Consider the following 56,329-nt stretch of genomic DNA (forward strand, 5'->3'; position numbering starts at 1 on the left):
TGGAGCGCTTTGGCATCGCGGCGTCGAGTATCCGCGACATTATCGTGACGCATCTGCATTACGACCACGCCGGCAATCTCGATCGCTTCCCCAATGCGCGCTTTCATCTCCAGGAGCGTGAGATGGCCTATGCGACGGGGCGCTGCATGTGCAACGGACTGCTGCGACATCCCTTCTCGGTCGAGCACGTCACCCAGATGGTGCGCCATGTCTATGGCGAGCGCGTCACCTTCTACTCCGGCGACGGCGAGGTCGCGCCCGGGGTGACCGTGCACCGTGTCGGCGGCCATTCCGACGGTTTGCAGGTGGTCAGGGTCGAGACGGCGCGCGGGCCGGTGGTGCTGGCGTCCGACGCTGCGCATTACTATGCCAATCTGCAACGCCGCAGCCCGTTTCCGATCGTCTACAATGTGGGTGACATGGCGGTCGGCTGGGAGACGATCGAACGCCTCGCCGGGCATGCCGATCGCTACATTCCCGGCCACGATCCCGTCGTGACCGAGATCTATCCGCGCGCCAGCGACAAGGTCGATGCCTGGGCGCTGCACCTGCCGCCGTCGCGGTCGTTTGCAAAGTGATCAATACGCCTGCTTGGCGTCCGCCTCTTCGCTGGTCTGGACCAGATCGAGGCTTCCCTCGATCTTGCCGAGCAGGGTCGAGAGCTGCTTCCGCTCCTGCGCGGTGAGGCATGCGAGGATCTCGTCTTCCCGCCGCAGCAATTGCGGGAACAGCTCCTCGTACAGTGTGCGGCCCTTCCTGGTCAGCTGCAGGCGGAATTCGCGGCGGTCGGCTTCGTTCTCGACCCGCTCGATCAGGCCGTCATGCAACAGCGTGGTCACCGCTCGGCTAATGGTGGATTTGTGCGTGCGGGTGCATTGCGAGATGTACTGCGCGCTGCAGGCATCGTTGCGGAAGCCGAGCGTGGCAAGCACGCGCCAGGCTGGAATATCCAGGCCGTGACGCTCCTGATACTCGACCGCGAGCGCGGAACTGACCTCCGCTGCAAGCCGGTTGAGGCGGAACGGCACGAACTTGAACAGGTCGAGCCGCGATCTGGGCCGCGGCGAAGCCTCGTCGGATTCTCTTGTCTTCAGCGCGATGTCGCTGGATGTCCTGGCCAAGGCGAGCGCTCCGAATTCCTGTTGACGGCCGGCCGGCGCCGGTCCAAAATAGTTGCACGTGAGACTATCTAGCAGGTCAGTCCGCTCCTGACCAGAGCCGAGGTTAGTATATGGCGCCGGCCAATACGCATCAGGCCAACACCTTTCAAGCGAAGACCCAGTTCGGCTATCGCCGCCACTCCGACCAGGATCGCCCGGGCCAAAGTCCGGCCGAGCACCCGGTCGTGGTCGTTGGCGCAGGCCCGGTGGGCTTGTCGCTGGCGATCGATCTCGCCCAGCGCGGCCAGCGCGTCGTCCTTCTGGATGATGCCGACCGCATCGGCGAGGGCTCGCGCGCGATCTGCTTCTCGAAACGGTCGCTGGAATATTGGGACCGGCTCGGCGTCGCCGATCGCATGGTCGACAAGGGCGTCGTGTGGAGCGTCGGCCGTATTTTCCACGGCGAGTCCCAGCTCTATCAGTTCAACCTGCTGCCGGAGGATGGCCACAAGCGGCCGGCCTTCATCAATATCCAGCAATATTATGCCGAGGCCTATCTGGTCGATCGCATCAGCGATCTGCCTGGGATCGACCTGCGCTGGCGCAACAAGGTGACCGCGCTCGAACAGCGCAACGACTCTGTCGCGCTGACGATCGAAACGCCCGAAGGCGCCTATCGCCTGCACGCGCAGTATGTCGTCGCCTGCGACGGCGCGCGTTCTTCGCTGCGGCAGATGGTCGGCGCCGAGTTTGCCGGACAGGTGTTCGAGGATCAATTCCTGATCGCCGACGTCAAGATGACGGCGGAATTCCCGACCGAACGCTGGTTCTGGTTTGATCCGCCGTTTCATGCAGGGCGTTCCGCGCTGCTGCATCGGCAGCCCGACGATGTCTGGCGCATCGATCTCCAGCTCAATCGCTATGCCGATCCTGTCGTCGAGAAGAAACCGGAAAACGTGCGGCCGCGGATCGCGCGCATGCTCGGCCACGACGAATTCGAGTTCGAGTGGATCTCGCTCTACAAATTCCAGTGCCGACGGATGGACCGCTTCATCCATGGCCGCGTGATTTTTGCCGGCGATTCCGCACATCAGGTTTCACCGTTTGGCGCGCGCGGCGCCAATTCCGGGCTTGAGGACGCCGAGAATCTGTCCTGGAAGCTCGATCGCGTGCTGCGCGGCGCGTCGCCGGCGAGCTTGCTCGAGAGCTACCATGTCGAGCGTAGCCTGGCGGCCGATGAGAACATCCGCGAATCCACCCGTTCGACCGATTTCATGGCACCCAACTCGCATCAGGAAGCGCGGCTGCGCCAGGCGGTGCTGTCGCTCGCCAAAGAGACCGAGTTCGGCAAGCGCATGGTCAATGGCGGCCGGCTCTCGGTGCCGTGCAGCTATGACTCGCCGCTGTCATCACGTGATGCGGATGCCTGGCGCGGCGGACCGTCGCCGGGCTGCTCGATGCTTGATGCCCCCGTCGGCGAGCAGGCCTATCTGACCGATGCGTTCCGTGACGGTGGAACGGACTTCACCCTGCTGTCGTTCAGCAATGGTGCGGGGGTCGACGTGCCCGATGACGTCAAAGACATCCGCGTCGGCGGCGAGGGCGGACTTGCCGATTCCCAAGGCCTCGTCGCCAGACGCTACGACGCCGAGCCTGGTTCTGCCTACCTACTGAGGCCCGACGGCTATGTCGCGGCGCGCTTCCGCCACCCGACGCGTGAGGCGATCGCGGCGGCGCTGTCTCGGGCTGCAGGTCTGAATTGAGGTTTATATGCCGCTCTCTACCAGCTCCAACTTTGCGCGGCCCGACGACGCTTTCCGCGCCATCGTCGAGGCGCATCGCGGCCTCAGCGACGAGCAGAGCGCCGATTTCGACGCAGCTCTGGTGCTGATCCTCGCCAACCATATCGGCGACATCGACGTGCTCAGGGAAGCGCTCGCGCTGGCGAAGCGCCGCATGGTCGACGGGCAGCAGCAACAACAGCAACAACAATAACCACGGGACTTGAGGACGAACTGATGGCGAAGAACTTCGCATCCACCGGAGATCTCTCCGAGAAGAAGATCACCTTCTCCGAGATCGGCACCGATCTCTATGCCTTCACCGCCGAGGGCGATCCGAATACCGCCATCATCGTCGGCGACGACAGCTGCCTCGTGTTTGACGCGCAGTCGACGCCGGCGATGGCCAACAAGGTGATCGAGCGCGTCAAGACGGTCACCGACAAGCCGATCAAATATGTCGTGCTGTCGCATTATCATGCGGTGCGGGTGCTGGGCGCCTCCGCCTACAAGGCGCAAGGTATCGTCGCCTCCCAGGAAACTTATCGGCTGATCGAGGAGCGCGGCCAACAGGACTGGGATTCCGAATATGGCCGCTTTCCCCGCCTGTTCCAGGATGCGCAAAGCATTCCCGGCCTGACCTGGCCGACGCTGACCTTTGAAGGCGAGATGTCGATCTATCTGGGGAAGCGCGAAGTGCGCCTGATGCAGTTGGGAGCCGGCCATACCTCCGGCGACATCGTCGCCTGGGTGCCGGACGCCGAGGTGATGTTCTCCGGCGACCTCATCGAATATCACTCGGCCTGCTATTGCGGTGACGCTCACCTGCGCGAATGGCCGCTGACGCTGAACGAGATCCGCAACTTCAATCCCAAGGCGATCGCGCCGGGCCGCGGCGATGCACTGAAAGGCATCTCCACCGTGCGCGAAGCCATCGCGATGACGCGCGACTTCGTCACCTCGCTTTACGGCGCGGCCGAAGTCTCCGTCGCCAAGGGGCGTACACTGAAGGAATCGATGGCGGCGACGCGCGAGGTGATGGATCCGAAATTCCACAGCTTCGCCATCTACGAGCACTGCCTGCCGTTCAACGTGTCGCGCGCCTATGACGAGGCGTCGGGCATCGACGATCCCGTGATCTGGACCGACAAGCGTGACCAGGAGATGTGGGCCGCCTTGCAAGGAGGAGGATAGTCATGAACATCAATACCTCGCCGGATCAGATCGTTCGCAGTTCGGCCCAGGTGACGCCGGGCTACATGTCCGGTTTCGGCAACAGTTTCGAGACCGAGGCGCTGCCGGGTGCGCTGCCGATCGGCCGAAACTCGCCGCAGCGCTGTGCTTACGGCCTCTACGCCGAGCAGCTGTCGGGCTCGCCGTTCACGGCGCCGCGTGGCACCAATGAGCGCTCCTGGCTCTATCGCATCCGCCCCTCGGTGAAGCATTCGGGACGCTTCGAGAAGGTCGATGCCGGTCTGTGGCGCTCGGCGCCGTGCCATGAATACGATCTGCCGATCGCGCAGCTGCGCTGGGACCCCGCGCCGTTGCCGAAGGAGGAGGTGACGTTCCTGCAGGGCGTGCAGACCATGACGACAGCCGGTGACGTGAATACGCAGGCCGGCATGGCCGCGCATGTCTATCTCATCACCAAATCGATGGTGGACCAGCATTTCTACAATGCCGACGGCGAGCTGATGTTCGTGCTCCAGCAGGGTGATCTTCGCCTCGTCACCGAATTCGGCCGCATCGACGCCGAGCCCGGCGAGATCGTCGTGATCCCGCGCGGCGTGAAATTCCGCGTCGAGATTCCTGATGGTCCTGCGCGTGGCTATCTCTGCGAAAACTACGGCGGCGCCTTCACGCTGCCGGAGCGCGGACCGATCGGCGCCAACTGCCTGGCCAACGCGCGCGACTTCCTCACGCCGGTTGCGGATTACGAGGACAAGGATACGCCGAGCGAGCTGTTCGTGAGATGGGGCGGCTCACTGTTCAAGACGACGCTGCCGCATTCGCCGGTCGACGTCGTCGCCTGGCATGGCAATTACGCGCCTTACAAATACGACCTGCGCACATTCTCGCCGGTCGGCGCGATCGGCTTCGACCATCCCGATCCCTCGATCTTCACGGTGCTGACCTCGCCCTCGGAGACGGCGGGCACCGCGAACATCGACTTCGTCATCTTCCCCGAGCGCTGGATGGTCGCCGACAACACCTTCCGCCCGCCCTGGTATCACATGAACATCATGAGCGAGTTCATGGGCCTGATCTACGGTGTCTACGACGCAAAGCCGCAAGGCTTTGTCCCAGGCGGTATCTCGCTCCACAATTGCATGCTGCCCCACGGGCCCGACCGTGACGCCTTCGAGCACGCCAGCAACGGCGAGCTGAAGCCGGTGAAGCTGACGGGCACCATGGCCTTCATGTTCGAGACCCGCTACCCGCAGCGCGTCACCGCGCACGCCGCGAACGCGGCGACGCTGCAGGACGATTATGCAGATTGCTGGAAGGGACTGGAGAAGCGGTTCGATCCGAACAAGCCGTGAGGCTTCTTACCCTCCCTGGACGGGGAGGGTCGCTCGCGATAGCGAGCGGGGCGGGGTGACGGTCTCTCCACATCCAACGCGGTCCATGTTGAGGGATCACCCCACCCCGTCTCCTATTTCGCGGCGCTCAATATGAGCCGACCTTCCCCCTCCACGGGAGGGTGATACCGTCACCGTTGCCACGGGAAACTCATGCCTCACCCCAACGACCCCAGCCTCCGCTCCTTCATCGAAATCGATCCCGCCTCCGATTTCCCGATCCAGAACCTGCCCTATGGCGTGTTCTCGACCGCGGCCAACCCCACGCCGCGCGTCGGCGTCGCAATCGGCAATTACGTGCTCGATCTCTGGGAGCTCGAGCAGGATTCTCGCCTCGATGTCGGAGCGCTCGGCGTGTTCTCCGGACCTTCGTTGAATGCCTTCATGGCGCTCGGGCCAAAGGTCTGGACCAGGACGCGGGCGCGCATCAGCGAGCTGCTGCGTCACGATCACCCGGAGCTGCGCGACAACGAGGAACTGCGCCGGCAGGCGCTGGTGCCGCTGCGCGATGCAAGGCTGCATCTTCCGTTCGCGGTCTCCGGCTACACCGATTTCTATTCCTCGAAGGAGCACGCCACCAATGTTGGTGTCATGTTCCGCGGCAAGGACAATGCGCTCCAGCCGAACTGGCTGCACATGCCGATCGCGTATAACGGTCGCGCCTCGACCGTCGTCGTCTCCGGCACCAGGGTGAAGCGGCCGCGCGGCCAGCTGAAGCCGCCGAATGCCGATGCGCCGAGTTTCGGCCCATGCAAGCGGCTCGATTTCGAGCTGGAGATGGGCGTTGTGATTGGCCAGCCCTCGGCCATGGGTGGCATGCTGACGGAGAGCCAGGCCGAAGAGATGATCTTCGGCTTCGTGCTGCTCAACGACTGGAGCGCGCGCGACATCCAGCAATGGGAATATGTCCCGCTGGGCCCGTTCCTCGCCAAGGCCTTTGCAACCTCGATCAGCCCGTGGGTAGTGACGCGCGAGGCGCTGGAGCCGTTCCGCCTGAAGGGGCCCGCGCAGGAGCCGGTGCCGCTCGACTATCTCAAGCAGGCCAAGCCACAGAACTACGATCTGGAGCTCGACGTCTCCTTGCGCGCTGCCGGAGCGAATGCGCCCGCCGGCATCAGCCGCACCAACTTCAAATACGTGTATTGGTCTTCCGTGCAGCAGCTGATGCACCACGCCTCCTCCGGCTGCGCGATGAATGTCGGCGATCTCCTTGGGAGCGGCACCATCTCAGGTCCGGAGAAGAATCAGCGCGGAAGCTTGCTCGAAATCAGCTGGAACGGCACCGAGCCGGTCGAGCTGCCCGGCGGCGCAAAGCGTTCGTTCCTGGAGGACGGCGACAGCCTCGTCATGCGCGGCTGGTGCCAGGGCAATGGCTACCGTGTCGGGTTCGGTGAAGTCGAGGGGACGATTTTGCCGGCGGAGTAGCCTCCACCATTGCTCCGATCTCCGTCATTGCGAGGAGCGAAGCGACGAAGCAATCCAGACTGTCTCCGCGACGACAGATTGGATTGCCGCAATGACGGCGCGGAGAGAGCCTATCGCTTCTCCGGCGGCACGCTTTTGACCCGCGCGCAATGCGCCGCGACATCGTCGACGCTGTACTTCAAATGCACACGCTTGTCCGACGGCGCCTGCTTGCTCGTGCACACGCCCGGCCGCCATTCCTGCGTCGGCCGGATCGGCCGTGGTGCGAAGCCGCCGCCGCAGTTCGGGCAGACGTTGGAGAGCTTGGTCTCGACGCAATCCGCACAGAACGTGCATTCATAGGAGCAGATCCGCGCGTCAATGGCGTCAGGCGGCAGGTCGCGATCGCAATATTCGCAGTTCGGTCGAAGCTGGAGGGCCATGATTGTATCTCCGGGCGTTGACGGATCATCGCAGATCGCGCGCGCCGCGCGAATGCCGCATTTCCCTCGATTTCAGCCGGGCTTGATTTCCTTCAGCGGCAGCCGTGAGCTTTCCTTCAGCCTGTCCAGCACGATCGAGGAGCGCACATGCGCAACGCTCTGGTGCGGCATCAGGACGTCGTTGACGAGGTTGGAGAGGCCCTTGAGATCGCGCAGCACGGCTTTGAGCACGTAATCGGCGTCCCCCGTCAGCGAATAAGCCTCCTGGATCTCGTCGATGCGGTTCACCAGGGCGCGGAAGCGTTTGGAATTGTCCGGCGAGTGGGTGGCAAGGCCGACCTGGATGAAGGCGATCACGCCGAAGCCGAGCGCCTCGCTGGAGAGGTCGGCGTGATAGCCCGAGATCACATTCTCGTCTTCCAGCCGCATCCGCCGCCGCGAGCATTGGGAGGCCGAGAGGCCTGCCAGATCAGCGAGTTCCTGGTTGGTCAGGCGGCCATCGTCCTGGAGCGCGCCCAGGATCTTGAGGTCGAAGGCATCCACGGAAATCATGCGCTGCTTGTCCATTATATGCACGGATCGTGCATAAGATAACGAAATTGCGCCCCGTTTGCACGCTCATTGCGCGTCATGTGAAGGATAGTTCTTCGCAGCAGCAATTTGGGAGAGCGCCATGGGTCCGTTTCCGCACGATGCACCGCCGGCCACTGTTACCGCCGACAATCCGATGGGCACCGACGGATTCGAGTTCGTCGAATATGCGCACCCCAATCCGCAGGAGCTGCACGATCTGTTCAAGCTGATGGGCTACACGCCCGTCGCGCGTCACAAGACCAAGACAATCACTGTTTATCGCCAGGGCGACATCAACTATCTCGTCAACGAGCAGCCCGGAACCCATGGTACCGACTTCGTTGCCGCGCACGGCCCCTGCGCTCCATCGATGGCGTTTCGCGTCGTCGATGCGAAGGCAGCGTATGACCGCGCGATTGCGCTCGGCGCAGAGCCTGCAGAAGCGTCATCCGGGCAGAAGACGCTCGATGTGCCCGCCATCAAGGGCATCGGCGGCAGCCTGCTCTATTTGGTCGATCGCTACGGCGGCAAGGGCTCGGCCTATGATTGCGAGTTTGAGTGGCTGGGTGCGCGCGATCCGCGCCCGGCTGGAGCCGGCCTGTTCTATCTCGACCATCTCACGCACAACGTCCATCGCGGCCGGATGGATGTCTGGACCGGCTTCTACGAGAAGCTGTTCAACTTCCGTCAAATCCGATTCTTCGACATCGAGGGCCGTGCGTCGGGCCTGTTCTCCCGCGCGCTGACCAGCCCGGACGGCAAGATACGGATTCCGATCAACGAGGACGCCGGTGATTCCGGCCAGATCGAGGAATATCTGACGACCTATCGCGGCGAAGGCATTCAGCACATCGCCTGCGGCTGCCGGGACATCCATCGCACCATCGAAAGTCTGCGCGAAGCCGGCCTGCCGTTCATGCCCTCACCGCCTGATACCTATTTCGAGAAGGTCGATACGCGTCTGCCCAATCACGGTGAGGACGTTGCGCGTCTCCGGAAGAACGGCATTCTGATCGATGGCGAGGGCGTGGTCGACGGTGGCCAGACCAAGGTGCTGCTGCAGATCTTCTCCGCGAACGCGATAGGGCCGATCTTCTTCGAGTTCATCCAGCGCAAGGGTGACGACGGCTTTGGCGAGGGTAATTTCAAGGCCCTGTTCGAGTCGATCGAGGAAGATCAGATCCGGCGCGGGGTGCTGAAGGTGGACACGGCGGCGTAGCGTCGTCGCCCGTCAGGCACACTGTCGGGTCAAAACAGGTGTCGTTCCGGCCTTCGCCGGGACGGCCGCTTATTTCAGCTCGACGAACTCGCCACGGCTGCGCCGGCTACGGCATCCCGTCTCCGTTCGTCTCCGTCAGGCACCCGTATCGCGATCGTGGCGAGGATGCTGATGGCGCCCATGGCGACGACGTACCAGACCCATGACAGCTTGTCGCCCGTCGCTCCGATGATCCAGGTGAACATGAGCTGTGCCGTGCCGCCAAAGATGGTGACGCCGAGCGCGTAGGCGATCGACAGTCCGCTGGTGCGGACGATCGCGGGGAAGATCAAGGGAATGAGGATGATGCCGGCGCCGCCCGACATGGCATGGAACGCCATCAGCACGGCGGCGGTGACGACGTAGACGATTGGCGAGCCCGAGGAGACCACCAGCAGCAACGCGGGATAGAACAGCAACGTCACGATGATGCGTGGGACCACGGCGATCGTCTTCAGGCCGTATTTGTCCGCCAGCGCCCCGCCGAGCAGCGCGAAGATCGTGCCGCTGACGAAGGTGGCGAAGTTGGCCGTCATCGCCCAGCCCTGGCTGTAATGCAGCGTGTTGATCGCGTAGGTCGCGGTGTAGAGGAAAAAGTACTGGCCGATGGTCGCGCCCGAGATCAGCGAGATGCAGAGCACGATCTTGCCCCAGTGGTTGGCCAGGATATCGGAGAGCACGCCGCCGACGCTGCCATGGGCCTCTTCGGCATCCAGCGTTTCGTCGAGATTCCTGCGGATGAAGTAGCCGACGGGCGCGATCAGGATCCCGAGCAGGAAGGGAACACGCCAGCCCCAGCTGTCATTGGCGCCGGGCGTGATCAGAAAGGCAAGGCCGAGGCCGACGAGTGCGGAGAACAGGCCGCCCAGGTTCTGGCTGGCAAGCTGCCAGCTACCGAAGAAGCCCTTGCGATGCGCAGGCGCGCTTTCCAGCAGATAGGTCGTGGCCGGTCCCATCTCGCCGCCGGTCGAAAAACCTTGCAGCAGCCGCGCGAGCACCAACAGTACGGGTGCGAGCAAGCCGATCTGGTCGTATGTCGGCAGCAGGCCGATCATGCCGGTGCCCAGCGCCATCAGCCAGATGGTCAGCGTCATCGCCGGCTTGCGGCCGTAGCGATCGGCATAGGCGCCGATCAGGATGCCGCCGAGCGGCCGCGCCACGAAGCCGACGCCAAAGGTCGCGACCGTGAGCAGCAGACTCGTATTCGGATTGTCAGCCGGAAAGAAGGCCTTGGCGAGAAAAACGGCGAAGGCGGCGTAGACAGTGAAATCGTAGAACTCGAGCGCGTTGCCGAGAATGGCCGCGCCGACGCGCATGGTTTGAGAGGGACGCGGGCTGTCAGTCTTGTTCACGGGGAAGCACCTTGTGTCACTTGTAGGAATGCGACGTGGCGCGAAAAGGGTGCCTGCTCGCAACCCTCAGGCGCGCCCTAGCGGCCCGCGTTCCAAGCAGCCGTCACCGCGGAGATCTCGGCGCCCTCCGGCTCGCGGACCGTGGACTGTGTGCGCGAGAAGCGCGGCGCGGGCGCAGGCTGCTTCACGCCATGGCGCTCGATGAAGACATTGCGGGCGACCATGTGCGGGTGCTTGGTCGCTTCGGACATGGTCAGAACAGGCGCGAAGCAGATGTCGGTGCCTTCCATGATCCTGCACCAAGCCTCGCGCGTCTTGCTCTTGAACACGGCCCTCAGCTTTTCCTTCAGCGCAGGCCAGGCCTTGGGATCCATCTGTGCGTCGAAATCGGCATCGGTCAGTCCCGCGTGCTCTCGCAGCAGCGCGTAGAACTGCGGCTCGATCGAGCCGATCGAAACGAAATGGCCGCAGGCGCATTCATAGACGCCGTAGAAGTGTGCACCGCCGTCCAGAAAATTCCGGTTGCGGCCTTCGGTCCAGCGGCCGAGCGTCTTCATGTCGAAGAAGAACGACATCAACGATGCCGCGCCGTCGCACATTGCGGCATCGACGACCTGGCCCTTACCGGACCTGGATGCCTCCAGCAGCGCGGCGAGCACGCCGACGACGAGGTAGAGTGCGCCGCCTCCGAAGTCGCCGACCAGGTTGAGCGGCGGCACCGGCGCTTCCTCGGTGCCGATCGCGGCGAGCGCGCCGGTGATGGAGATGTAGTTGATGTCGTGGCCGGCGGCATTCGCGAGAGGCCCTTCCTGGCCCCAGCCGGTCATGCGGCCGTAAACGAGTCTTGGATTGCGTGCGAGCACGACGTCAGGGCCGAGGCCGAGCCGCTCCATCACGCCGGGGCGAAAGCCTTCGACCAGCGCGTCGGCGCCGGCGAGCAGGTCGAGCACCTGTGCGATCGCCGCCTTGTCCTTGAGATCGAGTTCGATCAACTTGCGACCGCGCCCCGCGACCGACTTCATGCTCTTCTTTGCGCCGACGCGGTCCAGCGTGACCACATCGGCACCCATGTCGGCCAGCATCATGCAGGCGAACGGGCCGGGTCCGATGCCTGCGAATTCGACGATTCGAAAGCCGGCGAGCGGACCGGACGTGCCAACGGATGCGTTTTGGGCGGGTTTATCGAGCACGTGTTGCTTCCTCGGGTAGGGGCGATGCCGGTGGTTCAGCAGGGCGCGTTCCGACATGCCTCTCTGGGCGAGTTAATCGGCTGATTAACTCTTCTCGCCTTCATGCCGGCGAGGCAAGCGCTTTTCATGCATGGGCCCATCAAAAAAGCGGCGCGCATTGCTGCACGCCGCGGAAGATTTGTGTTGAGGCGCTAGGACGAGATTTCAGCCTGCAGCGGTCACCGCGCGCTGCGCCATCACCTTGACGAGGTTGGCGCGGTACTCCGCCGTGCCGTGGATGTCCGCCAGCAACCCGCTTGCGGGAATGCTGACGTTGTCCAGCGCCGCCGGCGACCAGTTCGTCTTCAGCGCGGCTTCGATCGGGGGTACCCGCATGACACCGCTCTGCGAGGCGCCGGTCGCCGCGACGCGGACCTCACCCGATTTCGTCTGCGCAACGAACACGCCGGTCAGCGCGAAACGCGAGGCGGGATGCCGCATCTTCTCGTAACCTGCTTTTGCAGGCACCGGAAACGAGACGGCAGTGATGATCTCGCCATCTTCGAGCGCCGTGGTGAACAGGCCCTTGAAGAAATCTTCCGCCGAGATCGACCGCTTGTTGGTCTGCACGGTCGCGGCAAGCGCGAGCAGCGCTGCCGGGAAGTCGGCGGCCGGATCGTTGTTGGCGATCGAGCCGCCGATCGTGCCGCGGTAACGCACGGCGGGGTCGCCCAGCACCGAGGTGAGATAGGCGATTGCCGGAATCGCTTTTTTCACATCGGCATTCGTCATGATGTCGTAATAGGTCGTGGCGGCCTTGATGGTCAGCAAGTCGCCCGACAACTCGACACCCTGCAGCTCCTTGATCTTGCCGAGATCGATGACGTCGGAGGGACTGGCGAGCCGCTGCTTCATCACCGGCAGCAGCGTCTGGCCGCCGGCAAGGAATTTCGCCTCGCTGCTCTTGCCGAACAGGCTGGCGGCTTCGTCGACCGAGGATGCGCGATGATAGGTGGTCTGATACATCTTCGTTCCTCCTCTTAAGCCGCGTGGATCGTGCGCCACACCCGGTCAGGGGTTGCGGGCATTTCCAGGTTGTTCTTGCCGATCGCATCCGTGATCGCGTTGATCACGGCGGCGGAGGCGCCGATCGCGCCGGCCTCACCGCAGCCTTTGATGCCCAGGGGATTGCCCGGGCAGAGCGTCGTGGTGTGGGAGAGATTGAACGAGGGCAGATCGTCGGCGCGCGGCATGGAATAATCCATGAACGAGGCCGTGACAGGCTGGCCGTTGGCATCGTAGATCGCGTGCTCGAGCAATGCCTGCCCGATGCCCTGGGCAAGGCCGCCATGGACCTGACCTTCGACGATCATCGGGTTGATCAGCCGGCCGAAATCGTCGGCCGCCACGAAGTTGACGAAGGAGGTCTTGCCGGTTCCGGGATCGACCTCGAGCTCGCAGATGTAAGCACCGGCCGGGAAGGTGAAGTTGGAAGGGTCGTAGAAGGCGCTCTCCTTCAGGCCCGGCTCCATCCCGTCAGGCAAATTGTGCGCGGTGTAGGCCGCGAGCGCGACCATCGGCAGCGCGATCGCCTTGTCGGTCCCTGTCACCTTGAACTCGCCGTTCTCGATGACAATGTCGGCCTCGGAGGCTTCGAGCGCATGGGCTGCGATCTTCTTGGCCTTGGATTCCATCTTCTCCATGGCTTTCAGGATCGCGGTGAGACCAACGGCCGCGGAGCGCGAGCCGTAGGTGCCCATGCCGAACTGCACCTTGTCGGTGTCGCCGTGGACGATCGAGACCTGGCTGATGGGAACGCCGAGGCGATCCGCGACGAGCTGGCAGAACGTCGTCTCGTGTCCCTGGCCGTGGCTGTGCGAGCCCGTGAGGATCTCGATGGTGCCGACCGGATTGACGCGCACCTCCGCGGATTCCCACAGACCGACGCCGGCACCGAGGCTGCCGACCGCCTTCGACGGCGCGATGCCGCAGGCTTCGATGTAGCAGGACACGCCGATGCCGCGCAGCTTGCCGTCGGCTTTCGCCTTGGCCTTGCGTGCGGGGAAGCCGGCATAGTCGATAGCCTTCATCGCGGCATCGAGCGAGGCGTTGAAGTCGCCGGCGTCATAGGCCATGATCACGGGCGTCTGATGCGGGAACTGGGTGATGAAGTTGGTCCGGCGCAGCGCGGCCGGATCGACGTTCAACTGCCGAGCCGCCGTCTCCATCAGACGTTCGATCAGATAGCTCGCCTCGGGACGGCCCGCGCCGCGATAGGCATCGACCGGCGTGGTGTTGGTGTAGACGCCGATCACCTCGGCATGGATCGCCGGGATGTTGTACTGGCCCGACAGCAGCGTCGCATAGAGATAGGTCGGCACCGACGACGAGAACAGCGACATGTAGGCGCCGAAATTCGCGTAGGTCTTCACCTTGAGGCCGGTGATCTTGTTGTTGGCGTCGAACGCCATCTCGGCGTGGGTGACGTGGTCGCGGCCATGCGCGTCGGTGAGGAAGGCCTCGGTGCGGTCGCCGGTCCATTTCACGGGACGGCCGACCTTCTTGGAGGCCCACAGCGCTACCATCTCTTCCGGGTAGATGAAGATTTTCGAACCGAAGCCGCCGCCGACATCGGGGGCGATCACGCGCAGCTTGTGCTCGGGGGCGATGTTGTAGAACGCCGACAGCACGAGGCGGGCGACGTGTGGGTTTTGCGAGGTCGTATAGAGCGTGAAGTGCTCCTCCGCCGCATCGTAATCGGCGATCGCCGCGCGCGGCTCCATCGCGTTGGGCGCGAGGCGGTTGTTGGTGACGTCGAGCTTGACGACATTGGCGGCCTTGGCGAAGGCGGCATCGGTCGCGCCCTCGTCACCGATCACCCAGTCATAGACCTGGTTGCCGGGGGCCTCGGGGTGAAGCTGCGGTGCGCCCGACTTGATCGCAGCGCGAACGTCGGCGACGGCCGGGAGCTCTTCGTAATCGACGGTGACGGCTTCAGCCGCGTCGCGTGCGAGATTCTTGCTGTCGGCAATCACGACGGCAACGGCCTGACCGACGAAGCGCACCGTCTCCGGCGCCATCGCCGGCCATGCGCCCATCTTCATGGGGCTGCCGTCCTTGGAGGTGATGGCCCAGCCGCAGATGAGATTGCCGACCTTGTCGTCGACGAGTTCTTTTCCGGTGAGCACTGCGACCACGCCCGGCATCTTCAGCGCCGCGGACGAATCGATCTTCTTGACCTTGGCGTGCGCGTGCGGGCTGCGGATGAAATGGGCATGGGTCATGCCCAGCAATTTGATGTCGTCAACGTACCGGCCCTTGCCGGTAATGAAACGCTTGTCTTCCTTGCGCACGACTCGCGCGCCGATGCCTTCAACACCCATGTCTGGTCCTCCCGACCGGAATTGTTTCGACCGCGCTTTCCCTCGAAAGCGGCAGCGGTAGTTCCTTTTTCGAGGCGAGCCGCTTTACTCGGCCGCCTGCGAGACCTTCATGCGTCCGGCTGCGTCGAGCACGGCTTTGACGATGTTGTGATAGCCGGTGCAGCGGCAGATGTTTCCTTCGAGCTCGTGACGGACCGTGGTCTCGTCGAGCTGGCCGCCATGGCGGTGCACGATGTCGATCGCCGACATGATCATGCCCGGGGTGCAATAGCCGCACTGAAGGCCGTGATTGTCGCGGAAGGCCGCCTGCATCGGATGCAGCTCGTCCCCCTTGGCGATGCCTTCGATCGTGGTGACGCTGGCACCATCAGCCTGGCCGGCCAGCATGGTGCAGGATTTCACGGCCCTGCCGTCGATGTGGACGACGCAGGCCCCGCACTGGCTGGTGTCGCAGCCGACATGGGTCCCGGTGAGGTTGAGGTGGTCGCGCAAGAGATGGACCAGCAGCGTGCGGTCCTCGACGTCGACAGCGACGGCCTTGCCGTTCACCGTCAGTTTGACTGTAGACACGGTTGTGATCCTCCCGGGATGATTTTGATTGTTTCTAATTAGAGACAGCGACCCGGAACTTTGCAACTAAGATTTTGGTCGCGCCGGTCATGGAAAAGTCATTGGTCCGGACGAAGGCGCAATAACTTGCCTGGAAAAGGCGGAGCTGGCGACAAGATGGCTGGGATGCCAGCCGTCATTTCCATCCGTCGCTCGTTCTCCGACGTCACCTGGAATTGCACGGGCGTGACGAATTTACCGCCTTTTATCGATTGTGCCCTAGTTTTGCGCATCCAGGTCCGGGGGCGGGGCGCCTCCGGATCGCGGTTGAAGGCAATAATGGGGGTAGGAATGTCCGGGCGTACCGCGTCGCCGTCTAAGCGCAGCATATTTCCGACCCTCCGGTTCCGCGCCAAGATCATGCTCGGCTTTGCCGCGGTGCTGGTGATCTCCGCCGGGAGCATGGCGTTTGCCTATTTCGGCTTCGAGCGGGTCTCCTCCGGTGTCGGCTCCTACCGCAGCAGCGTCTCGGAGGCCGACCTCGCCCGCAACATCGACCGCGAGCTGCTCGCCTACCGCTCAGCCGCCAAATTTTTCGTCGTCACCGGCAAGGAAGACGACGCCAAGGCGGCGCTGGAGGCGCAGGCGGGCCTGAAAAACGCGATCGATCAGGCCGTCAAGAGCGCCAAGGCCCCGGCGCGGCAGGACAGCCTCGACAAGCTCGCCAAGGAGTTCTCGAATTTCTCCGCCACCTTCGCCAAGGTCCTCCAGGCCAAGCGTGACAGCACGCTGCTGGTGCAGAACCAGCTCACGCGGCAGGCCAATCTGCTGAAATACAAGCTCGACGACATCGGCAACAACGCCTCCGATTCCGAGGCGCAGGCCATCGAGTTCGGCACCAAGCAGGTCAACGCCCAGTTCCAGACCGCGAGCGCGGCGGCGACCAATTTCGTGCTGACGTCCGACCAGTCGATCGCGAGCAGTGCCCTGGCGCGGCTGAAATTCGTCGATAACTCGCTTGGGGCGGTCTATTCCATGGACGACAAGATCGTCTCCGGCCTGAAAGACGCCAAGACCATCCTCGCCGCCTACCGTGAAGCGCTGGAGAAGCTCATCGCCAACGCCAAGCTGGTCGACGATCTCGTCACCGAGATGAGCGGCTCGGCGGGCGCCATCCTTCAAGGCGCCACTGCCATGAAGGCGGATCTGGTGGCCGAACAGCAGCGGCTGGATTCGGAATCGGCAGCGACCATCGGCAAGACCGAGGAACTGGTCCTGATGCTCGCCGTTGGCGGCACGCTGCTCGGCGCGGTGTTGGCCTTCCTGCTCGGCACCGGCATCTCGCGGCCGATGATCGCAATGTGCAAGGCGATGCGCGAGCTTGCCTCGGGCAATTTCGACGTCGTGCTGCCTGGGCTCGGCCGCAAGGACGAGATCGGCGAGATGGCCGGTGCAGTCGAGGAGTTCAAGGTTCAGGCGGTGGCCAAGGCCGAGCGCGATGCCGCTGCCAGCGAAGCCCAGAACAAGGAGGCGAGCGCTGCTCGCCGCTCCGAGCTGATCCGCTTCGCCGACGACTTCGAGACCGCGGTCGGCGCTATCGTGTCGAACGTCTCGGCATCCGCCGTACAGCTTGAAGCGTCAGCGTCGACGCTGACCCGCACCGCCGAGACCACGCAGACCCTGTCGAGCCAGGTCGCCGGCGTATCCGAGCAGGCCTCGAACAACATGCAGTCGGTCGCGACGGCGACCGAGGAATTGTCGGCGTCAGTCGAGGAGATCGGCCGTCAGGTCCGCGATTCCAGCCGTATTGCCGAGGCCGCCGTGGTACAAGCCAGGGAAACCGACGGCCGCATCGGCAAACTGTCGCATGCCGCCCAGCAGATCGGCGAAGTCGTCAAGCTGATCACGGCGATCGCCGAGCAGACCAATCTTCTCGCCCTGAATGCCACCATTGAAGCGGCCCGCGCCGGTGAAGCCGGCCGCGGCTTCGCGGTGGTTGCCAGTGAAGTGAAGTCCTTGGCGAGCCAAACGGCAAAAGCCACGGACGAGATTTCCTCGCACATCACGGGCATGCAAGGCGCGACTGCCGAATCGGTCGCTGCAATCAAGGAGATCGGCACGACCATCGGCAAGATTTCGTCGATCTCGACCTCGATTGCGAGCGCGGTCGAGCAACAGGGCGCGGCGACGCAGGAGATCGCCCGCAGCGTCCAGAACGTCGCCCAGGGCACCCAGACCGCCGCGACCGACATCGGCCAGGTCAATCGTGGCGCCGCCGAAACCGGTTCGGCCTCGGAAGAGGTGCTGCACTCGGCCAGGACGCTGTCATCCGAAAGCACCCGCCTCCGCGCCGAGCTCGATCGCTTCATGGCGAACATCCGCGCGGCGTAAAGCTCGGGTTCGGCAACCCCGCGTCACCTAAGTTGCGGCGCGGTCAATTTACCGTGGCTTATGGTTTGCCATTTACCATGCATTTGAGCCGGGGGCGGGCTGCCCCCGGCCGCGCCTGGTTTTCCGCGAATGGAATGGGGTGGGGGAAATGTCGGTCAAGTCGAAGCAGAACTCGTCGAAGCCCTTCACCTTGCGTTTTCGTGCGAAGATCATCCTCGGCTTCGTGGCCGTGCTGGCCATTCTCGCCGTCAGCATGGCATTTGCCTATTTCAGCTTCGAGCGGATCGCGGGCGCCGTCGCCTCCTACCGGGCCAGTGTGGCCGAAGCAGATCTGGCGCGGACCGTCGATCGCGAGTTGATCAACTATCAGGGGCTCACCCGGGCCTATACGCTGACCGGCGCAGCGGACGACGAAAAGGCCGCCATGGCAGCCGAAGAGAATCTGAAGGCCGCGATCGCCAAGTCGATGTCGGCCACATCAGGCGCGGCGCGCCGCGAGCAGGTTGAGATGCTCGACACCGACTTCCGGCGCTTCACAAAGGTGTTCGGCGACATCATCACGCTGACTCGCGAGAACAACAAGATCGCGTCCGATGAGCTGAACGGCGTCGGCAACAAGATCCGCTTCAAGTTCGACGATCTCGCCGATACCGCGGCGCTGGCGGGCCTGAACTCGGTCCAGACCACGGCCAAGGACATCACGTCGCAATATCTCGCGGTCTCCACCTCGGTCAGCGCCTTCGTTGCCAAGCCGGAACCGAAGACCGCCGACGGCGTGGTCGCTCGCATCAAGTTTCTGGAGACGCTTCTGGTCTCCATCTACGCCAACGACCAGAAGATCACCGACCGCGTCACCGAGATCAGCAATCTGCTGAAGCAATACCGCGCGTCCTTTGCGAAGCTGTCGGAGAACGTGAAGCTCATCGTCAAGTCGAACGGCGAGATGACGAAGACGGCGGCGTCGATCCTCAAGCTCTCGGGCGAGTTGCGGTCGGACCTGTCGGCCGATCAGCTGCGCATCGAGACGAGTGCCAATGCGACCATCGGGGAGATCGAGCGGCTGATTCTGATGCTGGCGCTCGGTGGTCTTGTTATCGGCGCGGCGCTGGCCCTGATGCTCGGCAACGGCATCTCGCGGCCGATGATCGCGATGTGCAAGGCGATGCGCGAGCTTGCCTCGGGCAATTTCGACGTCGTGCTGCCTGGGCTCGGCCGCAAGGACGAGATCGGCGAGATGGCCGGTGCAGTCGAGGAGTTCAAGGTTCAGGCGGTGGCCAAGGCCGAGCGCGATGCCGCTGCCAGCGAAGCCCAGAACAAGGAGGCGAGCGCTGCTCGCCGCTCCGAGCTGATCCGCTTCGCCGACGACTTCGAGACCGCGGTCGGCGCTATCGTGTCGAACGTCTCGGCATCCGCCGTACAGCTTGAAGCGTCAGCGTCGACGCTGACCCGCACCGCCGAGACCACGCAGACCCTGTCGAGCCAGGTCGCCGGCGTATCCGAGCAGGCCTCGAACAACATGCAGTCGGTCGCGACGGCGACCGAGGAATTGTCGGCGTCGGTCGAGGAGATCGGCCGTCAGGTCCGCGATTCCAGCCGTATTGCCGAGGCCGCCGTGGTACAAGCCAGGGAAACCGACGGCCGCATCGGCAAACTGTCGCATGCCGCCCAGCAGATCGGCGAAGTCGTCAAGCTGATCACGGCGATCGCCGAGCAGACCAATCTTCTCGCCCTGAATGCCACCATTGAAGCGGCCCGCGCCGGTGAAGCCGGCCGCGGCTTCGCGGTGGTTGCCAGTGAAGTCAAGTCCTTGGCGAGCCAAACGGCAAAAGCTACGGACGAGATCTCCTCGCACATCACGGGCATGCAAGGCGCGACTGCCGAATCGGTCGCTGCAATCAAGGAGATCGGCACGACCATCGGCAAGATTTCGTCGATCTCGACCTCGATTGCGAGCGCGGTCGAGCAACAGGGCGCGGCGACGCAGGAGATCGCCCGCAGCGTCCAGAACGTCGCCCAGGGCACCCAGACCGCCGCGACCGACATCGGCCAGGTCAATCGTGGCGCCGCCGAAACCGGTTCGGCCTCGGAAGAGGTGCTGCACTCGGCCAGGACGCTGTCGTCCGAAAGCACCCGCCTCCGCGCCGAGCTCGATCGCTTCATGGCGAACATCCGCGCGGCGTAGGCTCACGCCCGCCCAAACGCCCGCTTTAACTCCAGCTTCGCCTTCTCCAACCGCTCGCGCTGCGTCTTCGGCAACGTCTTGCCCGCGCGGTTGATATAGAACGTCAGCATCGATAGCGCGGAGCGATAGGCGCCCGTCTTGCGGCGCGAACTATGCTCGGCCGAGCGCTTCAATGAGATCGCGATCTTCCGTGGGCTCGTAAGTGTGAACACGCCGCGCTCGAGGTCGAGCGCATCGCTTTCCTTTGTCACACGCTGTGACCAGCGTTTTGGCGCCGCGCGCTTTGCGACTTTGCGTGCGGTGCTGTGCCTCGCGCTGGTCTTCTTGCGCGTCGCGGATTTGCGCGAATGTGTCGTCTTTCTGACGCGAGCCATGCGCCCATTCCTTGCGGCTCAAGCGGAAACGACCGGTATTGGGCACGGTTCCCGCGGGAACCGGCAGATGCCGCAGACGTTGTCGCAGGTGGCAGGCGGAATGCCGGATACCACGACCCCAGCAACGCGATGGAATTGCAGCAGAGCCCAGCGCTGAAGAATGGACCTGCGATCCCGGCGGTGGTCGCGGCCGATCGCATCGTCGAGACCAGCATTCCCGCCCGGCTCGATGCGCTGCCCTGGAGCGGCTTTCATACCCGCGTGGTGCTGGCGCTCGGCATCACCTGGATCCTCGACGGGCTCGAGGTGACGCTGGCCGGTGCGCTCTCGGGCGCTCTGAAGCAGAGCCCGACGCTGCACTTCTCCAACCTCGATCTCGGCATCGCCAATTCGGCCTATCTTGCCGGTGCCGTGCTCGGCGCGCTCGGCTTCGGCTGGCTGACCGATCGCATCGGCCGAAAAAAATTGTTCTTCATCACGCTCGCACTTTATCTCTCCGCGACGGCCGCAACCGCGCTGTCGTGGGATATCGCAAGCTACGCGCTGTTCCGTTTCCTCACTGGCGCCGGCATTGGCGGTGAGTACACGGCGATCAACTCGACGATCCAGGAGCTGGTGCCTGCGCGCTATCGCGGCTGGACAGATCTGGTCATCAACGGCAGCTTCTGGATCGGCGCGGCGATGGGCGCCGTCGCAGCCATCGTGCTCCTCGACCCGGCTGTGATCAGCCCGGATCTCGGCTGGCGCCTCGCTTATCTCATCGGCGCGACCATCGGCCTCGTCGTGCTGTTGATGCGGATGTGGATTCCGGAAAGCCCGCGCTGGCTGATGATCCATGGCCGCCCGGACCAGGCCCATGAGATCGTCGACGACATCGAGCGTTCGGTGATCGGACGCGATCAGGAGACGAGCGACCGGTGCTTCCCCAAGATGCGGTTAAAGATGCGCGATCACACTCCGATCAGCGAAGTCGTGCACACGCTGTTTGGCACTTATCGGCAGCGCGCGCTCGTCGGCCTCGCGCTGATGGTCGCCCAGGCTTTTTTTTACAATGCGATCTTCTTCACCTTTGCGCTGGTGTTGACGGATTTTTATGACATCAGCGCCGATCACGTCGGCTGGTACCTGCTGCCGTTTGCCGCGGGAAATTTCCTCGGTCCGCTGCTGCTCGGCCGTTTGTTCGACACGCTCGGCCGGCGCGCCATGATCATGTTCACCTATGGCGTCTCGGGCCTGCTGCTGGCACTGTCCGGCTATCTGTTCTCGATCGGCGCATTGAGTGCGCAGGGGCAGACCATCGCCTGGATGGTGATCTTCTTCTTTGCCTCGCCCGCCGCGAGTGCGGCCTATCTCACCGTCAGTGAGACGTTCCCGCTCGAAGTGCGCGCGCTGGCGATCGCGGTGTTCTATGCGGTCGGCACCGGCATCGGGGGCGTCGTTGGTCCCGCGCTGTTCGGCGCGCTGATCGATACGGGGTCACGCAACAGCGTGTTCGCCGGTTATCTGCTGGGGGCATTCCTGATGATCGCGGCTGCGATCGTGGCGTGGCGCTACGCCATCTCCGCGGAACGGAAATCGCTCGAACAAATCGCGCGGCCGCTCGCTTCTATGGAGTAGACTATGAAATCGGAACTCGCTGAACTGGAACAGAACCGCGCCATGCCGGATGAAGAAGCGCCCGACGCCGTGCCGGTGCCTCATGCACTCGTCCCGCATCTCAACGAAACCGCGATCCTCCTCGATATCGACGGGACGCTGCTCGATCTGATGCCGACGCCGCGCGAGGTGTGGGTGCCGCCGGGCCTGTCGGAGACGCTGAACCGGCTAGCGGAGCGCACCTCGGGCGCGCTGGCGATGGTCAGCGGGCGTTCGCTCAACGACATCGACCTGATCTTCGCGCCCGACGTCTTTCGCGCCGTTGCCGGTCACGGTGCGGAGATGCGCCTGTCGGTCGGCAACGAAGCCGACGACGTGCACGCGCCGCCGATGGACAAGGAGCTGAAGCGCCGGCTGGCGGCGATCGCAAAGCTCAGCCCCGGCATTCTGCTCGAGGACAAGGGCTATTCGCTCGCGCTGCATTACCGCCTCGCGCCCCACGCCGAAAAGGCGATCTACGAAGCCGTCTCGCTGATCCGGGCGGATCTGCCCAATGCGCCGATCGAAATATTGCCCGGCAAGTTCGTTTGCGAGATCAAGCATTCCGGTTTCACCAAGGCGACTGGCGTGCGCGAGCTGATGAAGCATGAGCCATTCAGGGGGCGCCGTCCGATCTTCATTGGCGACGACGTCACGGATGAAACCGTATTCGCCATCATGCCGGACATGAACGGTCTTTCTTTCTCCGTGGGTCGGCGCGCCGTCGGAGTCAACGGTCACTTCGATGCGCCGAACGATGTGCGCGCGTTCCTTGCGCGCCTGCTCGACGATACAAGGCTGCAATAAGGCAGCATCACCGCGCAGCCACATTGTCTCGCGGGGCAGTTCCTTGCGTGCACCATTCATGCTGCGCGAAATCTGTCTTTCTCGAATGAAATCGCCGGGTTCCCTCAAGAAAACTGGTTCCAACGCACGCGCCTGACTTTGGTTTCATTTCGTAGAAATGATGACCGGAACCATATTGATGAACGGCAGTTAAACGGGTGGAATGAACAGGAGGGGACGACCTGTGAACTTGGTTGTCGTTTCAAATCGAGTTGCCCGCGGTAAGCCTAACGAGCCGATGACGGGTGGCCTCGCTGCCGCATTGCTTCCCGTCGTGGAGCATTCGGGGGCCATCTGGGTGGGTTCCTCCGGTCGCGTGCGCGACGGCCATCAGAAGGAACCGTTCGCCGAGATCGAAGCGCTGGGTTCCGGCGCGATTGCCACGCTGGATCTGCCGTCGGCACATTACGGCGGCTATTACGAAGGGTTCGCAAACTCGGCGCTGTGGCCGGCATTGCATTCGCGCAGCGATTTGATCCGCGTCTCGCGCGACGACTATGTCAGCTATCGCGAGGTCAACGCGTTCATGGCGCGTGCCCTGATGCGCTTCCGAAAAGCCCGGACTGCGTTTTGGGTGCAGGATTATCATTTCCTCGCGCTCGGCGCGGAGCTGCGCGATCTCGGCGTCGATGACCCGATCGGCTTCTTCCTGCACACGCCCTGGCCGGTTACTGCGGTGATGCAGGGCGTGCCCAATCATCGCGAGCTGATTACGGCGATGCTGGCTTACGATCTGCTCGGTTTCCAGACCGAAGCAGACTGCGAGAATTTCCTTGCCTACGCCGGCGCTGAACTTGGTCTCGTCGTCGAGGACGGCGTCGTGCTCTCGCAGTACGGCCGCACGCGCTGCGAAGTGTTCCCGATCGGCATCGACGCGGAGAAGTTCGCCGCCTATGCCGCGAAGTCGGCCTCGCATCCCGACGTCTCGCGGCTGCGTCGCAGCCTCAATGGTGAGCGGCTCGCGATCGGCGTCGACCGGCTCGATTATTCCAAGGGTCTAGTCAACCGCATCAGCGCGTTCGATCGGCTCTGGACCGACCAGCCGCAGTTCGCGCGAAGCATCTCGCTGCTGCAGATCGCCAACCCGTCGCGCGGCGGCATCGAGGCTTATGGCAATCTTCAGAACGACGTCGCGCGCCTCGTCACCGACGTGAACGGCCGCCATGGCGAGGTTGACTGGACGCCGATCCGCTACCTCAACAAGGGCTTCAGCCAGGCTGTTCTCGCGGGCCTGTATCGCACGGCGCAGATCGGGGTGGTGACGCCGTTGCATGACGGCATGAATCTCGTTGCCAAGGAATATGTCGCCGCGCAGAACCCGGCCGATCCCGGGGTTCTGGTGCTGTCGAAATTCGCCGGAGCGGCCAATGAGCTCGATACCGCGCTGCTGGTCAATCCGCATGACATCGACGGCATGGCCCGTGCGATCGCGATCGCTGCCGCGATGCCGCTCACCGAGCGCAAGATGCGCTGGGACGCGATGATGAAGACGTTACGCGGACACACCATCCAGCAATGGTCGTCGGATTTCGTCGCCGAGCTGGAGAAGTGCCGCACCGGGAAGATCGCTGCTGCGCCGCTCGCCGCACAGCCGCCGCAGGCGCTGCGCTGGCTGAAGTCGGCGATCTCGGGTGTGCGATTGATCTAAGCGCGCCTGCGACCTCTCCTCGTTCTTGCGGGGAGCGGTAAGCCTCAATAGCAATACGAGACGCCATCCAGAATCGCGCATTGCCGTTTGTTCGGCGCGTTCGGATCATCCATCGGCACCATGCCTTTGCCCTGTCCGACGAACACGCCTGGCCCGATATGCACGGAGCTCTTGTTGCCGATGATTACGCTCTGGTGCGGCGTGGAGCTGGAGCGGGTCCCGTCTGGCCAGAGGATGGCATCGCCTGAAAGCACCCCGCGCCGCCCGTCATCGCACGTCACGTCGACGCCCTGTCGGATGCAGGCCTGTGCGTTGGCGGACGCTGGAACGGTCGCATCAAGGGTCAAAATCAGGCTCAACCCGGCGATGGTCTTGCGGATGGTCATGGCGTCCCCGGTCCTGTTTGGCGATTTCAAGTGAATCGTCGCACCAAACCCTCCCTCGGTTCAGCCAAAAGATGCTTCCGGGCGGTCGCGTGGCAGCCGAGAATCGTTTGTGAATACAATGAGTTGCAGAAAATTCACCCGATTTCCCCGCGATCCCTTGCAAAATCACCGGCGCCCCTTCAAGAGAGGGGCGCTCCGGAGAGATGGCCGAGTGGCTTAAGGCGCACGCTTGGAAAGCGTGTGTGCGGGAAACCGTACCGTGGGTTCGAATCCCACTCTCTCCGCCATTGGCGCGGTGTCCAGCCCGGAGACATCGGTAACAGGTCGTACCTAAGACATGGCTGACAACCTCGTGCCGAACGGGGGGCAGGGGTTTTGCGCTCCAGGCCGAAGTCATTTCTGGCAGGCCGGCATGGCAGCGCGTTGAGCCCCGGTAGCGCTCGGTACGGCAGTTGTCACCTATCTCCCGGGTCGCTCAGAGTCGGTACGCCACACCGCAATTCACGCGCTTGGGCAGCCGTGGACGCGCTCATCTAAACGTTGTGGCAGGCCAGTGCTCTCTCGTCATTGCCGCTGGAGCGAAGCTCCGGAACGTCGATCAGGCAGCGGTCGCTGGCCAGGGGACACCGGGCAGCGTAAGCACAGCCGCTTGGCCGCGTGAAGAGGCTTGGTGGTTCGCTGGTTTCGATCGCGCCGAGGATCCGCTTCGATGGATCCGGCAGCGGAATGGCTGCGATGAGCGAGCGTGTGTAAGGATGCAAGGGATGATCCAGGACGGTCCGCGTCCTGCCTCGCTCCACGACGCGACCCATATACATCACGACGACGCGCTCGCTGATCTGTCCGATCACGCCGAGGTCGTGGGAAATGAAGAGCATCGACAGCCGCAGCTGCTCACGCAGGTCCATCATCAGATTCAAGACCTGCGCCTGCACGGATACGTCGAGGGCCGAGACCGGCTCGTCGGCGATGACGATGGACGGCGTAGGCAGGATGGCGCGGGCGATACCGGCCCGCTGACGCTGCCCGCCGCTCAGCTCGTAGGGATAGCGAGCGGCGAAAGACGGGTTCAAACCGACGGCCGCCAACGTCTCGGCGATCATGGCGCTTCGCTCGGCACGATCCCTGAAGATGCCGTTGATGTCTCCGGCCTCGGCCACCGAGTCCCCGATCGTTCGCCGCGGATTGAGCGATGCGTAGGGGTCCTGGAAAACCATCCGGACGTTCAGATGCATCGCGCGCCGGACGGTCCCGCCGGCGCCGATTGCATCGACGCCCTTGAACCTGATGCTGCCGCTGTTGGCCTGGACCAGCCCGACAATGGCCCTGCCTAGGGTGGTTTTGCCGCAACCGGATTCACCGACGATCCCGAGCACCTCGCCCTTGGCCAACGAGAGCGACACACCGTCGACGGCCTGCACCCGGTATTTCCGGCCGGCGCGCCTGACGGCGAAGGAAACCTTGAGATCCCGCACGTGCAGAATGTCGTCCCCGCTCACGCCGGTTCTCCACCTTTCAACGGGAAGGCGCAGAGCACGTCGTGCCCTTGCGAGACCTGAACGCGGGACGGGGCCATCACGTGGCACTGTTCGCGCGCGGCTGCGCAGCGCGGAGCAAAAACGCAGCCCGCCGTTATCGCGCCGGGCGCCGGCGGCTGACCCGATACGGTTGGCAGGCGACGCGCGCCGGCGTTTCGCGACGGCATGCAGTCCATCAATCCACGCGTATAGTGGTGGCGGGGACTGCCGAAAACCGCATCGACCCCTGCGGTTTCCACGATCCGGCCGGCATACATGACGGCCACGCGGTCCGCGAGTTGCGCAATCACGCCCATGTCGTGGGTGATGAACAAGATCGCCATCTCGAGCCGTCCACAGAGCTCGCGCAGGAGGCCCAGAATTTGGACCTGAATGGTGACGTCCAAAGCGGTGGTCGGCTCGTCGGCGATGAGAACCTGAGGCCTGCAGGCCAGCGCAATCGCGATCATGACCCGTTGGCGCTGACCGCCGGACAATTGATGCGGGTAGGCGGCCAGCTGCATTCCGGGGTCGGGCATGCGCACCAGTTCGAGAAGCTCGCGCGCCCGGGAGAGCGCCGCGGCAGCGGAGACTTTGTCATGCACCCGCACGGCTTCGACGATCTGATCGCCAATCCGGCGAACCGGGTTCAGCGAGGTCATCGGCTCCTGAAAGATCATGGCCGTGCGACCGTGCCCCGCTTCGACGCGCTGCCAGGGCTGCAATTGGATCACGTCGCGGCCGTCGAGCTCGACCCGCCCGGCGCGAACCCGCGGACCGGGCTGCGGCAGCAAGCCCATGACCGCGAGCGAGGTCATGCTCTTGCCGCAGCCGGACTCGCCGACGAGACCGAGTATCTCGCCCTTGGCCACGTCAAAGGATACACCGGCGACGATGTCGACCGGTTCGGTCGCCGGCCCCGATGACACCGTGAGATCTCGAACCGTCAGCACGGCCTAGCCCTTCTCGCCAAAGACTTGACGGAACCGCGGATCGAGCCGGTCGCGCAAGGCGTCGCCGACCAGGTTCAGAGAGAATGCCGTCGCCACGATCATCATGCCCGGGAAAAAAAGCAGCCACGGAGCGCGCGTGATGAAGGTGCGGGATTCCGCCAGCATGTTGCCCCAGCTCGGAATTTCCGGCGGGGCGCCGAGGCCGAGAAAATCGAGTGACGCCGCGCCAAGCTGCGCAAACGCAAAGACGAAGCTCGCCTGGACGAGAAGCGGCGAGATCAGGTTCGGCAGGATGTGCTTGCCGATGAGCCATATCGTCCCGGCGCCCATGCTGCGGGATGCCTCGACATAGGTTTCGGCGCGCAGGCGCAGCGTCAGGCCGTAAACGATGCGCGTCGTTGTCGTCATGTAGCCGAGCCCGATGGCGAGAATGGCATTTGTCAAACTCGGCCCCAGTATGACGATCAGCCCGAGCGCGAGCAGCAGCGTCGGGAACGCCATCAGGACGTCGACCATCCGCATCAGCAGATGACCAAGACGGGGGAAAAGGGCCGACAGAATGCCGACCGGCACGCCCGTCGCGAGGGCGAAGAGCACCACGCCAGATCCGATCAGCAGCGCCATTCGCGCAGAGTGGATGACGCGTGACAGGGTGTCCCTGCCGAACTGGTCGGTTCCGAACCAATGGATCGCGTTCGGCGGCGTCAGGCGGATCACCGGATCGATGGCATTGGGATCGTAAGGCGACAGCCAGGGTGCAAAGAGCGCAGCGAGCACCGTCGTCGAGAGGATGCCCAGTCCCGCCAGCGCGATCGGGCGGGCGATGAATGGCTTCAGCCAAAGGATCGCGGCGTCGCGGCTCATTGCAGTTCAACCCTGGGATCGAGCACACGGTAGCTGAGGTCGACAAGCAAGTTGATCAGCAGATAGGCGACGACGATGACCAGGATGACGCCCTGAATCACCGGGTAGTCGCGGCGCAGGATCGATTGAACGACGAGGCGGCCGATGCCCGGCAGGGCAAACACGGTTTCCGTCACCACGGCTTCGGAGAGCAGCGCCGCGAAGGTGAAGCCGAATGCCGAGACGACGGCCAACAGCGCATTGCGCAGGATGTGTCGGCGCACCACCTGCCATGGCCGGATTCCCTTGGCTCGGGCAGTGCGCACGTAATCCTCGCGCGAGACATCCAGCATGCTGGCGCGCGTCAGCCGCAGGATCAGCGCGGCATTCGGAGCCGCCAGCGCCAGGCTGGGAAGAACGAGATAGCGCAGGTTGATCACGCCGCCTTCGAAGATCGAAGGATAGCCGGAGCTCGGAAACCAGCCGAGCCAGGCGGCGAAGATCAGGATCAGATAGAGCCCGACCCAGAACGTTGGGATCGAGGCCATCAGCATCGCCGCGCCCGACAGGCCCTGGTCAAGCCAGGTGCCGTGCCGGACTGCTGCAATCACCCCGACCGGGACCCCGATCAACGCGACCCAGATCATCGTCAAAGTGGCGAGCAGGACGCTGGTTTCGGCGCCATCGGCGATCACCGAAGTGACGGGCGCCTGGAAGAAGATCGATCGCCCGAGGTCGCCCTCGAGCACGTGGCCCGCCCAGGTCAGATATTGCAGGATGATCGGTTGATCGAGACCGAGCTGATGCCGCAATGCGTCGATCTGGTCGGGCGTCGCGGTGTCGCCGAGCAAGACATAGATGGGGTCGCCGGGCACGACATGGATGAAGGCGAAAATCATGACCGACGCCGCCACGAGCGTCACCGCCGTCGTTCCCGCGCGCTTGAGTGCAAATGACCACATGTGATTGTGCGGCTGATCAACGGCGACGACGCGCGACGCTTGCGGGCGCTCATCGTCCCCAGGGCTTTCGTCCCGCCCTCCCTATTTCGCCGATACGTTCCAGAAGGCGGGGCCGTTCGGATTGAGCCCCTTGAGCTTGGGCGAGGCGATGTCATAGGTGTAGGCATCGCCCACCTTCATGACCGGCACCTGATCATAGATCAGCGCCTGGATCTTGTCCCATGTCGCCTTGCGTGCGGCCGGATCGGTCGAGCTGATCAACTCTGTCCGAAGCGAGCTGATCTCGGCGCTGTCCCACCAACCGGGATAACTCGCATTCAGGAATGTGAGGAGCAGCGGGTCGGCCGAGAACGAATGGTGGGTGACAAAGATGTCCCATTGTTCGGGCTGGCCTCGCATCTTCAGGAGGGTCGCCCAATCGACGACCATCATCTGAACATTGATTCCGGCGTCGGCCAGCTGGCGGGTGAAGACGGAGGCTTCGTCATAGTGCGCCTGGTAGTTCGTCGAGACCAGGAGGCGGATGGGAGCCCCCGTGTAGCCCGCCTGCTTGGCGAGCTCCGCGGCCTTCTTTGGATCGTGAGGGCTGTAGCTGGCGACACCCTGGCTCGAGTACCAAGGCGTGCCCTTGGGGAAGATCGATCCCTCGGCATTCCAGAGGTCCTTGGGGCCGAAGGCCACGCGCAGGGCCTGCGACTTGTCAAGCGCGGTCTGGATGGCGCGGCGGAGCTTGTAATTCTCCTTCAGGATGCCCTGCTTGGAGTTCATGAAGAACAGGCCGAAGATCGGCGCATTGGTCCGCTGCACCTGGACCGACGCGTCCTTGCTCAGCGATTCGTAGAGATCGCCGGAGATCATTTCCGCATAGTCATAGTCGCCCGCCTGCACGCCGCTCACCCGCGTGCCGACATCGGGCACCGGGATGAACCGGATCTTGTCGAACACGGCGACGCGCGCGCCGGCGAAGCCGTCGGCCTTGTCCTTCACCGGCTTGTAGCCGTCGAATCTCTCGACCTCGACATACCGGTTCGGCCGCCACTCCACGAACTTGTAGGGACCGGTGCCGATATAGTCCTTCTGCTCGATCGGTCGATTGCCGGCATTGGTTGCAACCTCTTCCGGATAGATCGCGAGCCCGCCATTGACGTCCGCAACGAGTGTCTTCCAGGCGCCATTCGGTGCCGACAATTTCAACGTGACCTCGTAAGTCCCGGTCGCCTCGACGGAACTGGCCGTCGCCATCAGGAGCTTGCCCCGTGCGCCGTAATTACCCCAGCGCCTCATCGAGGCGACGACGTCCTTTGCGGTCATTTCCTTGCCGTTGTGGAAGAGAACGCCCTCGCGGAGCTTGATGACGATGGTCCGTCCGCCGTCGTCCTCGCGAGCGCTCTCGGCCAGCAGCGGGCGTGGCGTGTAGGTCGAGTCCAGCGCATACAGCGTCTCGAAGACGTGGCGGCCGATGACGGATGCGACGTCCGCTGTCGTCAACATGACATCGAGCGGCGGCGGCTCACCGACGGTGGCTTCTCGAAGCAGTGTGGCGGCGCTCGCCTGCGTCACCAGGAGCAAGGCGGCGGTTAACCCGACGGCGCCACGCGCCAAAACATTGAGAGCGCGTCTCATGTTCACCACTCCCGTCTGGTCCACCGCCATCGCAGGCAGCGGACATGCTGCAGCCATGGGTGCCGCAACACGTTATCCTTTGTTTGAAAGCTACATACAGGATATGCTAGCTTTCAAGCCTAAAATTGCCTGGATTGTTCGAAAGGCGAACCGCGGCCGGGCCTGTTTAGTAAGTTTCTTACGAGAGCTCCCGGCCAACGGGCGCGGGTCGATGTGGGGTCGAGGAAGGCGGGCAATGCCGCGCGCGAAGCGAATTCACCCGGCGAGAACCGCTCGAACGGCGGCAGCGACCCAGCCGAGCCGCGAGGAATTGGTCCTCGGCGATATCCTCTCCGTCATCAGACAAAGTGCGCCGGGTCTCAGCCCATCGGAGCAACGCGTCGCGACGGTAGTTCTGGCTGATGTCGAATTTGCCATTCACGCCAGCAATTCCGAGCTCGCCCGCCGCGGCCGCGTCAGCGAACCCACCGTCACGCGGTTCAGTCGCTCTGTCGGTTGCCGCGGCGTCCGTGACTTCAAGGTCAGGCTGGCGCAAGCCATGGCGGTTGGACGGATCTACATCGAGCCACCCCCGCATGTCGGGACGGATCTGGCGCGACCGGCGCTCTGGCGTTCGGTGTTTCAGGAAATCCGTCGCGCCATTGCGGCTGCCGAAGAAGGGCTGGCGAGAGAGGATATCGAGAAGGCCGCCGAAGCCATCTCCCGCTGTTCGAAGCTTGCCGCCTTCGGCGTAGGCGGCGGCTCGACGCTCGCTGCAGCAGAGGTTCAGAATCGGTTCTTTCGCCTTGGCATCGCCGTCTCCCACGCCTCCGATCCCCGGTTGATGCGCATGATCGCGGCGACGCTCGGCCAGGACGATGTCGTCGTTGCGATTTCGACGACCGGGATGGCGAAGGAGGTGATCGAGGCCGCGGCCATTGCCAGGCAATATGGCGCCCTTGTCGTCGCGATCACCAAGCCGCGAAGTCGGCTGGCTTCAATCGCCGATATCGTGCTGGGCGTACACGTGCCCGAGGCGCCTGACGCGCTCAAGCCGACCGCCTCGCGCTATGCCATTCTCGCTGCCATCGACCTGCTCGCCGCCTCGACCGCCTATTGCAAGCCGCTCGAGGCGCAGGCCCGCATGCGGCGGATCAAATACGAGTTGCTGAAGGGCACGGATGGCAACTCGAATGGGCCGCTCGGCGATTGAAGCTGCGCGGCTGCCACCGGTTACGATCGCAATCCGCCTGCAACTCCGAATGCGCTACAAAACAACAAGGCGTCTCATTGGTGGAACGACATGGATTTGCTGGCACTCGCCGATTTCAACCTCGTCGCGCGGCACGGAGGCTTCGGGCGGGCCGCCCGGGCGTCTGGACGGCCGAAGGCGACGCTCTCTCGCCGCGTCTCCGAACTGGAGAGCAGCCTTGACCTGCGTCTCTTCGAGCGCGGAACGCGCACGTTGAAGCTCACGCAGGAAGGGCGTGCGCTTCATGAGCGGACCGCTGCGTTGCTCGCCGAACTTGATGACACGACGGCGTCGATCTCGTCTGGTAGCGACAAGCCGCGAGGCAGGCTGCGGGTCAGTGCACCCCTGCTGTTCTCGCAGACAGCAATGGGAAAGCTCGCCGCCGGCTTCGCGCTGAAATACCCCGATGTCCGGCTCGAGGTCACGACGGAGGATCGTTCCGTCGACATGATCGAGGAAGGCTACGACCTCGTGATCAGGGTCAATCCGGATCCGGATGAAACGCTCGTCGGACGGGTTCTGATGCGGGACCGGCTGGTGGTCGTCGCCGGCCCCGACCTGAGGAGGCCGAAGGCCGATCGCGCCGTTCCGGCCGTCGTGCGGGGGGCAGGTGATCTGAACCCTGCCTGGGACGTGACTGCACGGGGCAGGAAAGTCCGGATCACGACCGCTCCGGTGCTTCGCCTGTCGTCGCTCATCATGATTCGCGATGCCGTCCGCGCCGGCGTCGGCGCCGCGCGCCTCCCGGTGTCGCTCGTCAGTCATGATCTGAGCGCCGGCAGGCTCATCCATTGGGGCGATGTCGAGGGACCGGAAATCGCGCTCTGGGCGCTTTACCCGTCACGCAGATTGCTGAGCGCCCGCGTGTCGGCGTTTCTCGATTTCTTGAAGAATGCCTTCCCCTCCGGCACGCCCGAGGAACTCGCGGCTTTCATCGATTAGGACGCGGCCTCGCCCGCGGCATCTCAGCCCGGCGAAGAGCTTTTCGGTGACCTGTGGTGGCGCAGGACGTGAGCCACGTCCGCATCCGCTACATGGGGCTTGGTTCGATGAAACGGCATCAATTGTTCGGAAACGCGGCCAGCAGCCGGCCGGCGCCCGAGATGTTCGGGCCGTTCTTGCCCGAGCATCCCTGAAAATCGTCGTAGTTGGTCGGTTCGAAATGAATGTGGTCTTTGACCAGCTTGCCGTGTTCGGAATCGATCGCCCAGCCGATCAATCCGATGTGCATGTGCTGAAGATAGCGCACCAGGGACAGGGCGATTTCAGGCAGCGGTCCATCGACGCAACCGTTCGTCTCGACTGCATTCCATTCGGTGGCGATGATCGGATAGCTGGCGGCGTCCCGACCAAAGTGCGCGCTGAAATAGGATTCCGGCGTCGCCGTCGGCTCCTTCTTCAAGCCGTCGAGGTAAGGATGGACGGCCAGGGCGAGCCGATCGGGAAAGGAGTCGTGCACGAGCGGGAACAGGTCATTCGTCCATTGCGCGTAGCCCAGTCCATCCAACAGCAGGATGTTGCGAGCCCCCATCGCTCTGAACATATCGACGAGGACCTGCATTTCGCTCGCCCATTCCTTGCGCGCCTGATCCCAGTTGGCCCGGCACGGCTCGTTGAACAGTTCGAACATCACGCCGGGATCATTGATGAGAGACGGAGCAAGCGTCTTCCAGGCCCGCGTCGTGCTGTCGTTGGGCATGCAAGGCAGGTTCGGCACGCCATTTTCGCCCTGTGCGTCCATGTTCGGAATGACGACAAAGCCGCCGGCGCGTGCCTGCCGAATGACCTTCAGCACCTGGTCACGATAGGCCGCCGAGTAGATGGCTGATTGTGGATCAAGTCCAGGCTGACTGATGGTCAGGCGAATCGCCTGAGCACCAAAGACGTTCTTGATCGCCCCGATTTCCGCCGGCCCCCAATACTGGCGCACTTGCTTCGCCAATTCCTGCAGGGACGCGGACTCGTAATTGCCGAGCGGTCGATTGAGCGCTTCGACATCGATCCCCTTGGGCAGCCACGGCTTGCCGTCGAGAAAGAACTCGCGGCCCTTGAGCGTGACGTTCTGGGCAGCGAAAGCGGTGGGCGGCGCAAACAGGGTGAATGCGAGGCTCAATCGTGCGAGAGCCCGCAACATGATGGCAAGGTTGGGCGGCAGCACCATTTTCTTGTACATCGATCAGGGCTTTCCCCACAGCGACGTTGCACGCGCCATGGTGCCGAACTCGCATGTACGGGGGATGAATGCGGGCCGGCGGCCGACCATAGCCGTGCGGGATCATGCGGACGCGCCTGGAGACGATGGTCTGACCTGTTCCCATTTCATCCAAATTGATTCAGGTTTTAGCCAATTCACCAACAATCGTTAGGGTTACTTCCTCGATGTCTAAGCGAATTATTGTCCGCTTTACCCCCCGCCTCTAACAGAGAAGGGACGGACAACGCACATGCCTCATACAGGCCAATGAGTGCGGCCCGCTCCATGCGGAGGTGGTACGATGCGCAACGAGACGATCGCTATTCACGCCGGCTATGAGCCCGAAGCCACCACGCACGCGGTCGCCGTGCCGATCTACCAGACCGCCGCCTACGCCTTCGACAGCGCCGACCACGGCGCGGCGCTCTTCAATCTCGAGGCCGAAGGTTTCCGTTACAGCCGCATCGCCAATCCGACCAGCGCCGTGCTTGAGAAGCGCATCGCACAGCTCGAAGGTGGTGTCGGTGCACTCGCGGTTGCGACCGGCCAGGCAGCGCTGCACTTCGCCCTGGTCAATGTCGCCGACCACGGCGGCAACATCGTGTCCGTGCCGCAGCTCTACGGCACGACGCACACGCTGCTCTCCCACATTCTCCCGCGCCAGGGCATCACGGGCCGCTTCGCCGAGAGCGACGCGCCTGATGCAATCGCAAAGCTTATCGACGAGAACACCCGCGCCGTGTTCGCCGAGACCATCGGCAATCCCGCCGGGAATGTTTGCGACATCGAGGCGCTGGCCAAGGTCGCGCATGCGCATGGCGTGCCGCTGATCGTCGACAACACGGTTGCCACGCCCATCCTGCTCAAGCCGTTCGATTACGGTGCGGACATCGCCGTGCACTCGCTGACCAAGTTCCTGGGCGGCCACGGCACCACGCTCGGCGGCGCCATCGTCGATTCCGGCAACTTCCCCTGGGCTGCGCATGCTGACCGCTTCCCGGCCTACAATGAGCCGGACGCGTCCTATCACGGCCTCGTCTATGCCGAGCGCTTCGGCAAGACCGCCTATATCGAGCGCGCGCGCAGCGTCTATCAGCGCACGATGGGCTCGGTGCTGTCGCCGTTCAACGCCTTCCTGCTGCTCCAGGGCATCGAGACCGTGGCGCTGCGCATGGAGCGCCACTGCGAGAACGCCCGCAAGGTCGCCGAATTCCTGCGCAAGGATCCCCGCGTCGCCTGGGTGAACTACACGGGCTTCCCGGACAGCCCATACTATCCGCTGGTCCAGAAATACCTCGGCGGCAATGCTTCATCGCTGTTCACGTTCGGCATCAAGGGGGGCATGGAAGCCGGCAAGACCTTTTATGACGCGCTGAAGCTGATCACTCGCCTTGTCAACATTGGTGATGCCAAGTCGTTGGCCTGCCACCCGGCTTCGACCACGCACCGGCAAATGCCGCCGGAGCATCAGCGCATCGCCGGAGTGCTGCCCGAGACCATCCGCCTCTCGATCGGGATCGAGCATGCCTCCGACATCATCGAGGACATCGACCAAGCCTTGGAAAAGGCCTGCCCGGCTGCGCGTCTCCAGGCCGCGGAGTAGGCAAACGGTCGATGAGCGTCTTGATCGCCAGGGATCAAGGTATCGCAAGCCCGGCGCTGGTTCCGGCAGAGGGTGATCTCGCGCGCGATCGCGGCGGCGCCGAGTTGACCATCGGGTTGATCAACAATATGCCCGATGCGGCGCTGAAGGCGACCGAGCGGCAGTTCATGAGACTGCTCCAGGCTGCCGCAGGGTCGCGCCGCATCCGCTTCCGTTGCTTTTCGTTGCCGTCGGTCAAGCGCTCGCCGGAAGCGAAATGGCATGTCGAGAGCGAATATTGCGATCTCTCCGATCTCAGGCGTCAGAAATTCGACGGGCTGATCGTGACTGGCGCCGAGCCGGTCGCACCTGAGCTCGACCAGGAGCCGTACTGGCGCGATCTCACCGAGCTGATCGACTGGGCCAGGATCAATACGCGTTCGACGATCTGGTCATGCCTCGCCGCCCATGCGGCGGTGCTGCATCTTGATCGCATCGGACGACGGCGGCTGCCGTCCAAATGTCACGGCATCTTCGACTGCGAGACGGTGAACAGTGACGCATTGACGCGCAATGCGCCGGCGCCGCTCAAGGTCTCGCATTCACGCTTGAACGAAGTCACGGAGCACGATCTCGCGCGGGCCGGCTATCAGGTGCTGACCCGGTCGGCCCGGGCCGGCGTCGACATCTTCGTCAGGCAATACGCCAGCCGGTTCGTGTTCTTCCAGGGCCACCCTGAGTATGACGCGCTCTCGCTGCAGCGGGAATATCTGCGTGACATCGGCCGCTACCTGGCCAGGGAGCGCGAGGTCTATCCCGCGCTGCCGGTGGGCTATTTTGACGCAGCGACCGAAGCGAAGCTGGCGCGCTTCGAAAAGCGCGCCAAGCACCAGCGCCATCCTGCGCTGACCAACGAGCTGCCCGCACTGACTTTGCGTACGGACATTGCCGCAGGCAGCGCCGCCGCAGCGCTTTTCCGCAATTGGCTGCATTATCTCGGTGCGGACACGGATGCTCCGTTGCTCGCGCGCTGATTTGGGGCCGTTGGTTCCGCGTTGGAATCAGGTTCCGCGTTAGGATTACCCAAGCGTTAAACTTGCCTTCGATGGCGCGCAGATGTTTCAGTATGGAAATATTGGAATCACAGGGAATGCACCCGTGCTGTCGACTCTCAACGGACGCTTGAGCAATCGGCTGGCTCGGCATTTCCGCGCCGCGCCGCACCGTTTGCCGGCCCACGCGCCGATGGTGAGCTTCACCTTCGATGATGCCCCCGATAGTGCGGCAGGCGAGGGCGCCGCGATGCTGGAAGCGCATGGTGGCTACGGCACGTTCTATCTCGCCGGCAGCCTGATTGATCAGCCTGGCGATCATTGGCACGGCCTGTCGAGCGATGCGATCATTCGGTTGCATCGGAGCGGTCACGAGATCGGCTGCCACACGTTTTCGCATCGGCGCGCGGTCGATCTCGACGAGAGCGCGATGGCGCGCGAGATCGAACGCAACCGCAGCTATTTTCTCGGCATCGATTCCTCGATTCGGCTCGAGAATTTCGCTTATCCCTATGGTCTCGCCTCGGTCTGGCGAAAGCCGCAACTCGCCAAGACCTTCCGCTCGGCGCGCGGTATTCTTCCCGGCGTCAACAGCAACGTGATCGATCTCCAGTTCCTGCGCGCTTCGCCGCTGGTCAATTGCGAGATCGATGCTGATGGCGTCGACCGCTATTTTGACGAGGCGGTCGCAAGCGGCGGCTGGCTGATCTTTTACGGCCATGATGTCGTCGACGCACCGAGCCCCTATGGCTGCACCCCGGCGCTGCTGGGTCATGCGCTGAAGGCCGCCGCGACGCGCGGCATGCCGATTGTGACGGTCGCCGAGGGCCTGCGCAGGATCGGGGCGTAGCTTTTCGCCTTGCCCCGCTCGGGGGGAAAGATGGACTTGCAACGCCAGCCCCGCCATGCGACTGGCGTCGTGACGAATCTCTCGGAACCCCGCGACGCGCCCATGTCCCCCTCTTCAACCGCGCCGGCGCCGTCCGATGGCCGCGATGCGCTGTCCGTGCTGCATTCGGTGTTCGGCCTGCCGGGCTTTCGCGGGGCACAGGGCGAGATCGTCAGGCACGTCACCGATGGCGGCAATTGCCTGGTGCTGATGCCGACCGGCGGCGGCAAGTCGCTATGTTATCAATTGCCGTCGCTGTTGCGCGAGGGCTGCGGCATCGTGGTCTCGCCGCTGATCGCGCTGATGCGCGATCAGGTCGCGGGTCTGATCGAGGCCGGCGTCAACGCCGCCGCGCTGAACTCGTCGTTGTCTTCGCAGGAAGCCTCGGAGATCGAGCGTCGCCTGATCGCGGGCGATCTCGACCTGCTCTATGTCGCGCCGGAACGTCTGGTGACGCCGCGCTGCCTCTCGATGTTGGCGCAGGCCAAGGTGGCGCTGTTCGCGATCGACGAGGCGCATTGCGTCTCGCAATGGGGCCACGACTTCCGCCCCGAATATGTCGGCCTCTCGATCATCGCGGAGCGGTTTCCCGACGTGCCGCGGATCGCGCTGACCGCGACCGCCGACGAATTGACGCGCAAGGAGATCGTCCAGCGGCTCCAGCTGACGGACAGCCCGCAATTCGTCTCGAGCTTCGACCGGCCCAACATCCGCTACGAGATCGTCGACAAGCGCAATGCGGTGTCGCAGCTCAAGGACTTCATCCGGGAGCGTCATGCCGGCGATGCCGGTGTGGTCTATTGCCTCTCCCGCAATCGCGTCGAGGAGGTCGCCGCCGCGCTGGATGACGCCGGTATTGCAGCGCTGCCCTATCACGCCGGACTGGACGGCGGTGTGCGCTCGCGCAACCAGGATCGCTTCCTCAATGAGGACGGCATCGTCATCGTCGCGACCATCGCCTTCGGCATGGGCATCGACAAGCCGGACGTGCGGTTCGTCGCCCATCTCGACCTACCCAAGAGCATCGAGGCCTATTATCAGGAGACCGGGCGCGCGGGGCGCGACGGCAAGCCGTCCGCAGCCTGGATGGCCTATGGCCTCTCCGACATCGTGCAGCAACGCCGGATGATCGATGAGTCCAGTGGGTCCGATGACTTCAAGCGCGTGTCGATCGGCAAGCTCGATGCGCTGGTCGGTCTCGCCGAGACCGCACAGTGCCGGCGCAGACGGCTGCTTGCCTATTTCGGCGAAACACAGCATGGCGAGAGCTGCGGGAATTGCGACAACTGCCTGACGCCGCCAAAGATGCGCGACGGCAAGGTGCTGGCGCAGAAGCTCCTGTCCTGCGCCTACCGTACCGGACAACGTTTCGGCGCGATGCACCTGATCGACGTGCTGATCGGGCGCCTGACCGAGAAGGTGACGCAGTTCGGCCACGACAAGCTGTCGGTGTTCGGCATCGGGCGCGAGCTCAACGAGAAGCAATGGCGCACCGTGCTGCGACAGCTGGTGGCGATGGGGCATTTGCGGGCCGACAGCGAGGCCTTCGGCGCGCTGAAGCTGACCGATTCTGCGCGCGGCGTCCTGCGCGGCGAGACCGAGGTCTGGCTGCGCGAGGAGGCGCCCTCCGCGCGCGTCCGCGCCGGCCGGACGAAGCCGCGCCGTGGCGATTTGGCGCCTGCGGCCAGTGCGTCGCAGGGCGATGTCGATCCGGAATTGCGTGCGCGCTTGCGGTCCTGGCGCTCGGATGTGGCGCGCGAGCGCGGCGTGCCTGCCTACGTCGTGCTGCACGATGCCACCATCGATGGCATCGTCCGGGCCTGGCCGACCACGCTCGACGAGCTGCGCAACATCCCTGGGATCGGCGACAAGAAGCTCGAGCACTACGGCGAGGAGTTGCTGCAGATCGTCCGGACGCGGTAGAGCGTCCTCCTGCCAACGTCATCATCCCGGGCTCGCGCCCCGGGACGACAGCCTTGATGGCCTAGCCGTTCCTGAAGGCGTAGCCATAGCCGTTGAGCGCCGGCGCGCCGCCGAGATGGGCGTACAGGATCTTCGCGCCCTTCTCGAAATGGTTCTTCTTGACGAGGTCGATCAAGCCCTGCATCGATTTGCCCTCATAGACAGGGTCGGTGATCATCGCTTCAAGGCGTGCGGTGAGGCGGATCGCTTCCTTGGTTTCTTCCGACGGCACACCGTAGGCGGGATAGGCGTAGTCCTCGATCAGCACGACGTCGTCTGCAACGATCTCCTTGCCCAGTTCGACGAGCTTTGCGGTGTTCTGTGCGATCGAGAGCACCTGCGCTTTCGTCTGCGCAGGCGTGAACGACGCATCGATTCCGATCACCTTTCGCGCACGGCCGTCGGCGGCAAAGCCGACCAGCATGCCGCCATGGGTCGAGCCGGTGACGGTGCAGACGATGATGTAGTCGAACTTGAAGCCGAGCTCTTTCTCCTGCTTACGCACTTCCTCGGCGAACCCGACATAGCCGAGGCCGCCAAACTTGTGCACGGAGGCGCCGGCAGGGATCGCGTAGGGCTTGCCGCCGGCGGCCTTCACTTCCTCGATCGCCTGCTCCCAGCTCTTGCGGATGCCGATGTCGAAACCGTCATCGACCAGGCGCACGTCGGCGCCCATGATGCGCGAGAGCATGATGTTGCCGACGCGGTCATAGACGGCGTCCTCGTGCGGCACCCAGGCTTCCTGCACGAGGCGGCACTTCATGCCGATCTTGGCCGCGACAGCCGCGATCATGCGGGTGTGGTTCGACTGCACGCCGCCGATCGAGACCAGCGTGTCGGCATTCGAGGCGATCGCGTCGGGGATGATGTATTCGAGCTTGCGCAGCTTGTTGCCGCCATAGGCGAGGCCCGAATTGCAGTCCTCGCGCTTGGCGTAGATCTCGACATTGCCGCCGAGATGCTTCGACAGCCGCTCCAGCTTCTCGATGGGCGTCGGGCCGAAGGTCAGCGGATAGCGCGCGAATTTGTCCAGGTTCATGGGTTCGTCCCTGATGGCGTTGCGTCGGGATGTGCTAGCATTGCGCCGTAAGAAGGTGCTCTCGAATTTTGCACTCATATTGCGCGTAACCTTGCAGGAACGGAATTTTTAAATAAGATTCCTTCCGAATCTGCACCAATTTACGGAAGCTTCTTTCATGTCGGGGCGTCTCGACCGTATCGACCTCAAGATGTTGAGATTGCTGCAAAATAACGGCCGGCTCAGCAACGCTGAGCTGGCCGAAACAGTCGCAATCAGCCCTGCCACCTGCCATCGCCGCACCCAGCGCCTGTTCGAGGACGGCTTTATTGCCGCTGTCCGCGCCATGGTGGCACCGAAGAAGGTCGCGAAGGGCACGCTGGTGATGGTCGGCGTGGTGCTCGACCGATCCACGCCGGAGAGCTTCGCCACCTTCGAGCAGGCCATCGGCAGGCTGAAATTCGTGCTCGACTGCCACCTCGTCGCCGGCGATTTCGACTACTTCCTCAAGATCCGCGTCGGCGACATGGAAGATTTCAACCGCATCCATGGCGAGCAGCTCATTGCGCTGCCCGGCGTCCGGCAGACCCGCACCTTCTTCGTGATGAAGGAGGTCGTCGACAACGCGCCCCTGGAGTTCTGAGCGGTCTTGACGATCGGGGACAGCGCCTGCTTTGAGCCAGGGGCGGACCGCCAGGCAGTTGCGACAATCACTCCGCCGCCTTGCTCGCGGGCGGCGGGGGTTTCCAGGCGATGCAGCGATTGCGGCCTTCGGCTTTGGCCTGGTAGAGCGCCTGATCGGCTGCGCCCATCAGTGCGTCGATGCCGGACATGCTGACGGAGGCCTCCGCAATGCCGATGCTCACCGTGACACCGAACTGCGCCTGATGAGCGCTCAGCCGGATCGCCATCGCCTGCTTGCGGATCCGTTCGGCGACGAGCTTGGCGCGCGACAGGCTGGTCTCGGGCAGCAGAACCGCGAACTCCTCGCCACCGATGCGGCCGACGAGATCGGATTTGCGCTTGCCCTCGTTGCATGCAGCTGCAACAGCCTTGATCGCTTCGTCGCCGACCGCGTGACCGTAGCGGTCGTTGACCGACTTGAAATGATCGATATCGAGCATCAGGACGGAGACCGAGCGGTAGTAGCGCTGGAAGCGGCTCCATTCCGCGTCGAGCGAACCCAGGAAATGCCGGCGGTTGTACAGGCCCGTGAGCGGATCGGTGGTCGCCAGCCGCTCCAGCATGGTGGCTTTGTCGTTGAGATCGGTGATGTCGACATAGGTCAGCATGCGGCCGCCGTTGGACATCGTGGTGCAATGGGCCCTGATGCGTCGGCCGTCCGGCGTCTCGAGGTCGCGCACATGATCGCCGGCCTTGACCTCTTCGACGCGCCGCGCCGGAAATTTCGCCAGTTCGTTCGCCGGCAGATCGGGGGCGCTGGCGCGGTGCACGCGCCGCACCAGCGACGAATAGGCCGGCCGACTCGCCGCCTGGTCTTCACTGACATTCCAAAAGCGCCGCATGCGTCTGTTCATGAAGGTGGCGCTCAGATCGGCATCGAGAAGCAGGACGCCATCCTGGACATTCTCCAGCGCATCCCGCAGCTGCTTCAACTCGTCCGAGGCGCGCACGATGTCGGTCACCGGCGTATAGGTCAGCATGCGTCCACCGTCCGGTAATGGCGTCACCTGCACGCGCACCACATCACCATTGGTTCGACGCACATCGACCGGCGTCGGGTCGCCTGCCTCGACCACGCGAACTCGTTCTTTGACGTGCGCATCGAGAGCGGGGTCCGGCACCTCGTAGGCTCCGATGTCGCGTCCATGAAGGAGGAGGGTGACAATGGATGGATTGCTATCGGCGACCTCGTCGGGCAGGTGCCACATTTGACGAAACGATCGGTTGATCAGGCGAGCTCTGAGGCTTGAATCGAGCAGCACGATGCCGGTCGGCACATGATCGAGGGCGGCACGCAGGGCCAGCATCTGGGCGCGCATCAGCGAGTCGGACGAGCGCTCCTGTTCGTCGCCGGCGGGGCGACCGACGCTGTCAGGCCGTTCAAAGGCGACCCCGACCTGGCGGTCAGATCGCCAGACCATGCGGCAGCTCTGGATATCGCGTCCCTCGAGTCTGAGCTGGAACCGGTCGGGCACGCCAAGGCCGCTCTGCATCTCCAGCGTCGCGGCCTCGTCAGTTAGCCGACGCACGACGCAGTCGATGGTCGACTGGCCATAATTGAAGATGATCTTCCCGGCCAGGAACGTGCGTTCCGGAACCAAGCGGGACATTCGTGGTCTCCAAGGCTGAACGGCATGCGACAATGCCGCCTCAATGTCGCGCAAGGTTCCTTGCGACAATCTAACGCGTCTGATGTTTTTGGATGAAGATTAACGATCGGTTGATGCGGAATGCGGGATCGACCGCTCCAGTGAGTCATCCAGCCGATTGCAGGCGCTACGCTTTACCAATATCCACCATGACCCGCGGGGCGTGTGCGATTCACGCTCTCATGCCTCTACCGCTCGCCGCACCTGCTCGCCGATCTGCGACAGCACGAGCTGAGCCTGCGGCAGGATCGCACCCATGGCGTGGAAATTGTGGACCATCCCCTCGTGGCAGACGTGCTCGACCGGGACGCCCGCGGCGAGCAGCTTGCGCGCATAGGCGTTGCCTTCGTCGCGCATCGGGTCGAACTCGGCGGTATGGATGATTGCGGTCGGCAGCCCGGTGAGCCGCGTCGCGCGCAAGGGCGAGATGCGGGGATCGGCGGCATCCCGGCCCTCGGGCAGATAGTCCGATAGATCGGCCTCGATGGTGGCGCGGTCGATCAGATGCCCTTCGGCGAAGGCCTCGCGCGAAGGTGAAGTTTCCTCGAAATCCAGCACCGGGCAGATCAGGCATTGTGCGACGATCGAGAGACCGGCGCTTTGCGCCGCCTCCTGGCACACGATCGCGGCCAACGTAGCGCCTGCGGAATCGCCGCCGAGCACGAGCCGTTCGGCATCGATGCCGAGTGAGGACGCCTCGCGCGCCACCCATTCGGTCGCCGCGATCGCGTCGTCCACGGCGGCGGGATATTTGTGCTCGGGCGCCAGCCGATAGTCGATCGAGACGAGGCGGCAGCCGGTCGCATGCGCGAGTGCCGCTGCAATGCGGTCATGCGTCGCAATACTGCCGGCCACGAGCCCGCCGCCATGAAAGAACACGAAACCCGGCGCGCGCGCACCGGCGGAGGCAGGCGAATAGAGCCGATAGGGCAGCTTTCCGCCGGGACCGGGCAGCATACCGTCTGACGTGGTCACGTCAGGCGCCTCGGCACGCGCGAACTGCATCAGCTTGGCCAGCGATTCACGTCGCGCCTCGATGCTGGGCCGGCTGCGCGCCTGCGGCGCGGCCGCAGCCATCATTGTCAACAAGCGCTTGGCGAGTGGATCGAGCGGCATGGGAAACTCCGTGACCGGGCTGAAATTATAACCTGTTTGGACGAGATGTCGTCCCAACCTCCTGCGAGGGGGAGAGTTGATGCTTCGCCGCAGCAAATCGTTTAGAAGTCGGGGCAATAGTGCCCGGAAATTTCTCGAGGGGAGGCCTGGCATGGCCGAGATCAAGAAACCGATCGACTATTCGCCGAGCTGGACCTTCTTCGAAGGCAAATGGCACGACGGCAACGTGCCGATCATGGGACCGCGCACGCATGGGGCCTGGCTCGGTTCGGTGGTGTTCGATGGTGCGCGCGCATTCGAAGGCGTCGCGCCCGATCTCGATCGTCACGTCGCCCGCGCCAATCAATCCGCGATCAATTTTGGCCTGAAGCCGGTGGTCGATGCCGACACCTGGATGTCGCTCGCAAACGACGGCATTGCACGCTTTGCGCGGAATGCCGAGCTCTATGTCCGCCCGATGTACTGGGCCCAGCACGGTGCGGGCGGCGGGGTGCTGTTCGATCCCGAGACCACCAATTGGTGCCTGTGCATCTACGAGGCGCCGATGCCGAAGCCGACAGGCAATGCGATCACACTGTCGCCGTTTCGCAGGCCCACGGCCGAATGCGCGCCCGTCGACGCCAAAGCGGCCTGCCTCTATCCGAACAATTCGCGCGCGCTGGCGGAAGCGGCCTCGCGCGGCTTCCAGAATGCGCTGATGCTCGACATGCTCGGTAATGTCGCGGAGTTCGGCAATTCGAACGTGTTCATGGCCAAGGACGGCGTGGTCTTCACGCCGGTGCCGAACGGCACCTTCCTCAACGGCATCACCCGCCAGCGCGTCATCGGCCTGCTCCGGGGCGATGGCGTCACCGTGATCGAGAAGACGCTGCGCTATGCGGATTTCCTTGCCGCAGACGAGATCTTCTCCACCGGCAATTTTGCGAAGGTCGCGCCGGTGATTCGCATCGACGCACGCGAGCTGAAGCCGGGCCCGCTCTACAGCAAGGCGCGAAAGCTCTATTGGGATTTTGCCCATGCGGCGCAGCTGGCGGCCTGACGCTAGCTAGCCCGCCGTCGAAAGCGGCTGAACTGAAACGCCTGCGTCGAATGCCACGGCGTGTGATGGGTGTCGCCGCGCGTCTCGACCAGCTCGAACTCCGGCCCGAGCTCCCTTGAAAGGCTCGTGCTGTCGTGTCGCTGCACCGGCAGGCCGCTGCATGTCTGCGGACCATCGGGCGCGAAGGTGGCGATGATGACGTGTCCGCCCGCCGCAACCGCCGATCGCAGACGCTCGACGTAAGCGGCCCTGTCGCGCGGATCGGTCAGGAAGTGAAACGCGGCACGATCATGCCAGATGTCGTAGGCCTTCACCGGTCGCCATGCGGTCACGTCGGCAACGATCCAGTCGACCGCCGGTGCGGCTGCACCGATTCGCTTCCTCGCCGCCTCAAGGGCGTTGGCAGAGAGGTCCAGCACGGCGAGATTGCGGTATTCGTCCTGAAGCAGTGCGTCGGCCAGCCGCGATGCCCCGCCGCCGATATCAATGATGGCCGCGTCGCGATCCGGATTGGCGGCGCGAATCATCTCGATCGAGATCGCCGGGCTATTCTGAAACCAGCTGACCTCGGCCTCGCCCTTCGTGGCGTAGACGTTGTCCCAATGCGTGGTGCGGTCGGACATGGCAGCTCCGGCCTTCGCCGGGACGGCACCGCGCAAAGGCAATGCCGCAATCAACAGGCAGTTCGCGCGCCCGCCGCATGCGGACGCGTCAATGCGGAGGTGTCTACTCGTCCTTCTTCGACATGCGCTCGAGGCGTTCCTGCATGTCCTTCATCTGTTGGCGCAGGTCGTCGATATTGCTGTCCGTCGCCGCCGGGGCGCTGGCATCGGGCTCCGGCTCCGGGGTCGTTGCCGGCCGGCCCGCATTGGGAGCAAACGGCTTGAACATCGAGAAGGTTTGCTGAAACAGCTCCATGTTGCGGCGGACCTGTTCTTCCAGCGGGGCGAAGGGCGTGCCCGACAGCGTGTTGGCGATCTGCTTGCGGAACTTCTCCTGCTCCTGGGTCAGCGTCGCGATCGACTGCTCCAGATATTTCGGCACCACCATCTGCATGCTGTCGCCGTAGAAGCGGATCAGCTGGCGCAGGAAGGTCGTCGGCAGCAGGTTTTGGCCGGCCTTGTTCTCCTGCTCGAAGATGATCTGGGCGAGCACCGAGCGGGTGATGTCGTCGCCGGTCTTGGCATCGTAGACCAGGAAATCTTCGCCATCCTTGACCATGGCGGCGAGGTCTTCCAGCGTCACATAGGTGCTCGTCCCGGTGTTATAGAGCCGGCGATTCGCGTATTTCTTGATGGTGGTGGGTTGGTCTGATTTCGCCATGGGCTCTCACTCGTAGCGCTGAGAACGGGAACCTGCGGGGCCAATGCCGCAGGGCGGGAAGAGTACGCAACGCAACAAAGTAAGCATTTTCAAAGGGGGCACGCTACCGTTTTGTGCGGCACGGTTAATCGCACAGCAAAAACGTGCTTGCGAAATGGCCAAGAACGCTATTTTGAATGCGCTGCGGGATGAATTCGGCGACCTTCCGATTGACATGCCGCAATGACGTTAACAGGATGCCATCCGAGACTGGCGAGCCGTTTCCCAGCCCCGTCTGCCCCCTTTGAACCCCAGGAGATGCCCATGTCAGACGATGTCGTCATCGTCAGCGCCGCCCGCACCCCGGTCGGAAGCTTCAACGGAGCCTTCGCGACCCTTCCCGCCCACGATCTTGGTGCCATCGCCATCAAGGCCGCGCTGGAGCGCGGTGGCATCGAGCCCGGCCGGGTCTCCGAGGTCATCATGGGCCAGATCCTGACTGCTGCTCAGGGTCAGAACCCCGCCCGCCAGGCCTCGATCGGCGCCGGCATTCCGGTGGAAAGCCCGGCCTGGGGCGTGAACCAGCTTTGCGGCTCGGGCCTGCGCACGGTCGCGCTTGGCTATCAGGCGCTGCTCAACGGCGATTCCGAGATCGTGGTTGCCGGCGGCCAGGAATCCATGAGCATGGCCCCGCACGCCCAGTATCTGCGCGGCGGCGTCAAGATGGGCGCCGTCGAGTTCGTCGACACCATGATCAAGGACGGCCTGTGGGATGCCTTCAATGGCTACCATATGGGCAACACCGCGGAGAACGTCGCACGGCAGTGGCAGATCACGCGTGCCCAGCAGGACGAGTTCGCGGTCGCCTCGCAACAGAAGGCCGAAGCTGCGCAGAAGGCCGGCAAGTTCAACGACGAGATCGTCCCCGTCACGATCAAGGGCCGCAAGGGCGATACCGTCGTCAGCGGGGACGAATATCCGCGTCATGGCGCCACGCTCGATGCGATGGCGAAGCTCCGTCCGGCTTTCGAGAAGGACGGCACGGTGACCGCGGGTTCGGCCTCCGGCATCAATGACGGCGCTGCCGCCGTGGTGCTGATGACCGCGAAGCAGGCCGCCAAGGAAGGCAAGAAGCCGCTCGCGCGTATCGTGTCGTGGGCGCAGGCCGGCGTCGATCCGAAGATCATGGGCTCGGGCCCGATCCCGGCCTCGCGCGCGGCGCTGAAGAAGGCCGGCTGGAACGTCGGCGACCTCGACCTGATCGAGGCCAACGAGGCCTTCGCGGCGCAGGCTTGTGCCGTCAACAAGGATCTCGGCTGGGATACGTCGAAGGTCAACGTCAATGGCGGCGCGATCGCGATCGGCCATCCGGTCGGCGCGTCCGGCGCGCGCGTGCTGGTGACGCTGCTGCACGAAATGCAGAAGCGCGATTCGAAGAAGGGCCTCGCCACGCTGTGCATCGGCGGCGGCATGGGTATCGCCATGTGTCTGGCGCGCGACTGAAGCTGACATCCGGCTGATGAACCGGCGCGTGCGCTGCACACGACGGTGAGTGCGTTGCACGCGACCAAAAAAGCAGCGGTTGCAAATCAATTATTCTTCGCAACCGCGCAAGCTTCGACTAAATACAAACGCCCGGCTCAACGCCGGGCGTTTTGTTCTTGATGTCCGTCAAACCAACCGCATAATCCGCATCTAAAACACCATCACTGAGAAACGTCCGAAGAGTCCAAGGGAAGGAATACACTATGGCACGAGTTGCATTGGTCACGGGTGGGACGCGCGGCATCGGTGCTGCGATCAGCAAGGCGCTGAAGGCGGCCGGCTACAAGGTCGCGGCGAGCTATGCCGGCAATGATGCGGCGGCAGAGAAGTTCAAGGCCGAGACCGGCATCTCCGTCTACAAGTGGGACGTCAGCAATTTCGATGCCTGTGCCGAGGGCGTGAAGAAGGTCGAGGCCGAACTCGGCCCCGTCGACATCCTCGTCAACAATGCCGGCATTACCCGCGACACCGCCTTCCACAAGATGACGCTCGAACAGTGGAACGCCGTGATCAACACCAATCTCGGCTCGCTGTTCAACATGACGCGACAGGTGATCGAGGGCATGCGCGCCCGCAAGTTCGGCCGCGTCATCTCGATCTCGTCGATCAACGGCCAGAAGGGGCAGTTCGGCCAGGTCAATTATTCCGCGGCGAAGGCCGGCGACATCGGTTTCACCAAGGCGCTGGCGCTCGAGAATGCCAAGGGCGGCATCACTGTCAACGTGATCGCGCCGGGTTACATCAACACCGAGATGGTGCAGGCGGTGCCAAAGGACGTTCTGGAAAAGAACGTGATCCCGCAGATCCCGGTCAACCGGCTCGGCGAGCCGGAAGAGATTGCGCGCGCGGTCGTGTTCCTGGCGGCCGAGGAAGCCGGCTTCATCACCGGCTCGACCCTGACCATCAACGGCGGTCAGTACCACGCCTGATCGGGCGCCAAGCCGGTAGCGTCAGGCGCGACAAGACGATATTGAAGGCGCTATGCCCGGCCCCGTGCCGGGCATAAGCGTCCTCAGAGCCTCTCAATCAATGAATCCGCGCACGGCAACACTGGTCGGACTGACCGCGATCCTGATGTGGTCGCTGCTGTCAGTGATGACGGTGGCCACCGGCAAGATCCCGGCGTTTCAGCTCGCTGCGATGACTTTTGCGATCGGCGGTCTCGTCGGTCTGCTGACCTGGATCGGCCGCGGCGACGCGGCGAAGAGCCTGCGTCAGCCCCTGGTCGTATGGGTGGTCGGCGTCGGTGGCTTGTTCGGCTACCACGCGCTGTATTTCCTCGCGCTGCGATTCGCGCCGCCGGCCGAGGCCGGCCTCCTGAACTACATGTGGCCGCTGCTGATCGTGCTGTTCTCGTCCTTTCTGCCGGGCGAGCGGCTGGCCATGCATCACATCATCGGCGCCGTGCTCGGCCTCGTCGGCACCGTGCTGCTGTTTGCCGGCAACACCTCCGGCTTCGCGCCGGGCGCGGTGCCGGGATTGATCGCGGCCTTCATCGCCGCTTTCGTCTGGGCGACCTATTCGGTGTTGTCGCGGCGCCTGAAGGCGGTGCCCACCGACGCTGTCGCCGGCTTCTGCCTCGCCACATCGATGCTCGCCGCGTTGATGCATGGTGTGGTGGAAACCACGGTGTGGCCCGAGACTGCGTTGCATTGGCTTGCCGTGATCGGACTCGGCATCGGCCCCGTCGGTGCCGCCTTCTACGCCTGGGACATCGGCATGAAGCGCGGCGACATCCGCGTGCTCGGTGCCGCCTCCTATGCGACGCCGCTCCTGTCGACCGGCTTTCTCATCGCCGCCGGCTTTGCCAAAGCCAGCGCCAACATCGCCATCGCCGCGATCCTGATCGCCGGGGGCGGCCTGATCGCGGCGAAGGACATGGTGCTGCGGAAGCGTTGAGACGCGCTCAGAGCGCCGGCTGCCAGCCCGGCGGCCGATACGTCGATTCCGGAATCCGCCCAAGCTCGGAGCGCTGCAAGCGTTGCGACGTCAGGCCATAGAATTCCTGGAAGCTCATGATCAGCGGCCGCCATCGGTCCGGATCGATGCGGTTCGGCACGCCATCCATCATGATATGGGGATGCGCGTGCACGCGGGTGACGCGGACCTCGATCGCGGTGAGATTGCCGCCCCAGGCCGTATCGTCCTGGGCCATCTCATGCACATAAGCAACCTTGGCTTCGATCTGCACCGGACACTCGGCCACGCGCGGCGCGCTGACCGTTTCGCCTGCCAACGCCGTCAGACCGCCGAGTTCGAACTTGTCCTTCTCGTGCCGATAGCCGCGATAGAGTTTTCCTGGCGGCACGGGATCCGAGCCCGTGGTGCGAGCAAGGCGGTCGACGGCGCCGACAAGATCGGCCGAGGGCAGATTGAGCACGCATTCGCCGCTGCGAATCATGTTCTCGGTGGTCTTCGAGTTGCGCGCGAGCCCAAGCATGCAGCGCCAGCCGACCCACCATGCCGAGGACATCGGTGCGAGATTGTGAGTGCCGTCGTCATTGGTCGATCCGATCAGGACGACCGGCGTTCCAAAATACAAAATGGCCGGGTCGATCTGGACGGCGGCGGGACCGAGTGTTCCGTGCATCGTACGCTCCTGTTGACTGGAAGCGCAGTCGTAGCGGGGGAAGCGAATCGAACCCACCCGATTCCGGATAGCAGAGCGTTTTCGAGCGAAGTGGATACCGGTTCGCGTAAAGAAAACGCGTCAAACAAGAATCTCTACGGCTCCCAGCCTTTCGGCGCGAGCTCGAATTTTGCAAACTCGAAGGCGGGTGCCACGGTGCAGCCGACCAGCGTCCACTCGCCTGACGTCTCCGCCATCTGCCACGCGTCTGCCGGCACGATCGCCTGTGGCCGTTCGCCGCTCACAAGGTCTGTGCCGAGCCGCACCTCGTGCTGGGAGCAGCCGTCGTGGGCGATACGGAGCATCAAGGGGCTGCCGGCGTAGAAGTGCCAGGTCTCGACCGCATCGATGCGATGCCAGTGCGAGCGCTCGTTGCGCGCGAGCAGGTAATAGATCGAGGTCGACCGCGAGCGGCCATTGGCGTCGGTGGTCTGGTCGCGAAAGGTTTCGCGGTAATGCCCGCCCTCGGGATGCGGGCGGAGTTCGAGGCGCGCGATGATCTCGGCTGCGGTCGGCATCGATCCCCGTCAGGGCTTGTTCTCGAGGAGTTAGTCTTCGGGACTTGGCCTTCGGGACCTGGCCTTGAGGACCAGGCTTGAGGACCTGGCCTTGAGGACCTGTCCTTCAGGACTTGTTCTTGCGCTCGCGCAATTCGCCGAACACCGCGGCAGCCTCTGCACCCTTCATGTGTAGCCTGGCTGCGATCGAGGGTTCATCCGCACGCAGGAACACGTTTGCTCGCTTCTCTTCACCAAGCAGTGAGGGGATGGTCGGCTTGTTGTCCGCCCGCAGCTTCGCAACCTCCGCCGCGCGCGCCTGCAGCGCCGCATTGTCGGGATCGACGGTGAGCGCGAACTTGACGTTGGACGCCGTGTATTCGTGGCCGCAATAGAGCTTGAAATCGTCGGGCAGGGCTCGCAGCTTCAACAGCGAGTCCCACATCATCGGATAGGTGCCCTCGAACACGCGGCCGCAGCCGATCGAGAACAGCGTGTCGGCGGCGAACAGCGTCTTCTCGGTGTCGAATACGTAGGAGATGTGATCGAGCGTATGGCCGGGGGTCTCGAGCACGCGCCCCAGCAGCGTACCGACCTTGACCACATCGCCATTGGCGACGCGCAAATCGACGTCAGCGATTCTGGCCGACTTGTCGTGCGGCGCGACGACGCGGCAATTGTATTTCTGCTTGAGTTCGGCGACCCCGCCGACATGATCGCCATGGTGATGGGTGATCAGGATGTCGGTGAGTTGCCAACCCTCGCGCTCCAGCGCCTGGATGATGGGACCGGCTTCCGGCGCATCGATCGATGCGGTGGCCCTGGTTTCCACATCGTGGATCAGGTAACCGAAATTGTCGTTTAAACAGCTGAAAGTACGAATTTCGGCAGCCATGACCTCTCCATCGCGCTCAGCCCCGCCAGACAAATATGGCGTTAACGTTGCGCAGGCAATGCAATATTCCGCGCACAGCCGCTACCTTGTGCATGTTACATTGCCGCCATGAGCATGGATGTCGTCGACCTCCGCGAGTTCTATTCCCGTCGCCTGGGGATTGTGGCGCGGCAAATGATCAACCGCGGCATAAGAGAGCGCTGGCCGAGTGCCGGGGGCCAGCGCGTGCTCGGCATCGGCTATCCCACGCCATACCTCGGGCTGTTCCGCGAGGACGCCGAGCGCTGCATTGCCTTCATGCCGGCGGCCCAGGGCGTGCTGAAATGGCCGACCGGGAGACCGGCGCTCGCCACACTCGTCGACGAGTTCTCGCTGCCGCTTCCCGAAGCCGCGGTGGACCGCATCCTGCTGGTCCATGCGCTCGAAATGTCCGACGATCCGGCCGCGCTGCTGCGTGAGGTCTGGCGGGTGCTGTCGCCGTCCGGCCGCGTCATCGCGGTGGTCCCGAACCGGCGCGGGGTCTGGACGCGCAGCGACAACACGCCTTTCGGCCACGGCCGTCCCTATTCACGCTCGCAGATCACGGACCTGCTGCGTCAGACCTGGTTCACGCCGACCGCCTGGGGCGAGGCGTTGTTCATGCCGCCTTATGCGGGCCGCTGGGTCCTGAAATCGGCGCAGATGTGGGAGCGCGCCGGCGCGGCGCTGTCATTGCCTTTTGCCGGGGTCCATATCGTCGAAGCCACCAAGCAGGTCTATCGTGCGATCCCCGCCAAGCGCGAACGGGCGCGGCTGATTCCCTCGTTGAAGCCGGTGCTGGTGCCGTCCTCGACGGTGACCCGGACCTAGCTTCCCCTCTCCCCGCGGGCGAGAGGTGACTGTGCCTGCCGCTGCAGTTCCGCCAATTTGACGTTTCAAAAAACAAATCGTCCCGGCGAGGCCGGGACGATTGAAAGCCACCCCAATCGCTAGCTTTGCTGCGCCTTACTCGCCGGGGGCGAGGTCGTCGCTGGTCGCGGCCGGAGCCGCCTCGCGCTCGGGACGCGGGCCGTTATGGGGCCGGCGACGGCGCCGCGGATAGCGCTCACCGCCGCCGGGATTGCCACCCTCAAAGCCGCCCGGAGCCGCATTCGTCTGCGGCTGCGCGCCGGTGATGAAGGACGGCAGGCGATCGACGTTGCCGGCATCGGCAACGACGGGCTGCGGCTGGTTCTGCGGTTGCGGCTGCTGATGATATTGCGGCTGCGGACGATGGTCGCGTTCGCGGTGCTCGCGCGGCTGCTGCTGATCGCGCTGATAGGGCTGCTGGTTGTCGCGCTGCTGGTAGTCGCGCTGGCCGTCGCGGTCACGCATGAAGGGCTGCTGTTGGGGCGGCTGTGGAACGAAGCCCGGCTCCTGGCCGAAATTCGAGAAATTCTCGCCGTCGTCCTCGCCATCGTCGCCGCTGCTGGTGCTGATCGGCTCGTCGCCGCGGGGCTGCTGATTCTGGCGGAACTGCTCCTGGGCCGCTGCGATCAACCGAAAATAGTGCTCGGCATGCTGGTAGTAGTTTTCGGCGGCAACCGGGTCACCCGAGGAGCGCGCGTCACGCGCAAGCTGAAGATATTTTTCGGCGATGTGCGAGGCGGTACCGCGGATCTTGATGTCGGGTCCGTTCGATTCATAGACCCGGGTCATCGGGTTCTGGCCGCGCCGGTTGTTGTTGTTGTTATTGTTGTTGTTGCGGTTGCGCATCCGCTGCTTGTTCTGACCGTTTCTCATGTCCTGCCTTTAATTCCAGCCCTAAAGGTTGCACGCATTACCGATTGCAGAGAGTGACCCGATGACAGCGGTTCACATCTCTCGCGCGCACCGCGCGCAAGAGCGAATCAGACCCTGCCGATGTTCGTCGACCGTCGCGTTCAACAAAGACGCGTTCCCCACCCGCCAGCATTCATTGCCAGCGAACCCACTCATATCACCTGCCGAAACAAGCCCAGCTTTGTTGCGTAAGTCTTCAAGCGCAATATCAGGCTTTCGTTCACTTTGCGGTCGGTAAGCAGCGCAGCTTGACGTGCTATCGCGCTCAACAGGACCTGCGGCTTGGAACCTTTAATCAGTAAAGCTCTCGCCCGAGAGCCCGGCTTTCGTCCGTAGGTCTACGGGGCCGGTACCGATGTGCTGACCGGAACGTAGTCGTTCCCACGGGATATTCCAAGAGGTTTTTCGCGCCCAATCCGGCTTTTATGGGGGCATTTTTCGGGCCGAGACGGCCCTGGGAATGCCCGCCAGGTCCGATCTGGGCGGCCTGTCGATCGATAACGCGGCGGCGGCCATCAAGGTTTCAATATTACCGGCTTGGCCTTGGCCGACCTCGACGATCAGGGCGCCGCCGGGCACGAGCCGTTCGGCGGCCTGCGGGATCAGGGCGCGATAGGCGTCATAGCCGTCATTGCCGCCGTCGAGCGCCAGATGCGGATCGTGGTTGCGCACCTCGATGCTCAGCTTCGGAATTTCCCCCGCGGGAATGTAGGGCGGATTCGATACGATCAGGTCGAACGGGCCGCCAAGCGCCGACGCATAGGAGCAGGCGACGAAGGCGGCGCGATCGGCCAGGCCGAGGGCATCCGCGTTCGCTCTGGCGGTGTCGAGGGCGCTGAGGCTGAGATCGGTGCCGACGCCAAATGCGTCCGGGATCTCGTGCAGCAGCGCGAGCAGAATGGCGCCGGACCCGGTGCCGATGTCGGCGATGCGCGGGCGCCGTCCCGGGATCGTGCGTTCGCGAAATATCTCGAGCGCCAGCTCGACCACGGTCTCGGTATCCGGCCGCGGTACCAGCGTCGCCTCGGACAGCCGGAATGGCAGCCCCCAGAATTCCCTGACGCCGAGAATGCGGGCGACCGGTTCATGCGCGAGCCTTCGCTGCGCGTATCCTTCGAGCCGCGTAGCCTCCTCTGGCGTGAGGTCTCGCGCTGCTTGGGTGATCAGGCCGGTCAGATCCAGCCCCAGCACGGCGCCGACTAGCAGGCGCGCATCGAGAGACGGCTCCTCGATGCCGGCCTCCTGCAGCCGCGCTGAGAGCGCGCGCCGCGCGCTCTCGATGCTGTGTCCGGAATCGAAGCCTGTCGCCAATGGAACCATCCTGCCTGGCATCGTGGATAGATCGGCGACCTTGCTTGCGTCAACGGAAAGGAGCGCGTTTGATGACCGCGCAGCCGAAGGGAGGACATCCATGACGGTCTATGACGATCAGAATGTCTTCGCAAAGATCCTGCGCGGCGAGATTCCCTGCTTCGAGGTGTTCAGGGACGAGCGCAGCTTCGCATTTCTCGACATCATGCCGCGCTCGCCCGGCCATACGCTGGTCATTCCGAGGGCGCCGGCGCGTGGCATCCTCGACATCGCCGACGATGATCTCGCCGCAGTCGCGCGGAGCGCGAAGCGGATCGCGGTCGCGGCCATGAAGGCGTTCGATGCGGAAGGCATCATCCTGCAGCAGTTCAGCGAGCCGGCCAGCGGGCAGGTGGTGTTTCATCTGCACATGCATGTGATGCCGGTCAGGGCCGGCGTCGAACTTTTGCCGGCGCAGACACGCAAGGAGGACATGGCCGTCCTTGCTGATCATGCCAAGCGGATGATCGCGGCGCTGAGCGGCTGATCAAACGCCGAGATAGCGCTGTAGCAGCTCCGGCTGGGCCTTGAGCTCGTTCGCAGGGCCCTCGTGCACGATGTGGCCATTGTTGATGATGTAGATCCGGCTCGCCAGCGCCAGCGTCGCAGCCAAATTCTGCTCGACCAGCACGATCGTCTGCCCGGCTGCCGCGAGCTCGCGGCAGGCCTTGACGAGGTCGTGGACGATGACCGGCGCGAGCCCCTCGAACGGCTCGTCCAGCAGCACGATCTTGGGATCGCGCACCAGCGCCCGCGCGATCGCCAGCATCTGCTGCTCGCCGCCGGAGAGCTCGGTACCGCGGTTGCTGCGCCGCTCCTTCAGCCGCGGAAACATCTCGTAGATGCGCCCGAGCGGCCAGCGTTTCGGCGCGGTGATCCCGGCGAGGAGGATGTTCTCCTCGACCGAGAGGCTGCCGAAGATGCGGCGCTCCTCGTGGACG

The 56,329-nt window shown here is 63.8% G+C and carries 52 protein-coding genes and 1 tRNA gene (2 of these 53 only partly in view); 26 read left to right on the plus strand and 27 right to left on the minus strand.

Annotated elements, in window-relative coordinates:
* Positions 1–578: the 3' portion of an N-acyl homoserine lactonase family protein gene (locus ACVWZ4_RS13195; RefSeq protein WP_456740451.1), read on the plus strand. Its footprint begins 229 nt before the window's first position; the window shows 578 of its 807 coding nt (coding positions 230–807); its start codon lies off the left edge, out of view; its stop codon occupies positions 576–578.
* Here the strand turns inward: ACVWZ4_RS13195 and ACVWZ4_RS13200 are convergent, their stop codons facing one another.
* The gene (locus ACVWZ4_RS13200) at positions 579–1,121 is read right to left on the minus strand and encodes a MarR family winged helix-turn-helix transcriptional regulator (RefSeq protein WP_456740452.1); all 543 of its coding nucleotides are present in this window, start codon (positions 1,119–1,121) and stop codon (positions 579–581) included.
* Positions 1,122–1,231: 110 nt separating this feature from the next.
* Here ACVWZ4_RS13200 and ACVWZ4_RS13205 point away from each other — a divergent pair, with 110 nt between their 5' ends.
* From ACVWZ4_RS13205 to fahA, 5 genes are all read left to right on the plus strand, one after another.
* On the plus strand, positions 1,232–2,863 hold the full coding sequence (locus ACVWZ4_RS13205; protein WP_456740453.1) for an FAD-dependent oxidoreductase: 1,632 nt from the start codon (positions 1,232–1,234) through the stop codon (positions 2,861–2,863).
* Between the two features lie 7 nt (positions 2,864–2,870).
* Positions 2,871–3,095: a DUF2783 domain-containing protein gene (locus tag ACVWZ4_RS13210; protein ID WP_456700219.1), complete on the plus strand. Its 225-nt coding sequence runs from the start codon at positions 2,871–2,873 to the stop codon at positions 3,093–3,095.
* 23 nt (positions 3,096–3,118) lie between these two features.
* Positions 3,119–4,075, plus strand: a complete 957-nt coding sequence (locus ACVWZ4_RS13215; protein WP_456700218.1) for an MBL fold metallo-hydrolase — start codon at positions 3,119–3,121, stop codon at positions 4,073–4,075.
* 2 nt (positions 4,076–4,077) lie between these two features.
* Positions 4,078–5,424 carry a homogentisate 1,2-dioxygenase gene (gene hmgA / locus ACVWZ4_RS13220; protein WP_456740454.1) on the plus strand — a complete coding sequence of 449 codons (1,347 nt, stop codon included), beginning with the start codon at positions 4,078–4,080 and terminating at the stop codon, positions 5,422–5,424.
* A gap of 192 nt (positions 5,425–5,616) precedes the next feature.
* Positions 5,617–6,888 (plus strand): fumarylacetoacetase, encoded by a 1,272-nt coding sequence (fahA, locus tag ACVWZ4_RS13225; protein WP_456740455.1) that lies wholly within the window; start codon positions 5,617–5,619, stop codon positions 6,886–6,888.
* A gap of 110 nt (positions 6,889–6,998) precedes the next feature.
* Here fahA and ACVWZ4_RS13230 read toward each other — a convergent pair whose 3' ends face one another.
* Together ACVWZ4_RS13230 and ACVWZ4_RS13235 are read right to left on the minus strand one after the other, a co-directional pair.
* Positions 6,999–7,310, minus strand: a complete 312-nt coding sequence (locus ACVWZ4_RS13230) for a DUF1272 domain-containing protein (protein WP_456700215.1) — start codon at positions 7,308–7,310, stop codon at positions 6,999–7,001.
* 72 nt (positions 7,311–7,382) lie between these two features.
* Positions 7,383–7,862, minus strand: coding sequence for an Lrp/AsnC family transcriptional regulator (locus ACVWZ4_RS13235; protein ID WP_456700214.1), 480 nt, complete (start codon positions 7,860–7,862; stop codon positions 7,383–7,385).
* Positions 7,863–7,983: 121 nt separating this feature from the next.
* Between ACVWZ4_RS13235 and hppD the strand changes: the two genes are divergently transcribed.
* Positions 7,984–9,102: a 4-hydroxyphenylpyruvate dioxygenase gene (gene hppD, locus ACVWZ4_RS13240; RefSeq protein ID WP_456700213.1), complete on the plus strand. Its 1,119-nt coding sequence runs from the start codon at positions 7,984–7,986 to the stop codon at positions 9,100–9,102.
* A 74-nt stretch (positions 9,103–9,176) separates the two neighbouring features.
* Here the strand turns inward: hppD and ACVWZ4_RS13245 are convergent, their stop codons facing one another.
* The 5 genes from ACVWZ4_RS13245 to ACVWZ4_RS13265 form a co-directional block, all read right to left on the minus strand.
* Complete coding sequence (locus ACVWZ4_RS13245) at positions 9,177–10,493, minus strand: MFS transporter (protein ID WP_456700212.1); 1,317 nt, start codon at positions 10,491–10,493, stop codon at positions 9,177–9,179.
* A gap of 77 nt (positions 10,494–10,570) precedes the next feature.
* Positions 10,571–11,683 (minus strand): CaiB/BaiF CoA transferase family protein, encoded by a 1,113-nt coding sequence (locus ACVWZ4_RS13250; protein WP_456700211.1) that lies wholly within the window; start codon positions 11,681–11,683, stop codon positions 10,571–10,573.
* A gap of 204 nt (positions 11,684–11,887) precedes the next feature.
* Positions 11,888–12,688: an FAD binding domain-containing protein gene (locus ACVWZ4_RS13255; protein WP_456740456.1), complete on the minus strand. Its 801-nt coding sequence runs from the start codon at positions 12,686–12,688 to the stop codon at positions 11,888–11,890.
* A gap of 14 nt (positions 12,689–12,702) precedes the next feature.
* A complete protein-coding gene (locus ACVWZ4_RS13260; protein WP_456700209.1) occupies positions 12,703–15,045 on the minus strand; it encodes a xanthine dehydrogenase family protein molybdopterin-binding subunit in 2,343 nt (780 codons plus the stop codon).
* An 84-nt stretch (positions 15,046–15,129) separates the two neighbouring features.
* Positions 15,130–15,615, minus strand: coding sequence for a (2Fe-2S)-binding protein (locus ACVWZ4_RS13265; RefSeq protein ID WP_092231135.1), 486 nt, complete (start codon positions 15,613–15,615; stop codon positions 15,130–15,132).
* A gap of 330 nt (positions 15,616–15,945) precedes the next feature.
* Between ACVWZ4_RS13265 and ACVWZ4_RS13270 the strand changes: the two genes are divergently transcribed.
* Together ACVWZ4_RS13270 and ACVWZ4_RS13275 are read left to right on the plus strand one after the other, a co-directional pair.
* Positions 15,946–17,985 carry a methyl-accepting chemotaxis protein gene (locus tag ACVWZ4_RS13270; RefSeq protein ID WP_456736947.1) on the plus strand — a complete coding sequence of 680 codons (2,040 nt, stop codon included), beginning with the start codon at positions 15,946–15,948 and terminating at the stop codon, positions 17,983–17,985.
* A gap of 148 nt (positions 17,986–18,133) precedes the next feature.
* Positions 18,134–20,167 (plus strand): methyl-accepting chemotaxis protein, encoded by a 2,034-nt coding sequence (locus ACVWZ4_RS13275; RefSeq protein ID WP_456740457.1) that lies wholly within the window; start codon positions 18,134–18,136, stop codon positions 20,165–20,167.
* A gap of 2 nt (positions 20,168–20,169) precedes the next feature.
* Here the strand turns inward: ACVWZ4_RS13275 and ACVWZ4_RS13280 are convergent, their stop codons facing one another.
* Positions 20,170–20,541 (minus strand): DUF3175 domain-containing protein, encoded by a 372-nt coding sequence (locus ACVWZ4_RS13280; RefSeq protein WP_456736949.1) that lies wholly within the window; start codon positions 20,539–20,541, stop codon positions 20,170–20,172.
* Between the two features lie 129 nt (positions 20,542–20,670).
* On the opposite strand from ACVWZ4_RS13280, the gene ACVWZ4_RS13285 reads away from it, so the two are divergent.
* The 3 genes from ACVWZ4_RS13285 (at position 20,671) to ACVWZ4_RS13295 (ending at position 24,670) form a co-directional block, all read left to right on the plus strand.
* On the plus strand, positions 20,671–22,158 hold the full coding sequence (locus ACVWZ4_RS13285) for an MFS transporter (protein WP_456700205.1): 1,488 nt from the start codon (positions 20,671–20,673) through the stop codon (positions 22,156–22,158).
* Between the two features lie 3 nt (positions 22,159–22,161).
* Positions 22,162–22,983 (plus strand): trehalose-phosphatase, encoded by an 822-nt coding sequence (otsB, locus tag ACVWZ4_RS13290; protein ID WP_456700204.1) that lies wholly within the window; start codon positions 22,162–22,164, stop codon positions 22,981–22,983.
* A gap of 223 nt (positions 22,984–23,206) precedes the next feature.
* On the plus strand, positions 23,207–24,670 hold the full coding sequence (locus ACVWZ4_RS13295; protein WP_456700203.1) for a trehalose-6-phosphate synthase: 1,464 nt from the start codon (positions 23,207–23,209) through the stop codon (positions 24,668–24,670).
* Positions 24,671–24,714: 44 nt separating this feature from the next.
* On the opposite strand, the gene ACVWZ4_RS13300 is transcribed toward ACVWZ4_RS13295, so the two are convergent.
* A complete protein-coding gene (locus ACVWZ4_RS13300; RefSeq protein WP_456740458.1) occupies positions 24,715–25,056 on the minus strand; it encodes a hypothetical protein in 342 nt (113 codons plus the stop codon).
* A gap of 197 nt (positions 25,057–25,253) precedes the next feature.
* Here ACVWZ4_RS13300 and ACVWZ4_RS13305 point away from each other — a divergent pair.
* Positions 25,254–25,343: transfer RNA gene (locus ACVWZ4_RS13305), tRNA-Ser, on the plus strand.
* Positions 25,344–25,589: 246 nt separating this feature from the next.
* Here the strand turns inward: ACVWZ4_RS13305 and ACVWZ4_RS13310 are convergent.
* The 5 genes from ACVWZ4_RS13310 to ACVWZ4_RS13330 form a co-directional block, all read right to left on the minus strand.
* Positions 25,590–26,477, minus strand: coding sequence for an oligopeptide/dipeptide ABC transporter ATP-binding protein (locus ACVWZ4_RS13310; RefSeq protein WP_456763395.1), 888 nt, complete (start codon positions 26,475–26,477; stop codon positions 25,590–25,592).
* Positions 26,478–26,551: 74 nt separating this feature from the next.
* On the minus strand, positions 26,552–27,526 hold the full coding sequence (locus ACVWZ4_RS13315) for an ABC transporter ATP-binding protein (protein WP_456700200.1): 975 nt from the start codon (positions 27,524–27,526) through the stop codon (positions 26,552–26,554).
* Positions 27,527–27,529: 3 nt separating this feature from the next.
* Positions 27,530–28,390, minus strand: a complete 861-nt coding sequence (locus tag ACVWZ4_RS13320) for an ABC transporter permease (protein ID WP_456736953.1) — start codon at positions 28,388–28,390, stop codon at positions 27,530–27,532.
* Positions 28,387–29,331 (minus strand): ABC transporter permease, encoded by a 945-nt coding sequence (locus ACVWZ4_RS13325; protein WP_456700198.1) that lies wholly within the window; start codon positions 29,329–29,331, stop codon positions 28,387–28,389. The genes ACVWZ4_RS13320 and ACVWZ4_RS13325 overlap by 4 nt, the downstream gene beginning before the upstream one ends.
* 81 nt (positions 29,332–29,412) lie before the next feature.
* Positions 29,413–30,954, minus strand: a complete 1,542-nt coding sequence (locus tag ACVWZ4_RS13330) for an ABC transporter substrate-binding protein (protein ID WP_456740565.1) — start codon at positions 30,952–30,954, stop codon at positions 29,413–29,415.
* Between the two features lie 235 nt (positions 30,955–31,189).
* Between ACVWZ4_RS13330 and ACVWZ4_RS13335 the strand changes: the two genes are divergently transcribed.
* Positions 31,190–32,146: a MurR/RpiR family transcriptional regulator gene (locus tag ACVWZ4_RS13335; RefSeq protein WP_456736955.1), complete on the plus strand. Its 957-nt coding sequence runs from the start codon at positions 31,190–31,192 to the stop codon at positions 32,144–32,146.
* Between the two features lie 90 nt (positions 32,147–32,236).
* The gene (locus tag ACVWZ4_RS13340; RefSeq protein WP_456700196.1) at positions 32,237–33,127 is read left to right on the plus strand and encodes a LysR family transcriptional regulator; all 891 of its coding nucleotides are present in this window, start codon (positions 32,237–32,239) and stop codon (positions 33,125–33,127) included.
* A 118-nt stretch (positions 33,128–33,245) separates the two neighbouring features.
* Here the strand turns inward: ACVWZ4_RS13340 and ACVWZ4_RS13345 are convergent, their stop codons facing one another.
* Positions 33,246–34,346: a cellulase family glycosylhydrolase gene (locus tag ACVWZ4_RS13345; protein ID WP_456790136.1), complete on the minus strand. Its 1,101-nt coding sequence runs from the start codon at positions 34,344–34,346 to the stop codon at positions 33,246–33,248.
* Positions 34,347–34,680: 334 nt separating this feature from the next.
* Between ACVWZ4_RS13345 and ACVWZ4_RS13350 the strand changes: the two genes are divergently transcribed.
* The 4 genes from ACVWZ4_RS13350 (at position 34,681) to recQ (ending at position 39,825) form a co-directional block, all read left to right on the plus strand.
* Positions 34,681–35,982 (plus strand): O-acetylhomoserine aminocarboxypropyltransferase/cysteine synthase family protein, encoded by a 1,302-nt coding sequence (locus ACVWZ4_RS13350; protein WP_456763394.1) that lies wholly within the window; start codon positions 34,681–34,683, stop codon positions 35,980–35,982.
* Positions 35,983–35,993: 11 nt separating this feature from the next.
* Complete coding sequence (gene metA / locus ACVWZ4_RS13355; protein ID WP_456700194.1) at positions 35,994–36,995, plus strand: homoserine O-succinyltransferase MetA; 1,002 nt, start codon at positions 35,994–35,996, stop codon at positions 36,993–36,995.
* 124 nt (positions 36,996–37,119) lie between these two features.
* Positions 37,120–37,863 carry a polysaccharide deacetylase family protein gene (locus ACVWZ4_RS13360; protein ID WP_456740568.1) on the plus strand — a complete coding sequence of 248 codons (744 nt, stop codon included), beginning with the start codon at positions 37,120–37,122 and terminating at the stop codon, positions 37,861–37,863.
* A gap of 102 nt (positions 37,864–37,965) precedes the next feature.
* Entirely contained in the window at positions 37,966–39,825 is a 1,860-nt protein-coding gene (gene recQ, locus ACVWZ4_RS13365) for a DNA helicase RecQ (protein WP_456740569.1), read from the plus strand.
* 61 nt (positions 39,826–39,886) lie between these two features.
* On the opposite strand, the gene ACVWZ4_RS13370 is transcribed toward recQ, so the two are convergent.
* On the minus strand, positions 39,887–40,903 hold the full coding sequence (locus ACVWZ4_RS13370; protein ID WP_092231250.1) for a 1-aminocyclopropane-1-carboxylate deaminase: 1,017 nt from the start codon (positions 40,901–40,903) through the stop codon (positions 39,887–39,889).
* A 157-nt stretch (positions 40,904–41,060) separates the two neighbouring features.
* Between ACVWZ4_RS13370 and ACVWZ4_RS13375 the strand changes: the two genes are divergently transcribed.
* The gene (locus tag ACVWZ4_RS13375) at positions 41,061–41,525 is read left to right on the plus strand and encodes an Lrp/AsnC family transcriptional regulator (protein ID WP_456740570.1); all 465 of its coding nucleotides are present in this window, start codon (positions 41,061–41,063) and stop codon (positions 41,523–41,525) included.
* A 67-nt stretch (positions 41,526–41,592) separates the two neighbouring features.
* Here the strand turns inward: ACVWZ4_RS13375 and ACVWZ4_RS13380 are convergent, their stop codons facing one another.
* Positions 41,593–43,176: a sensor domain-containing diguanylate cyclase gene (locus tag ACVWZ4_RS13380; RefSeq protein ID WP_456740571.1), complete on the minus strand. Its 1,584-nt coding sequence runs from the start codon at positions 43,174–43,176 to the stop codon at positions 41,593–41,595.
* Between the two features lie 219 nt (positions 43,177–43,395).
* Positions 43,396–44,331 carry an alpha/beta hydrolase gene (locus ACVWZ4_RS13385; protein ID WP_456736963.1) on the minus strand — a complete coding sequence of 312 codons (936 nt, stop codon included), beginning with the start codon at positions 44,329–44,331 and terminating at the stop codon, positions 43,396–43,398.
* Positions 44,332–44,482: 151 nt separating this feature from the next.
* On the opposite strand from ACVWZ4_RS13385, the gene ACVWZ4_RS13390 reads away from it, so the two are divergent.
* Complete coding sequence (locus tag ACVWZ4_RS13390) at positions 44,483–45,370, plus strand: branched-chain amino acid aminotransferase (protein WP_456700188.1); 888 nt, start codon at positions 44,483–44,485, stop codon at positions 45,368–45,370.
* 2 nt (positions 45,371–45,372) lie between these two features.
* Here ACVWZ4_RS13390 and ACVWZ4_RS13395 read toward each other — a convergent pair whose 3' ends face one another.
* A complete protein-coding gene (locus tag ACVWZ4_RS13395; RefSeq protein ID WP_456740572.1) occupies positions 45,373–45,993 on the minus strand; it encodes a class I SAM-dependent methyltransferase in 621 nt (206 codons plus the stop codon).
* 103 nt (positions 45,994–46,096) lie between these two features.
* Positions 46,097–46,693 (minus strand): polyhydroxyalkanoate synthesis repressor PhaR, encoded by a 597-nt coding sequence (gene phaR, locus ACVWZ4_RS13400; protein ID WP_456700186.1) that lies wholly within the window; start codon positions 46,691–46,693, stop codon positions 46,097–46,099.
* A gap of 303 nt (positions 46,694–46,996) precedes the next feature.
* Between phaR and ACVWZ4_RS13405 the strand changes: the two genes are divergently transcribed.
* The 3 genes from ACVWZ4_RS13405 (at position 46,997) to yddG (ending at position 50,116) form a co-directional block, all read left to right on the plus strand.
* On the plus strand, positions 46,997–48,175 hold the full coding sequence (locus ACVWZ4_RS13405; RefSeq protein ID WP_456740573.1) for an acetyl-CoA C-acetyltransferase: 1,179 nt from the start codon (positions 46,997–46,999) through the stop codon (positions 48,173–48,175).
* 245 nt (positions 48,176–48,420) lie between these two features.
* On the plus strand, positions 48,421–49,146 hold the full coding sequence (gene phbB, locus ACVWZ4_RS13410) for an acetoacetyl-CoA reductase (protein ID WP_092231271.1): 726 nt from the start codon (positions 48,421–48,423) through the stop codon (positions 49,144–49,146).
* A gap of 100 nt (positions 49,147–49,246) precedes the next feature.
* Positions 49,247–50,116, plus strand: a complete 870-nt coding sequence (gene yddG, locus ACVWZ4_RS13415) for an aromatic amino acid exporter YddG (protein WP_456700185.1) — start codon at positions 49,247–49,249, stop codon at positions 50,114–50,116.
* Positions 50,117–50,123: 7 nt separating this feature from the next.
* Here yddG and ACVWZ4_RS13420 read toward each other — a convergent pair whose 3' ends face one another.
* The 3 genes from ACVWZ4_RS13420 to gloB form a co-directional block, all read right to left on the minus strand.
* The gene (locus ACVWZ4_RS13420; protein ID WP_456740574.1) at positions 50,124–50,807 is read right to left on the minus strand and encodes a flavin reductase family protein; all 684 of its coding nucleotides are present in this window, start codon (positions 50,805–50,807) and stop codon (positions 50,124–50,126) included.
* 134 nt (positions 50,808–50,941) lie between these two features.
* Entirely contained in the window at positions 50,942–51,364 is a 423-nt protein-coding gene (locus ACVWZ4_RS13425; RefSeq protein WP_456700184.1) for a cupin domain-containing protein, read from the minus strand.
* Positions 51,365–51,470: 106 nt separating this feature from the next.
* Positions 51,471–52,238 (minus strand): hydroxyacylglutathione hydrolase, encoded by a 768-nt coding sequence (gene gloB / locus ACVWZ4_RS13430; protein ID WP_456700183.1) that lies wholly within the window; start codon positions 52,236–52,238, stop codon positions 51,471–51,473.
* 108 nt (positions 52,239–52,346) lie between these two features.
* On the opposite strand from gloB, the gene ACVWZ4_RS13435 reads away from it, so the two are divergent.
* Positions 52,347–53,087, plus strand: a complete 741-nt coding sequence (locus tag ACVWZ4_RS13435) for a methyltransferase domain-containing protein (RefSeq protein WP_456740575.1) — start codon at positions 52,347–52,349, stop codon at positions 53,085–53,087.
* Positions 53,088–53,222: 135 nt separating this feature from the next.
* Here the strand turns inward: ACVWZ4_RS13435 and ACVWZ4_RS13440 are convergent, their stop codons facing one another.
* Both ACVWZ4_RS13440 and prmC read right to left on the minus strand, forming a co-directional pair.
* On the minus strand, positions 53,223–53,999 hold the full coding sequence (locus ACVWZ4_RS13440; RefSeq protein ID WP_456763393.1) for a DUF4167 domain-containing protein: 777 nt from the start codon (positions 53,997–53,999) through the stop codon (positions 53,223–53,225).
* A 462-nt stretch (positions 54,000–54,461) separates the two neighbouring features.
* Positions 54,462–55,358, minus strand: a complete 897-nt coding sequence (gene prmC, locus ACVWZ4_RS13445) for a peptide chain release factor N(5)-glutamine methyltransferase (protein ID WP_456740577.1) — start codon at positions 55,356–55,358, stop codon at positions 54,462–54,464.
* 91 nt (positions 55,359–55,449) lie between these two features.
* On the opposite strand from prmC, the gene ACVWZ4_RS13450 reads away from it, so the two are divergent.
* Positions 55,450–55,875, plus strand: a complete 426-nt coding sequence (locus ACVWZ4_RS13450; RefSeq protein ID WP_456736967.1) for an HIT family protein — start codon at positions 55,450–55,452, stop codon at positions 55,873–55,875.
* On the opposite strand, the gene ACVWZ4_RS13455 is transcribed toward ACVWZ4_RS13450, so the two are convergent.
* Positions 55,876–56,329, minus strand: the 3' portion of a protein-coding gene (locus ACVWZ4_RS13455) for an ABC transporter ATP-binding protein (protein ID WP_456700178.1). The gene runs 245 nt beyond the window's last position; 454 of the gene's 699 nt are visible here — the last part of the coding sequence; its start codon lies off the right edge, out of view; it ends in the stop codon at positions 55,876–55,878. It lies immediately after the preceding gene.

This window comes from Bradyrhizobium sp. USDA 4472 (assembly GCF_054058595.1).

Bases quoted from the DNA above. Each gene is read 5' to 3' on its own strand.
- phaR (WP_456700186.1), bottom strand. From the start codon at position 46,693: ATGGCGAAATCAGACCAACCCACCACCATCAAGAAATACGCGAATCGC.
- ACVWZ4_RS13440 (WP_456763393.1), bottom strand. From the start codon at position 53,999: ATGAGAAACGGTCAGAACAAGCAGCGGATGCGCAACCGCAACAACAAC.
- ACVWZ4_RS13280 (WP_456736949.1), bottom strand. From the start codon at position 20,541: ATGGCTCGCGTCAGAAAGACGACACATTCGCGCAAATCCGCGACGCGC.
- ACVWZ4_RS13405 (WP_456740573.1), top strand. From the start codon at position 46,997: ATGTCAGACGATGTCGTCATCGTCAGCGCCGCCCGCACCCCGGTCGGA.
- ACVWZ4_RS13205 (WP_456740453.1), top strand. From the start codon at position 1,232: ATGGCGCCGGCCAATACGCATCAGGCCAACACCTTTCAAGCGAAGACC.
- ACVWZ4_RS13275 (WP_456740457.1), top strand. From the start codon at position 18,134: ATGTCGGTCAAGTCGAAGCAGAACTCGTCGAAGCCCTTCACCTTGCGT.
- ACVWZ4_RS13350 (WP_456763394.1), top strand. From the start codon at position 34,681: ATGCGCAACGAGACGATCGCTATTCACGCCGGCTATGAGCCCGAAGCC.
- ACVWZ4_RS13395 (WP_456740572.1), bottom strand. From the start codon at position 45,993: ATGTCCGACCGCACCACGCATTGGGACAACGTCTACGCCACGAAGGGC.
- ACVWZ4_RS13285 (WP_456700205.1), top strand. From the start codon at position 20,671: ATGGAATTGCAGCAGAGCCCAGCGCTGAAGAATGGACCTGCGATCCCG.
- yddG (WP_456700185.1), top strand. From the start codon at position 49,247: ATGAATCCGCGCACGGCAACACTGGTCGGACTGACCGCGATCCTGATG.
- ACVWZ4_RS13385 (WP_456736963.1), bottom strand. From the start codon at position 44,331: ATGCCGCTCGATCCACTCGCCAAGCGCTTGTTGACAATGATGGCTGCG.
- ACVWZ4_RS13380 (WP_456740571.1), bottom strand. From the start codon at position 43,176: ATGTCCCGCTTGGTTCCGGAACGCACGTTCCTGGCCGGGAAGATCATC.
- ACVWZ4_RS13340 (WP_456700196.1), top strand. From the start codon at position 32,237: ATGGATTTGCTGGCACTCGCCGATTTCAACCTCGTCGCGCGGCACGGA.
- ACVWZ4_RS13335 (WP_456736955.1), top strand. From the start codon at position 31,190: ATGCCGCGCGCGAAGCGAATTCACCCGGCGAGAACCGCTCGAACGGCG.
- ACVWZ4_RS13320 (WP_456736953.1), bottom strand. From the start codon at position 28,390: ATGAGCCGCGACGCCGCGATCCTTTGGCTGAAGCCATTCATCGCCCGC.
- ACVWZ4_RS13300 (WP_456740458.1), bottom strand. From the start codon at position 25,056: ATGACCATCCGCAAGACCATCGCCGGGTTGAGCCTGATTTTGACCCTT.
- ACVWZ4_RS13255 (WP_456740456.1), bottom strand. From the start codon at position 12,688: ATGTATCAGACCACCTATCATCGCGCATCCTCGGTCGACGAAGCCGCC.
- ACVWZ4_RS13390 (WP_456700188.1), top strand. From the start codon at position 44,483: ATGGCCGAGATCAAGAAACCGATCGACTATTCGCCGAGCTGGACCTTC.
- ACVWZ4_RS13450 (WP_456736967.1), top strand. From the start codon at position 55,450: ATGACGGTCTATGACGATCAGAATGTCTTCGCAAAGATCCTGCGCGGC.
- ACVWZ4_RS13230 (WP_456700215.1), bottom strand. From the start codon at position 7,310: ATGGCCCTCCAGCTTCGACCGAACTGCGAATATTGCGATCGCGACCTG.
- ACVWZ4_RS13260 (WP_456700209.1), bottom strand. From the start codon at position 15,045: ATGGGTGTTGAAGGCATCGGCGCGCGAGTCGTGCGCAAGGAAGACAAG.
- ACVWZ4_RS13370 (WP_092231250.1), bottom strand. From the start codon at position 40,903: ATGAACCTGGACAAATTCGCGCGCTATCCGCTGACCTTCGGCCCGACG.
- ACVWZ4_RS13270 (WP_456736947.1), top strand. From the start codon at position 15,946: ATGTCCGGGCGTACCGCGTCGCCGTCTAAGCGCAGCATATTTCCGACC.
- gloB (WP_456700183.1), bottom strand. From the start codon at position 52,238: ATGGCTGCCGAAATTCGTACTTTCAGCTGTTTAAACGACAATTTCGGT.
- hmgA (WP_456740454.1), top strand. From the start codon at position 4,078: ATGAACATCAATACCTCGCCGGATCAGATCGTTCGCAGTTCGGCCCAG.
- phbB (WP_092231271.1), top strand. From the start codon at position 48,421: ATGGCACGAGTTGCATTGGTCACGGGTGGGACGCGCGGCATCGGTGCT.
- hppD (WP_456700213.1), top strand. From the start codon at position 7,984: ATGGGTCCGTTTCCGCACGATGCACCGCCGGCCACTGTTACCGCCGAC.
- recQ (WP_456740569.1), top strand. From the start codon at position 37,966: ATGTCCCCCTCTTCAACCGCGCCGGCGCCGTCCGATGGCCGCGATGCG.
- ACVWZ4_RS13435 (WP_456740575.1), top strand. From the start codon at position 52,347: ATGAGCATGGATGTCGTCGACCTCCGCGAGTTCTATTCCCGTCGCCTG.
- ACVWZ4_RS13330 (WP_456740565.1), bottom strand. From the start codon at position 30,954: ATGAGACGCGCTCTCAATGTTTTGGCGCGTGGCGCCGTCGGGTTAACC.
- metA (WP_456700194.1), top strand. From the start codon at position 35,994: ATGAGCGTCTTGATCGCCAGGGATCAAGGTATCGCAAGCCCGGCGCTG.
- prmC (WP_456740577.1), bottom strand. From the start codon at position 55,358: ATGGTTCCATTGGCGACAGGCTTCGATTCCGGACACAGCATCGAGAGC.
- ACVWZ4_RS13235 (WP_456700214.1), bottom strand. From the start codon at position 7,862: ATGATTTCCGTGGATGCCTTCGACCTCAAGATCCTGGGCGCGCTCCAG.
- ACVWZ4_RS13325 (WP_456700198.1), bottom strand. From the start codon at position 29,331: ATGTGGTCATTTGCACTCAAGCGCGCGGGAACGACGGCGGTGACGCTC.
- ACVWZ4_RS13425 (WP_456700184.1), bottom strand. From the start codon at position 51,364: ATGCCGACCGCAGCCGAGATCATCGCGCGCCTCGAACTCCGCCCGCAT.
- ACVWZ4_RS13215 (WP_456700218.1), top strand. From the start codon at position 3,119: ATGGCGAAGAACTTCGCATCCACCGGAGATCTCTCCGAGAAGAAGATC.
- ACVWZ4_RS13420 (WP_456740574.1), bottom strand. From the start codon at position 50,807: ATGCACGGAACACTCGGTCCCGCCGCCGTCCAGATCGACCCGGCCATT.
- ACVWZ4_RS13345 (WP_456790136.1), bottom strand. From the start codon at position 34,346: ATGGTGCTGCCGCCCAACCTTGCCATCATGTTGCGGGCTCTCGCACGA.
- ACVWZ4_RS13375 (WP_456740570.1), top strand. From the start codon at position 41,061: ATGTCGGGGCGTCTCGACCGTATCGACCTCAAGATGTTGAGATTGCTG.
- otsB (WP_456700204.1), top strand. From the start codon at position 22,162: ATGAAATCGGAACTCGCTGAACTGGAACAGAACCGCGCCATGCCGGAT.
- ACVWZ4_RS13210 (WP_456700219.1), top strand. From the start codon at position 2,871: ATGCCGCTCTCTACCAGCTCCAACTTTGCGCGGCCCGACGACGCTTTC.
- fahA (WP_456740455.1), top strand. From the start codon at position 5,617: ATGCCTCACCCCAACGACCCCAGCCTCCGCTCCTTCATCGAAATCGAT.